This window comes from Leptolyngbya sp. AS-A5 (assembly GCF_039962495.1).
In the GTDB taxonomy this organism is placed as follows: Bacteria; Cyanobacteriota; Cyanobacteriia; order Leptolyngbyales; family Leptolyngbyaceae; genus Leptolyngbya.
Map to the genome: position 1 here is coordinate 1 of NZ_JAMPLL010000023.1, position 57,671 is coordinate 57,671.

The 57,671-nt window shown below is 48.4% G+C and carries 53 protein-coding genes and 1 pseudogene (1 of these 54 running past the window's edge); 24 read left to right on the forward strand and 30 right to left on the reverse strand.

Features of this window, described 5'->3' with window-relative positions; genetic code table 11:
• Positions 1-284: 284 nt before the first annotated feature.
• From NC980_RS20055 to NC980_RS20065, 3 genes and pseudogenes are all read left to right on the forward strand, one after another.
• Complete coding sequence (locus tag NC980_RS20055; RefSeq protein ID WP_190375901.1) at positions 285-1,178, forward strand: alpha/beta hydrolase-fold protein; 894 nt, start codon at positions 285-287, stop codon at positions 1,176-1,178.
• Positions 1,179-1,600: 422 nt separating this feature from the next.
• Positions 1,601-1,978: pseudogene (locus tag NC980_RS20060) on the forward strand (restriction endonuclease); the annotation flags it as partial.
• An 82-nt stretch (positions 1,979-2,060) separates the two neighbouring features.
• Positions 2,061-2,345, forward strand: a complete 285-nt coding sequence (locus NC980_RS20065) for a hypothetical protein (protein WP_190375903.1) — start codon at positions 2,061-2,063, stop codon at positions 2,343-2,345.
• 799 nt (positions 2,346-3,144) lie between these two features.
• On the opposite strand, the gene mnmG is transcribed toward NC980_RS20065, so the two are convergent.
• Complete coding sequence (mnmG, locus tag NC980_RS20070; RefSeq protein WP_190375904.1) at positions 3,145-5,049, reverse strand: tRNA uridine-5-carboxymethylaminomethyl(34) synthesis enzyme MnmG; 1,905 nt, start codon at positions 5,047-5,049, stop codon at positions 3,145-3,147.
• Between the two features lie 129 nt (positions 5,050-5,178).
• On the opposite strand from mnmG, the gene lexA reads away from it, so the two are divergent.
• From lexA to NC980_RS20085, 3 genes are all read left to right on the forward strand, one after another.
• Positions 5,179-5,820 carry a transcriptional repressor LexA gene (gene lexA / locus NC980_RS20075; protein ID WP_190375905.1) on the forward strand — a complete coding sequence of 214 codons (642 nt, stop codon included), beginning with the start codon at positions 5,179-5,181 and terminating at the stop codon, positions 5,818-5,820.
• Positions 5,821-5,910: 90 nt separating this feature from the next.
• Entirely contained in the window at positions 5,911-6,804 is an 894-nt protein-coding gene (locus NC980_RS20080) for a hypothetical protein (protein WP_190375906.1), read from the forward strand.
• Between the two features lie 553 nt (positions 6,805-7,357).
• The gene (locus NC980_RS20085; RefSeq protein WP_190375907.1) at positions 7,358-7,732 is read left to right on the forward strand and encodes a hypothetical protein; all 375 of its coding nucleotides are present in this window, start codon (positions 7,358-7,360) and stop codon (positions 7,730-7,732) included.
• Between the two features lie 336 nt (positions 7,733-8,068).
• Here NC980_RS20085 and NC980_RS20090 read toward each other — a convergent pair whose 3' ends face one another.
• Together NC980_RS20090 and NC980_RS20095 are read right to left on the reverse strand one after the other, a co-directional pair.
• On the reverse strand, positions 8,069-10,777 hold the full coding sequence (locus NC980_RS20090) for a methyl-accepting chemotaxis protein (protein ID WP_190375908.1): 2,709 nt from the start codon (positions 10,775-10,777) through the stop codon (positions 8,069-8,071).
• A gap of 622 nt (positions 10,778-11,399) precedes the next feature.
• Positions 11,400-12,581, reverse strand: coding sequence for a class I SAM-dependent methyltransferase (locus tag NC980_RS20095; RefSeq protein WP_190375909.1), 1,182 nt, complete (start codon positions 12,579-12,581; stop codon positions 11,400-11,402).
• Positions 12,582-12,723: 142 nt separating this feature from the next.
• Here NC980_RS20095 and NC980_RS20100 point away from each other — a divergent pair, with 142 nt between their 5' ends.
• The 3 genes from NC980_RS20100 to NC980_RS20110 all read left to right on the forward strand — a co-directional run bounded on the left by NC980_RS20100 (position 12,724) and on the right by NC980_RS20110 (position 13,942).
• Positions 12,724-13,047: a phasin family protein gene (locus NC980_RS20100; protein ID WP_190375951.1), complete on the forward strand. Its 324-nt coding sequence runs from the start codon at positions 12,724-12,726 to the stop codon at positions 13,045-13,047.
• Between the two features lie 37 nt (positions 13,048-13,084).
• On the forward strand, positions 13,085-13,612 hold the full coding sequence (locus tag NC980_RS20105) for an FKBP-type peptidyl-prolyl cis-trans isomerase (RefSeq protein ID WP_190375910.1): 528 nt from the start codon (positions 13,085-13,087) through the stop codon (positions 13,610-13,612).
• Positions 13,613-13,801: 189 nt separating this feature from the next.
• On the forward strand, positions 13,802-13,942 hold the full coding sequence (locus NC980_RS20110; RefSeq protein ID WP_190375911.1) for a high light inducible protein: 141 nt from the start codon (positions 13,802-13,804) through the stop codon (positions 13,940-13,942).
• A 51-nt stretch (positions 13,943-13,993) separates the two neighbouring features.
• On the opposite strand, the gene NC980_RS20115 is transcribed toward NC980_RS20110, so the two are convergent.
• From NC980_RS20115 to NC980_RS20130, 4 genes are all read right to left on the reverse strand, one after another.
• Positions 13,994-15,616 carry a Gldg family protein gene (locus tag NC980_RS20115; protein ID WP_190375912.1) on the reverse strand — a complete coding sequence of 541 codons (1,623 nt, stop codon included), beginning with the start codon at positions 15,614-15,616 and terminating at the stop codon, positions 13,994-13,996.
• Positions 15,617-15,620: 4 nt separating this feature from the next.
• Positions 15,621-16,421, reverse strand: a complete 801-nt coding sequence (locus NC980_RS20120) for an ABC transporter permease (protein ID WP_190375913.1) — start codon at positions 16,419-16,421, stop codon at positions 15,621-15,623.
• A complete protein-coding gene (locus NC980_RS20125; protein WP_190375914.1) occupies positions 16,418-17,389 on the reverse strand; it encodes an ABC transporter ATP-binding protein in 972 nt (323 codons plus the stop codon). Before NC980_RS20125 ends, NC980_RS20120 begins: the two co-directional genes overlap by 4 nt.
• A 451-nt stretch (positions 17,390-17,840) precedes the next feature.
• Positions 17,841-18,740 carry an ABC transporter permease gene (locus NC980_RS20130; protein ID WP_190375915.1) on the reverse strand — a complete coding sequence of 300 codons (900 nt, stop codon included), beginning with the start codon at positions 18,738-18,740 and terminating at the stop codon, positions 17,841-17,843.
• 163 nt (positions 18,741-18,903) lie between these two features.
• Between NC980_RS20130 and def the strand changes: the two genes are divergently transcribed.
• The 4 genes from def (at position 18,904) to NC980_RS20150 (ending at position 22,391) form a co-directional block, all read left to right on the forward strand.
• Positions 18,904-19,467: a peptide deformylase gene (gene def / locus NC980_RS20135; protein WP_190375916.1), complete on the forward strand. Its 564-nt coding sequence runs from the start codon at positions 18,904-18,906 to the stop codon at positions 19,465-19,467.
• 59 nt (positions 19,468-19,526) lie between these two features.
• Positions 19,527-19,730, forward strand: a complete 204-nt coding sequence (locus tag NC980_RS20140) for a hypothetical protein (RefSeq protein WP_190375917.1) — start codon at positions 19,527-19,529, stop codon at positions 19,728-19,730.
• A gap of 152 nt (positions 19,731-19,882) precedes the next feature.
• Entirely contained in the window at positions 19,883-21,229 is a 1,347-nt protein-coding gene (locus NC980_RS20145) for a PrsW family glutamic-type intramembrane protease (protein WP_190375918.1), read from the forward strand.
• Between the two features lie 151 nt (positions 21,230-21,380).
• Complete coding sequence (locus tag NC980_RS20150) at positions 21,381-22,391, forward strand: hypothetical protein (protein WP_190375919.1); 1,011 nt, start codon at positions 21,381-21,383, stop codon at positions 22,389-22,391.
• A 65-nt stretch (positions 22,392-22,456) separates the two neighbouring features.
• Here NC980_RS20150 and NC980_RS20155 read toward each other — a convergent pair whose 3' ends face one another.
• The 11 genes from NC980_RS20155 to NC980_RS20205 all read right to left on the reverse strand — a co-directional run bounded on the left by NC980_RS20155 (position 22,457) and on the right by NC980_RS20205 (position 30,497).
• A complete protein-coding gene (locus NC980_RS20155) occupies positions 22,457-23,785 on the reverse strand; it encodes an ATP-binding protein (protein WP_190375920.1) in 1,329 nt (442 codons plus the stop codon).
• A 64-nt stretch (positions 23,786-23,849) separates the two neighbouring features.
• Complete coding sequence (locus tag NC980_RS20160) at positions 23,850-24,599, reverse strand: class I SAM-dependent methyltransferase (RefSeq protein ID WP_190375921.1); 750 nt, start codon at positions 24,597-24,599, stop codon at positions 23,850-23,852.
• 20 nt (positions 24,600-24,619) lie between these two features.
• Positions 24,620-25,057 carry a DUF29 domain-containing protein gene (locus tag NC980_RS20165; protein WP_190375922.1) on the reverse strand — a complete coding sequence of 146 codons (438 nt, stop codon included), beginning with the start codon at positions 25,055-25,057 and terminating at the stop codon, positions 24,620-24,622.
• Positions 25,058-25,060: 3 nt separating this feature from the next.
• Positions 25,061-26,584 carry an AAA family ATPase gene (locus NC980_RS20170; RefSeq protein ID WP_190375923.1) on the reverse strand — a complete coding sequence of 508 codons (1,524 nt, stop codon included), beginning with the start codon at positions 26,582-26,584 and terminating at the stop codon, positions 25,061-25,063.
• A gap of 47 nt (positions 26,585-26,631) precedes the next feature.
• Positions 26,632-27,132 carry a YceD family protein gene (locus NC980_RS20175; protein ID WP_190375924.1) on the reverse strand — a complete coding sequence of 167 codons (501 nt, stop codon included), beginning with the start codon at positions 27,130-27,132 and terminating at the stop codon, positions 26,632-26,634.
• Positions 27,133-27,242: 110 nt separating this feature from the next.
• Positions 27,243-27,746 (reverse strand): R3H domain-containing nucleic acid-binding protein, encoded by a 504-nt coding sequence (locus NC980_RS20180; protein WP_190375925.1) that lies wholly within the window; start codon positions 27,744-27,746, stop codon positions 27,243-27,245.
• Positions 27,747-27,755: 9 nt separating this feature from the next.
• Positions 27,756-28,910: a membrane protein insertase YidC gene (gene yidC / locus NC980_RS20185; protein ID WP_190375926.1), complete on the reverse strand. Its 1,155-nt coding sequence runs from the start codon at positions 28,908-28,910 to the stop codon at positions 27,756-27,758.
• 95 nt (positions 28,911-29,005) lie between these two features.
• Positions 29,006-29,404 (reverse strand): PH domain-containing protein, encoded by a 399-nt coding sequence (locus tag NC980_RS20190; protein WP_190375927.1) that lies wholly within the window; start codon positions 29,402-29,404, stop codon positions 29,006-29,008.
• Positions 29,394-29,741 carry a ribonuclease P protein component gene (gene rnpA / locus NC980_RS20195; RefSeq protein WP_190375928.1) on the reverse strand — a complete coding sequence of 116 codons (348 nt, stop codon included), beginning with the start codon at positions 29,739-29,741 and terminating at the stop codon, positions 29,394-29,396. The genes NC980_RS20190 and rnpA overlap by 11 nt, the downstream gene beginning before the upstream one ends.
• 8 nt (positions 29,742-29,749) lie before the next feature.
• Positions 29,750-29,896 carry a 50S ribosomal protein L34 gene (gene rpmH / locus NC980_RS20200; RefSeq protein ID WP_071837142.1) on the reverse strand — a complete coding sequence of 49 codons (147 nt, stop codon included), beginning with the start codon at positions 29,894-29,896 and terminating at the stop codon, positions 29,750-29,752.
• An 88-nt stretch (positions 29,897-29,984) separates the two neighbouring features.
• Positions 29,985-30,497, reverse strand: coding sequence for a DUF2808 domain-containing protein (locus NC980_RS20205; RefSeq protein WP_190375929.1), 513 nt, complete (start codon positions 30,495-30,497; stop codon positions 29,985-29,987).
• Between the two features lie 551 nt (positions 30,498-31,048).
• On the opposite strand from NC980_RS20205, the gene pntA reads away from it, so the two are divergent.
• A complete protein-coding gene (pntA, locus tag NC980_RS20210; RefSeq protein ID WP_190375930.1) occupies positions 31,049-32,653 on the forward strand; it encodes a Re/Si-specific NAD(P)(+) transhydrogenase subunit alpha in 1,605 nt (534 codons plus the stop codon).
• 9 nt (positions 32,654-32,662) lie between these two features.
• On the forward strand, positions 32,663-34,051 hold the full coding sequence (gene pntB / locus NC980_RS20215; RefSeq protein ID WP_190375931.1) for a Re/Si-specific NAD(P)(+) transhydrogenase subunit beta: 1,389 nt from the start codon (positions 32,663-32,665) through the stop codon (positions 34,049-34,051).
• Positions 34,052-34,215: 164 nt separating this feature from the next.
• On the opposite strand, the gene NC980_RS20220 is transcribed toward pntB, so the two are convergent.
• Both NC980_RS20220 and NC980_RS20225 read right to left on the reverse strand, forming a co-directional pair.
• Entirely contained in the window at positions 34,216-35,514 is a 1,299-nt protein-coding gene (locus NC980_RS20220) for a serpin family protein (RefSeq protein WP_190375932.1), read from the reverse strand.
• 145 nt (positions 35,515-35,659) lie between these two features.
• The gene (locus NC980_RS20225) at positions 35,660-37,261 is read right to left on the reverse strand and encodes a S8 family serine peptidase (RefSeq protein ID WP_190375933.1); all 1,602 of its coding nucleotides are present in this window, start codon (positions 37,259-37,261) and stop codon (positions 35,660-35,662) included.
• Between the two features lie 128 nt (positions 37,262-37,389).
• Here NC980_RS20225 and rpe point away from each other — a divergent pair, with 128 nt between their 5' ends.
• Entirely contained in the window at positions 37,390-38,085 is a 696-nt protein-coding gene (gene rpe, locus NC980_RS20230; RefSeq protein WP_190375934.1) for a ribulose-phosphate 3-epimerase, read from the forward strand.
• Between the two features lie 74 nt (positions 38,086-38,159).
• Here rpe and NC980_RS20235 read toward each other — a convergent pair whose 3' ends face one another.
• Genes NC980_RS20235 through NC980_RS20245 form a run of 3 tightly spaced genes read right to left on the reverse strand, consistent with a single transcriptional unit; the run spans position 38,160 to position 43,003 of the window.
• Entirely contained in the window at positions 38,160-38,885 is a 726-nt protein-coding gene (locus tag NC980_RS20235; protein WP_190375935.1) for a response regulator, read from the reverse strand.
• Positions 38,863-39,993 carry an ATP-binding protein gene (locus NC980_RS20240; protein WP_190375936.1) on the reverse strand — a complete coding sequence of 377 codons (1,131 nt, stop codon included), beginning with the start codon at positions 39,991-39,993 and terminating at the stop codon, positions 38,863-38,865. The genes NC980_RS20235 and NC980_RS20240 overlap by 23 nt, the downstream gene beginning before the upstream one ends.
• 25 nt (positions 39,994-40,018) lie before the next feature.
• Positions 40,019-43,003, reverse strand: coding sequence for a PAS domain S-box protein (locus NC980_RS20245; RefSeq protein WP_190375937.1), 2,985 nt, complete (start codon positions 43,001-43,003; stop codon positions 40,019-40,021).
• 197 nt (positions 43,004-43,200) lie between these two features.
• On the opposite strand from NC980_RS20245, the gene NC980_RS20250 reads away from it, so the two are divergent.
• Positions 43,201-44,517: an FAD-binding oxidoreductase gene (locus NC980_RS20250; RefSeq protein ID WP_190375938.1), complete on the forward strand. Its 1,317-nt coding sequence runs from the start codon at positions 43,201-43,203 to the stop codon at positions 44,515-44,517.
• 3 nt (positions 44,518-44,520) lie between these two features.
• Entirely contained in the window at positions 44,521-45,864 is a 1,344-nt protein-coding gene (glcF, locus tag NC980_RS20255; protein WP_190375939.1) for a glycolate oxidase subunit GlcF, read from the forward strand.
• On the opposite strand, the gene NC980_RS20260 is transcribed toward glcF, so the two are convergent.
• Positions 45,861-45,989, reverse strand: a complete 129-nt coding sequence (locus NC980_RS20260) for a hypothetical protein (protein WP_277881322.1) — start codon at positions 45,987-45,989, stop codon at positions 45,861-45,863. The genes glcF and NC980_RS20260 overlap by 4 nt on opposite strands.
• 228 nt (positions 45,990-46,217) lie before the next feature.
• Between NC980_RS20260 and NC980_RS20265 the strand changes: the two genes are divergently transcribed.
• From NC980_RS20265 to NC980_RS20290, 6 genes are all read left to right on the forward strand, one after another.
• Entirely contained in the window at positions 46,218-46,685 is a 468-nt protein-coding gene (locus NC980_RS20265; RefSeq protein ID WP_190375940.1) for a photosystem I reaction center protein subunit XI, read from the forward strand.
• Between the two features lie 145 nt (positions 46,686-46,830).
• A complete protein-coding gene (locus NC980_RS20270; protein WP_190375941.1) occupies positions 46,831-48,822 on the forward strand; it encodes a hypothetical protein in 1,992 nt (663 codons plus the stop codon).
• Complete coding sequence (locus NC980_RS20275) at positions 48,800-49,276, forward strand: GNAT family N-acetyltransferase (RefSeq protein WP_190375942.1); 477 nt, start codon at positions 48,800-48,802, stop codon at positions 49,274-49,276. The genes NC980_RS20270 and NC980_RS20275 overlap by 23 nt, the downstream gene beginning before the upstream one ends.
• 104 nt (positions 49,277-49,380) lie before the next feature.
• Positions 49,381-52,455 carry an SMC family ATPase gene (locus NC980_RS20280; RefSeq protein WP_190375952.1) on the forward strand — a complete coding sequence of 1,025 codons (3,075 nt, stop codon included), beginning with the start codon at positions 49,381-49,383 and terminating at the stop codon, positions 52,453-52,455.
• A gap of 56 nt (positions 52,456-52,511) precedes the next feature.
• A complete protein-coding gene (locus NC980_RS20285) occupies positions 52,512-52,685 on the forward strand; it encodes a 50S ribosomal protein L32 (RefSeq protein ID WP_190375943.1) in 174 nt (57 codons plus the stop codon).
• A 92-nt stretch (positions 52,686-52,777) separates the two neighbouring features.
• Positions 52,778-53,380 (forward strand): sulfite oxidase-like oxidoreductase, encoded by a 603-nt coding sequence (locus tag NC980_RS20290; protein ID WP_190375944.1) that lies wholly within the window; start codon positions 52,778-52,780, stop codon positions 53,378-53,380.
• A gap of 36 nt (positions 53,381-53,416) precedes the next feature.
• Here NC980_RS20290 and NC980_RS20295 read toward each other — a convergent pair whose 3' ends face one another.
• The 6 genes from NC980_RS20295 to NC980_RS20320 all read right to left on the reverse strand — a co-directional run.
• Positions 53,417-54,526 carry a hybrid sensor histidine kinase/response regulator gene (locus tag NC980_RS20295; RefSeq protein ID WP_190375945.1) on the reverse strand — a complete coding sequence of 370 codons (1,110 nt, stop codon included), beginning with the start codon at positions 54,524-54,526 and terminating at the stop codon, positions 53,417-53,419.
• A gap of 68 nt (positions 54,527-54,594) precedes the next feature.
• Complete coding sequence (locus tag NC980_RS20300) at positions 54,595-55,122, reverse strand: GAF domain-containing protein (RefSeq protein WP_190375946.1); 528 nt, start codon at positions 55,120-55,122, stop codon at positions 54,595-54,597.
• A complete protein-coding gene (locus NC980_RS20305; RefSeq protein WP_190375947.1) occupies positions 55,112-55,852 on the reverse strand; it encodes a DUF3891 family protein in 741 nt (246 codons plus the stop codon). Before NC980_RS20305 ends, NC980_RS20300 begins: the two co-directional genes overlap by 11 nt.
• A gap of 514 nt (positions 55,853-56,366) precedes the next feature.
• A complete protein-coding gene (locus NC980_RS20310; protein WP_190375948.1) occupies positions 56,367-57,026 on the reverse strand; it encodes a hypothetical protein in 660 nt (219 codons plus the stop codon).
• On the reverse strand, positions 56,984-57,589 hold the full coding sequence (locus tag NC980_RS20315; RefSeq protein ID WP_190375949.1) for a hypothetical protein: 606 nt from the start codon (positions 57,587-57,589) through the stop codon (positions 56,984-56,986). Before NC980_RS20315 ends, NC980_RS20310 begins: the two co-directional genes overlap by 43 nt.
• 66 nt (positions 57,590-57,655) lie before the next feature.
• On the reverse strand, positions 57,656-57,671 hold the end of the coding sequence (locus tag NC980_RS20320; RefSeq protein ID WP_190375950.1) for a hypothetical protein. Its footprint extends 311 nt past the window's final position; 16 of the gene's 327 nt are visible here — the last part of the coding sequence; its start codon lies beyond the right edge, outside the window; it ends in the stop codon at positions 57,656-57,658.

A 57,671-nucleotide genomic window follows, 5' to 3' on the forward strand; every position in this document is an offset into this window, starting at 1 on the left:
AAGCAATCGCTCAGCGAAATGAGTGAGCAAAGGTCCTCCAGGCTTCAGAGTACCGTAATCAAGCTAGTACGGCGTGGAGCCCAAACATGAACACCAGGATCAGCCATGGAGCGATCGGCATAGGGAAACCAATCATCAGGCTAACCTTTGCCTGTTGTCAGTCAGTTTTTTAGTGGCTAACTCACCTGAAATGCTTGTACAGTGGACGCTTTAACCTTTCAGGAATGTCGGTTACATCAACTTCCCCTATAATTTCGGAGACAATATTTATTTAGGAACCTGCGATGGCAACGCAATTTAACAAAGGGGGGCAAGTTGCTTGGTTTCATGATGAAGGGCACTCGGCTGGGTTTTTCCACACCTTTGATCGGCTCCAAGTCGCGGGTCTTAACGATGCGCCCCGCAAAGTGCACGTCTTTGTGCCACACGATTATGAAACGAGTGCGGAACGGTACCCGGTGATTTACATGAATGATGGCAATACAGCCTTTTTCCCCGGCGGTCCAGAGAAGCAAGCCTGGCACATGGCAGAGCTCCTCAGTGACTTGTACCGCCAGCAGCAAATTCGCAAGGTGATTGTCGTAGCCATTTATCCCCTTAATCGTGAGCGCGAATATACCCATGCCCCAATCTGGCAACAGGATTGTTGTGGCGTCGATGCCTACTCCAGCTATGTCGCCAACTGTGTGAAGCCCTTTATCGACCAGAATTACCGCACCCTTGCGGATGCGAGAAACACTATGGCCTTAGGCTCATCTCATGGGGGACTCGCTGCTTTTTATCTGTCGACTCATTATCCTGACCAGTTTCGTCTGGTCGCAGCCTTTTCTCCCTCATTCTGGGTCGGGTTGGATTCGATGCCGCTAGACTTGCCCCTGGGGCGCTCGTTGTCATCGTCCAAATTAATAGATGGAGCCCGCCCAACGCTACAAAATGCTGCGAAACGGTTAAAGATTTATCTGGATTGGGGACTGATTCGCACGGGGGGCCAGCACAATTCGTTTATTGAAGAGCGAACGACCGTACGGGGGCGGGAGATGCGGGACTTGCTCCAGAGCGAGTTTAGGTATCAACTCAACCAATCGCTGTTTGTGGTTGAAGACCCTAATGGCGACCACAGGGAAGGATCTTGGTCACGTCGGATGCCGAACGTGCTGAAGATTTTTTTTGGTTCTTAAAGTCAGGCATCTCCAGACAATTTTCAGTTGTTTCCTACCACGCTCTATGGGCTCTTCCCAACTTTTTAGATAATGTGCCTCGCAATCACTGTTGTGTTGATTCGGTGGATCGCGCCAGCGTAACTCAATCGATCATCGCCGAGCTTGGGGGCTTGCGGCAATGATCGATTGAGTTACGCTGGATTGGCATCGACATCGCCTATCAAAGTATTAGCCTCACCTCAAACGGCTCGAAGATGCTCACGTTAGCAATGTTTTGAATAACGTGATTATTTTTGAAGTGCCCCGCGACAGGGCGGCGGCTGAGGCACTGGTAGCCCGGAAAGACGATCGAGTTCGCAAAGAATTCGAGAAATGGGCAGTTCCCACATACTCTAAACTCTAAAAACCGCGCCGCCATCAATTAGAAGAAGGGAGCGGATCAAGGCGTGGACGATCGCGCTTTCTTTCCTATCACCGATAAGCAGTTCGGTAGCATTATTTTCCAAGTCAAATCGGGCAAAGTGGACGCGAGGAATATTCGAGACCTAGCAGGCACAATGAGCCGCGAGAAGGCAGATTTGGGTATCTTCATCACGCTCAAGCCGCCCACACAACCGATGATCAAGGAGGCAAAGGCGGCGGGACACTATCACTATCAATTCTTTGATCGGGACGTTCCGAAAATTCAAATCGTCACCGTCGAAGACATCGTTCACGAGAAAGCCGCGCTTAACGTGCCGCTAGTAGCAGGGGTACTGAAATCCGCGCCGCGGAGCAAGGATGACGGAGACGTACAGTTGGAAATCCTGGCGGGTTAGCTTTTTAACGCGAGCGCTACTCTGGTACTTCCTGGATCGCTTGAACTACTGTGGTGGTGGTTGAATTCAGGAGGCGGCTTTGATGGATGAAAAGTTCAAGGAGATACTAGATCAGTACGTCAGTTTGCAAATTCAAGCAGAGGCGGCGCTGAATTATTACAAATCGCTTTGCTCTCAGTTACGTGAGCTTGAAGGCGAGATTGAGTCGCAGTTTGTACCTGAAGAAGTTAGTGAAGCGACCGGGCTGGGCGGTGCGACCTATGAGCTTCGGACGGAGAACAAACAAATCTCTTATGTCGTCTTGCAGCGCGGCGTGCCCGATGAACATGGTGGAACGTTTATCGTTCATCGCATTCCTTCGTGGTAAAATCCCGCCGCAGCCTGGGTTTGGAGCTTACGGGAGTGAACCACAGCGCGTGTCGAACTCTCTAGAGGATCGGCGGGCGCAAACAACGATGAGTTTTGCGTCCGATTTTTTTATCTATTAAATTTATTAGCAAAACGCGCAGGGCGAATAGCACTTAGCTTCCAGAGATTGGAGTCAAATTGTTAATCAGTTTGTGAGATGAGCCGCTACTCTAGCCGCACGATCGGGAGACAGGTTTGAGAGATTCTGATACCAGATTGATTTGTGGATGCGACAGATTCTTGCCCCCTAAATCCCCCATTCTGGGGGACTTTGAGTATGATCTGTCGCATTCTATGTTTAATTCGGTATTAGAAATAGAACTGTTGCGGCGATGGGCAACAGCACAAATTAGTTAGATAGAAAATCTGTATTCGAGCCTTGAATCCCATTACGGCGGCAGGTGTTAGCAGATTAGACGGAAATCCCCTCCCTGCTTCGCGGCTACCGTGTACACACAAGTCGTAACCCGCTTCGTTTGAGTAGGCTTTAGCCCCCTAAATCCCCCAAAATGGGGGACTTTGAGCTCGGAGTTTTGGATCGAAGTCCCCCATTCATGGGGATTTAGGGGGCAGAGGATTTCTGCGGTAACAGATCAATCAACTTGTGTGTACACGGTAGCTGCTTCGCGGAGGAAAGAGGGATGAGATGTTGCGGCAATGACAAATCGATGTCTTGAACAATATGAAGCATTGCTGAGTCCAGAACAAAAAGTGAGAACCTCTCTCATTACTTAACTCTCGCTCTCATCCTGACGCTTCTAGCCCGTTACGACCTCAGCTGATCGACGCGCTTGCACTTCCAGATAAACAAGCAGGGCATTCACATCAGCCGGATTCACGCCCCCAATTCGGGAGGCTTGCCCGATCGTCAGAGGGCGCACTTTAGACAGCTTTTCTCGCGCCTCCTTGGAAAGCGTTTCAATCTCGTTGTAATTTAGCGTTCCTGGAAGTTTGCGATTTTCTTGTCGGCTGATTTGTTCGATCTGATGTTGCTGGCGTTGAATGTACCCTGAATATTTGATATCGATCTCAGCGCCTTCTTTCTCAAATTCGTTTAAGTTCGCATTCCCTAAACCATAACGATGGAGATCAACATAGTGAAATCCAGGGCGACGCAAAAGATCGGCAAGCGTAATCGAGCCTTTGATCGCCTGCTGTGTACTTTGAACGATCGCTTTCCCGATTTCGTCATGTTCTTTGACTCGCGTTTCGTGCAATCGCTCTTTCTCTGCGGCGATGTTTTCTTGCTTTTGAGTAAACAATGCCCAGCGTCGATCGTCGATTAATCCTATTTCGCGCCCTAACGGGGTTAGGCGTTGATCGGCGTTGTCTGAGCGTAAGATCAATCGATACTCCGATCGGGAAGTGAGCATCCGATAGGGTTCACGCAGATCCTTTGTGCAAAGATCATCGATTAAAGTTCCGATGTAGCTTTGTTCACGCGGGAAGATTACCATTTCTTGATGGCGGCAGAATCGTGCGGCATTAATTCCAGCCACTAACCCTTGAGTCGCTGCCTCTTCGTAACCCGTTGTGCCGTTGATTTGACCCGCACAAAATAGACCGTTGATCTTCTTCGTCATCAAGGTTGGGTAACACTGCGTTGCTGGAAGATAGTCATACTCCACCGCATAAGCAGGACGCAGCATCGCGCAGTTTTCTAAACCGGGGAGCGATCGTAGCATTTGCAGTTGAATTTTTTCAGGCAGCCCCGTTGAAAAGCCTTGAATATACAGTTCTGGAATGTCGCGTCCTTCTGGCTCGATAAAGATTTGATGGCTCTCTTTGTCGGCAAATCGCACGATCTTATCTTCAATACTGGGACAGTATCGAGGCCCCTTCGCATCCACCCAACCTCCATACACAGGTGATAGATGCAAATTCTCGCGGATAATCCGGTGAGTTTCGGCAGTGGTGCGCGTCAAATGACAATCCATCGGTTCGCGTTCGACCCAAACTTCTGGATCGAAGCTAAACCAGCGCACTTCTGGATCGCTCGGTTGGCGTTCTAGGACATCGAAGTTTACCGATCGGCGATCGACCCGCGCAGGTGTGCCTGTTTTTAACCGTCCGGTTTCAAAGCCGAAGCGATTCAGCGTCTCGGTTAAGCCGATCGCCGCAAACTCTCCCGCACGTCCCGCGTCCATCGACTTGTTGCCGACCCAAATCTTGCCGCCGAGAAACGTTCCGGTCGTCAGCACAACCGCTTTGCACTCAAACGCTACACCGAAGTAAGTCTCAACGCCGATCACTTCATCGTTTGCGTTCAACACCAGATCCGTCGCCATGCCTTCTCGGATCGTCAGATTTTCCTGATTCTCAACGATATTCTTCATCACGGAGGCATATTCGCGCTTGTCGGTTTGCGCTCGTAATGCCCACACCGCAGGACCTCGCGACGAATTGAGAATTCGCTTTTGCAGATACGTGCGATCGGCGATTTTGCCAATCTCGCCGCCGAGGGCATCCGCTTCATGGACAAGCTGAGATTTTGCCGGGCCGCCAACTGCTGGATTACAAGGTTGCCAAGCGATTTTGTCGAGATTCAAAGTGAGCAGCAATGTCCGACAGCCTAAGCGTGCAGTCGCAAGCGCCGCCTCGCAGCCCGCGTGTCCGGCTCCCACAACGACAACATCATACGCATCAAGAAACTCTACGCTCATAACTCTCTCGGACGATCGGTGCAATCTCTATTCTAGAAGGCAAGTTGAAACTCAAGCAGGATACCGGAAATCTTAGGGAAATCTAGAATTAGGCATAAGAATAAGATACCGTATAAGTACAAGTGTCCTATGAATATGATGGCTGACCTCTCTCCTCCTAAACAGAAGCTGTTAGATTGGCTCGAAGACCACATCGATCGCTATCACTCTGTACCGTCTTACGATGAAATGGCAGTCGCATTAGGCTACAAGTCAAAAGACACAATACGCTACCATCTAGCGGATTTGAGAGATGCAGGCTACGTGGCTTGGAGAGAAGGAGCCGTAAAGTCACTGATCATTTGCAAGCCACGATCGCGCAACATTCCGATTTTGGGTGTAATTGCAGCAGGCGGACTGGTCGAAACTTTTGCAGAGTCAGAAATTGAAGAATATGTCGATGTTTCTACCTTGCCGCATTTTGCTGGAAAACGACGGCAGCAGATGAGTCAGTATTTTGCGCTACGGGTTCGAGGAGACAGTATGATCGGAGCCGCGATCGCAGATAACGATGTGGTAATTCTCAGAAAAGAACCGGAACCCCGCACAATCAAAAACGGCGATATTGTCGCAGCCCGATTTGAAACACAAACGACCTTAAAGCATTTGTTTTGGAGCGGTGATCAGATCTTCTTACAACCTGCAAATCCAAGCTATCCCGTCATTGAGAAACAAGCGGACGAAGTGACGATCGAAGGCGTATTTGTCGGCTTGGTACGCGGTTTAGTTTAACTGGAAATCACCTTCTGTTTAGCCCCCCAGGTAGAGATTCCCCTAATTTGAAACTGAAACAATAGAACCATCTGTCTCAAAGTGAATTCTATGACTTTCAGTTTCTTTGATTTAATCTGGGTGTTTTTCATTTTTTCTTCACTGCAACCGCTATGGCAACGGCGGCAAACTGAAACGAGACGGTACAACACGCTCAAAGACATCGAACGTAAGCGCAATAGCCGTGTGATTCTGCTGGTGCATCGTCAAGAGTCGATTAGCCTGTTGGGAATTCCGCTCTCTCGCTACATCACGATCGAAGACTCTGAACAAATCCTGCGGGCAATTCGCCTCACGCCGGCGGATGTGCCGATCGATCTGATTCTGCATACGCCCGGTGGACTGGTACTTGCAACCGAACAGATCGCACGCGCTCTGATTCGCCACCCTGCAAAAGTCACCGTGTACGTGCCGCACTATGCAATGAGCGGTGGAACGATGTTAGCGTTGGCAGCAGACGAAATTGTGATGGATGCTAATGCGGTGTTAGGCCCCGTTGATCCGCAGTTGGGCAACTTCCCCGCAGCCAGCGTTTTGAAAGTTGTAGAAGATAAGCCGATCGGAGACATCGACGATCAAACGTTAATCATGGCGGACTTGTCGCGCAAAGCGATCGCGCAAGTTCAGCGCTTTGTTCGTACCTTACTTAACGACACAGTTCCGAATCCAAAGATTGCGTCTGAGAAGGTAGAAGCGGTGATCGATGCGCTCACCACCGGAAGAGTTACACACGATTATCCAATAACCGTAGAAGAGGCATCAGAGCTTGGATTGCCGATCACCGTCGGACTCGATCGCGAAATCTACGACCTGATGGAACTATATCCGCAGCCTCAAGGCGGTCGTCCTTCGGTGCAATACATTCCGCTGCCTTATGAGCGCCGTCCTTCCTTGCCAGAGCCGAAAGGAAGACCGCTCCCAGAAGCAGCACGGCTTCGCGATTAATCAAACTGGCGTTTGATCAGGTGAAGTACCCCACCGCATGGCAGACTACCGTGTACACATAAGTCGATTGGTCTGTGATTGCTGAGAGCTTTCGCCCCCTAAATCCCCCACTCTGAGGGACTTTGAGGAAAAGAGAGTGTTCTAATGCAATGATTTCTTCAAGTTCAAAGTCCCCCAATTTGGGGGATTTATGGGGGCTGACCCCGATGGCAACGAGGCGACCCAGCAACTCAATCCAGTCCTCGACAATCTACAAGATTAATACCGCAACTCACTTGTCAGAAAGATCCAACGAGTCTGCGGAAGGATCACACGAAGCTGCGGAAAGATCACACCCCTCTGCGAAAAGGTCAAACGACCCTGCGGAATCCTACAGCGAGTCCGCGAAAACATCACATCAGACTGCGAAAAGATCACAGCCGATCGTGCTTTACACAAACTCCATCGTTGCTCAACTCACTTAAAGATTGCAAAAAGCACAACGATCGTCTTTCATGCCTGACTGTAATCGGGAATCTTGTCTTCAGATACTTAGATCCACAACACTCTAACAATGGCGACACAGAATACCAGCAACCGAGTCAGACCCGAAAGCTTAGAACAAGGGGAAGCCGTCCTTCATGGATTGCGTACCTTGAGCAACTATCAGCCCCTGCGCCGAGAAGCTTCGATCGTAGGCATCGAAGAAGCCTATGCAAAGATGCAAGCCGCACAAGAGAAAGAAGCCCGACTCAAAGCAGAATCTCGCATTGCCCTCGAAGAAGCCCGCATTGCAGAATGGGAATTCCACAACTGCATTCTTGAAGCCAAGGCAGCGGTGATTGCTCAATATGGTGCAGACAGTCCTCAACTGCAAACCGTCGGACTGAAGCGCAAATCGACGTACAAACGCCCCACTCGCCAAACGAAAACCGCCGAATTAGTCTAGTCCTTTTTTGGCGTGGCATATGCTATGGCAGTCCTAAATGACTCGTGCAACGCAAAGTCTGTCGTGCCCCCTAAATCCCCCAAATTTGGGGGACTTTGAAACTCGGAAAATTCCCTGCATTGGGGAAGTGCTTTCTCTACTCAAAGTCCCCCAGAATGAGGGACTTTGAGTAGAGAATCTGTTGCATCCACAAATCAATTTGGTATCAAAGTCCCCCAGAATGGGGGATTTAGGGGGCTTTCCAGAATTTCACAACTCAAATCGGATTGCTATATGTGCGATCGCATCGGAATTGATGCGATCGCATTTTTTACCCAAACATCACTAGCTGCAAATTCAAGTGCTCACCTTAAACATTTGCACCGATTGTTCCAGTGATTTCGCAACGCTGACCGTTTCTCTGAGTGAACTTGAAACGTCAAGCGATGAACTTGAGGTATGTTTCGCCACTTGAGCGATCGTATTCATCAACTGCGACACCCTATCTGAGGTACTTACCTGTGACACGGTTGCTTCTGAAATCGACTGCACAATCTGATCAATCTGATACGACACCTGCATAATCTGCTCTAAGCTCTGTTTTGCCGACTCCACGGATTCAGTCCCCGTCACCACCTGAGCGGTACTCTTCTTCATCGCGTTCACCATCTCGGCCGTTTCTTGCTGAATCGTCGTGACTAACTGCGAAATCTCATGCGTTGCCGCAGAAGCTCGACCCGCCAAAGCGCTCACTTCCTCTGCGATCGTGGCAAATCCCTGATGTTCCTCGGTACGGCTCGCTTCAATTCCAGCATTTACCGCCAACACATTCGTCTGCGTTTCGATCTGATTGATTAACAACACAGCTTTTGAGATTTGCTGAGCAGATTCTCCCAGCCGTTTCACCTTTTTCGCCGCTTCGCTAATCGATTGCCTTAGCTCGTCCATGCTCTCAGCCGTCTGATTCACAGCGAACTTACCCGCTTGTGCCGTCAGCGCTGCGGTATGACTCACTTCGGCAGCCTGCTTGGCGCGTTCTGCAACTGTGTAAATCGATCGCACCATCTGATCAAGATAGCTCAGCGTCACTTGAGTTTCTTCCGCTTGCTTGAGCGCATCTGCAGACAGCGATCGCACCGCACCCTCATGCTGGCTCAACGAAGCATTGACTTCTAAAGCACTATGTTTGACTTGTTTCACAATGCATTGGAGGCTTTCGACGATCGTGTTGAAAAAGTCAGCAACCGTCCCAATTTCTGCACCGTTCACGGCTGCCCGAACTGTCAAGTCACCGTGCGCCGCTTGTTCTGCTTGCTGCATCAATTCGAGCAGTTGCGCTTGCAAGACTTCTCGCTGCGCTTGACGGTCTTGAGCCAGAGCAGCTTGCGCTTGCGCTGCTTCGCGCTCAGCCGCTAACTTGACTTGCTCGATCGCGTATGCCAGATGCAGGGCAACTTGCATAAATAAACTGATCTCCGAGGGTTGCCACTGACGCGGCGCGCTGCATTGATGCACGACCAGCAATCCGATTAAGTTGCCTTCCACCACCATCGGCGCAACAATATTCGCTTTCACCTCGAAGGGTTCTAACTGTCCTCGGTAACACGGATCAAGATCTGCTTCAGCAATGTTCGGAATCGCATGAACCCGACCTGCGCGATACTTTTCGACATAGTGTTCTGCAAAACAAGGATCAGCAATTCTCGCGCCGAGCGCTGCTGGAAACTGCATTGCGACCGATTCAGCGATGACGCTGCCTTGCCAGTTCTCGTCAAAGAGATAGACGATCGCGCGATCGACATTCAGCAGATACCGAACCTCTTGAACTCCGGTTTGGACAATCTGATCAAAATCAATCGATTTGCGAATGTTGAAGGCGGCTTGATTAAGCTGCTGTAGCCGATCTACGTTTTTCGATTGTTCGCGCATCGAGTGTTCGATCGTTTCTGCCATGTGATCAATCACTTGACCAAACGCTGCAATCTCGTCGCTGCCTTTGACGTTTAGTCGGGTGCTGAAATCGCCATCTGAAAGTTTCCGCACCCGATTTTTCATCAGACTGATGCGACGAGTTAAAGCATTGGCAAGCAGGATGGCGATGAATCCAGAGGCGATCGCGGTTCCGCTACTCATGAGCAACACCCACAGGCGCGAAGGCTCCGAAATCTGCTCAGCAGGAGCGCTGAGAATAATGCGCCAGTTCAGCTCCGGTAGCTGCTCGATTGGGGCGATCGGGGCTTGAGTCAGAAACAAACGGCGCTGTGTTTGGTCGTTTGTCCAGAACTTACTTTGTAGAGTGCGTGAATCAGCAAAGCTGTTTAGGGTGCTTGAATTTGAGTTGGAAGCAATTACAAAGCGATTGGCACCATCAGCAATGCTATAGGACTGCGGCGCTATGGAAACGAGGTCTGCAAGGTTACGAGTGGGTAGAGTGGCTCGGACGATCACAATGGTTTTTCCGGTCGTACTCTCTTGGATAGGTTGGCTGAAATACAGCACCGTCTGGTTTTCATTTTCGATCGCAGCACTCACGCTCACTCGATTCGCTTTGAGTGCTGCCTGAAAGTAAGACTCTTGCGCTTGGTTAGGAATGATCTGCGGCTGAGTTTGCAGCAGAGCAGTTCCGTTTAGATCGAATATCACAATGTTGCTATAAGCGCTATAAGCCTGAGTTGCTCGATCGAGCGCAATGGCGCGATCGGCGGGAAGCAAGCTATCCCAAACTTTCGCATCATTCAGCATGGGAAGCGTTGCGATCGTGCTAATTTCTGCCTGTCGCTGCTTAATATAGTATCGGACGGCATCGCTCGTCATTCTGGCGCTGAGTTGCTGAAGCTCGATCGCTTGATTGACAGCATGATCGTTTAATCGATAGCTCACAACCCCCACCGCTAAAGTCGGCAGCATTCCAAGCGCGATCGCGATCGCAGCGACTTGATGTCTAAAGCTCAGGGGGCTAAAGCGGGATGACAGCGGGTTGGATGACTTTGAGGATTGGGCAGTTCCTTCTGCTGCATCAGCTGACGCAGCAGGAACAAAGCGCTGGAGCGAATCAATTTTGAACATAGTACAGGCATTCCTTAGAACGAATTCAGGAACAGAATCCACGCTGGGGTCTGAAGTGACGAATTGAATTCAGTATTTCTACGGTTTCCATTCGTTAGCAGAGATTGTGTCACTAATGCCTTACTCTGTCGAGAGTTTTTAGCGCATTCTTTTTCCAACTTCACTCTATAGACAATTTAGAAAAAAACTGTTATGCGACTTCGATCGTCTTGGGATCGCAGATTAAACAAACTCTGGATCTACCCTCACCCTAGCTCTCTCCTGCAGGAGGGGGAAACAGGAGTCTAGCTCCCTTCTCCCCAGCAGACCTGTTTCATTCTCCTCAAATGATTTTCTCATCTGCGTTCTAACCGATTTGCCCTCATTTCCAACCCTTCTCCCGCTACGGTGTATACACATCTCTTTCTCGCTGCGTTTGAGTCAGCTCCCTAAATCCCCCACGAGTGGGGGGCTTTGAAGCCAAAGCTTCGAATCGAAGTCCCCCAGAATGGGGGATTTAGGGGGCTGAAGCCGATGACAACGAAGTGAGAAGAAGATGTGTATACACCGTAGTCCGCCATGCGGTAGGGAGTGTCAAGTTTAGTGAGGCTTGTCTACTTAGCTTCACCCGGATCAAAGCATCTTATGGACTGAGTAAGATCAATTGCTGTGATTGCAGCGATCGTACCAACTCCAATGAAAGCGAAACTTCAGAGAGAATGTCTTTCACAGATCGCGTTTGATTGCCATCGCAAGCCTTGAGAAATGCAAACTCATCCTCGGACAAGTTAATGATTTGGTAGTCGTAGTTAAACAAACAGCGACTTTCCCAACCATCCATACAAGGGCTCCGCTCAGGAATAGCATTCAACAGCGCTTCGTCGCAACTCCAGTCCGATCGCGGTAACTCTCCTTTACTCAGAAAGAATTCATAGTGAGTCACGGACTCTGGATCGAGCAGTTCAATCAAGCGGTATCGTTCTCGATCGCTCAGTTGTTCTGCCCGTTCTAATAATTCGGGATGATTGAACAATCGCAACGCTTCCCACTGACGCGGATTAGAAAAGCCCAGGAATTCTAAGCCCGAAGCATCAATCAACTCAAACAGGGTATGAATGTTGTAGTCGACTTCTTGCGGATGCACATACATATCAGCAAAACATTCATCTCGCGTATTTTCCATCGACCAGCGCTCCTGCTCCCGGCGCACCAGACGATTATTCGGAGGCAACGACGCGAAAAGTTGTCGCCCGATCGCGACTCCTTCCCGATAATTCGAGCGATCCGACTGCAACAGCGCGATCGCTTCCTGCATTAGCTGAATTTCATGTCGCCCCAATTCTGAATACACAAAGATGTGCATCAATCCACCGGGCGCAAGTTTGGCAGAGAGCGATCGAATCCCCCGAATCGGATCGGGTAAATGATGCAAAACCCCGACGCAGTTGATTAAGTCAAACTGTCCTGGCAATTGATCCGCATCGTAAAGGCTGAGGTGATGGAACTCGACGCGATCGGCTCCCGATCGTTGACAGCGTTCTTGTGCAACCGACAAAGCTCCCGAACTCAGATCGATTCCAGTGACATGAGCCTGGGGATTTAAGTGAACGAGATATTCAGTCCCTACACCTGTTCCACAGCCTGCGTCTAAAATTCGGACATCTTGGCGAGTTGGTTTTTGTCCGGTGCAAAAACTATAAGCAGCAAGCCAATTCCAGCGCCAGTTATATCCGGGCGGTGGCTCATCTAATAAAGGCTCTGGGGGAAAAGGATACGTATTATAAAGCGCAGCAACCGCAGCACTAATCGTTTGAGAGTCTGACATAGTTAGGAAAAATCACAGCAAGCCGATATAGATCTAGTCTCTCATTCGATGCGCCCCTGTGACGGGAAACCGTCCTGTTGCGAATCGATCGAGATTTGCCACAATGGACGTAAGCGGAACCGATCAGGCTACACAAAAAATCATGGATAACAATAATTGGATCACGCAGCTTCTGATGTTGGGTGTGGGGACAACTTCTCTGGTTACCGAAAGACTCAAACAAGTGGGTGATCAGTGGGTAAAAGACGGCAAGCTAGACCCTGAGCAAGCAAAGGGCTTTGTTGATGATTTGATGACTCAATTGAAAACCGAGCAGGGCGGATTTGAAGCTCAGATGCAGCGTCAGCTTCGCAATATGCTGATGGATCTCGGTGTACCGCGTCAAGCCGAGATGGATGAATTGCGGGGACGACTCGATCGCTTAGAACGCCAACTGCGCGATTTAGAAAATAAGCTCTGGAAATAGTGTCAGAATTAGAAAGCACATTCGAGAGGACTGATCGATGAGAGAGATTTTGATCAGTTTTGGTGTAATGGTGGTTTGCGTAGTGCTGCTGATTGTGGCACAAGTAACGGGTTCGCGGGACAGTGCGATCGCGGCAAACCTAACCGAAACCGAGACTGCTCCTGTTGTTCAAGTGGCTCAAGCTGCTGATCTTAAACCTATGACAACTCCTAACGCAGAGAATAAAGAAACGGTCACAACAGCTTCTGGACTGAAATACACCGAGGTTGTTGAAGGAACGGGCGCGACGCCCCAAGAAGGTCAAGTTGTGACGGTGCATTATACGGGCACGTTAACCGACGGAACGAAGTTTGATAGTTCCCGCGATCGGGGTCAGCCGTTTAAGTTCAAGATCGGCGTGGGTCAAGTGATCAAGGGCTGGGATGAAGGAGTCGGCACGATGAAAGTCGGCGGACGAAGAATGCTGGAGATTCCACCAGACTTAGGTTATGGCAGTCGCGGCATTGGTCCGATTCCACCGAATGCGACACTGCTCTTTGATGTGGAATTGCTTAAGGTTGGCTAAGTCGCAATTTAGTGATTTTTCAGGCTCTTCAGTGTTAGTGCTGGAGGGCTTATTTTTATAGCGAAATGCTTGATGACACAGAGCCATCGAAGCGCTTTAATCGTTCGTCTTCACATCTGATGATGGTCAAATCTTTTAAGAAGTGTTAAATTATGTATCGTAATCTTTCTTTTGAAAGAGGGAATGGACATGGAGAAAAAGGCAAAGTTTGGGTTTACCAATTTCGCTGAAAGCTGGAATGGTCGCTTGGCTATGCTTGGCTTGGCGATCGGTCTTGCGACTGAGCTAATGACCGGAAAAGGCATCCTTGCTCAGTTGGGCTTGATGTAATTCTCACTGGGTTTATCGTTATGCGCCTGGGGTAACGTTACTCCAGGTTTTTTAGCGCCTTTGCCACCAAACCACACCAGCACTCACAAAGCCGAATAAGGGCACAAGTCCTAATGCTAAAAATCCAATCAGCACAGCTTGTTCATTGGTGAGAACAATGCGGCGATTTCTCACTTCTTTTGGGCGAATGGAGAGCGGTTGGAGTTGGTCTTGACTCAGCCAGGTAACGGAATTGAGAAAAACATCGCCATTAAGCTGCTGATTGAAAAAGCCGTTGACGACAAAGGTGGAATTGCCGAAAATGATCATTCTCGCGGGTTTGGCAGGTAAGGCTGTGGGGCTTGGAGAAGGGGAGGCAGTCGGGCTTGGACTAGGGGAGGGAGACGGGGAAACAGTCGGCGTAACGATGCGTTCAAGCGCAACTCCGATCGCTAAGGGCCCTGGTCGATCGCCGCCGTCTAGCTTAAGGGGTTGCTGCTTGATGTTGGATTCTGCCCAGCTTTGGGGATCGGTTAGCAGAAGTGGGGTCGCTTGAATGCCTGGGGTCTGGGTAATGTCGATCGGACGTGCGATCGGGTAGAACGAAATACCGTTGCCAAAGTCTTTGGTGATAGGGTGAGCACCGTATTGCGTTACGACAGACACAGCGGGGCCTGCGTTGGTTAATCGCTGATCGGGTGCGTTAATGGCAATGCGATCGTCGAGTTTGACTCCCCAAGTTCCAAGCAGCGCATCGAGACCCGATTTAATGTTGGGATCGATCGCAATGAGCAAATTTCCACCCTGATTTGAGTAATCTTGGAGGGCTTTCACTTCACCTTCTGCCAGGGCGCGAGTCGCACCGACAACGAGAACCACAGAAGCATCCGCTGGCACTTTCCCCAGTTGAGCCAGATTGAGCGGTTCGCTGGTAAAGTTCTTTTCTTCTAAAGCTTTGACTGAGTTAGAAATCGCCCCTTCTCCGTCTGTGAGCGATTTTTCTCCGTGACCTTGAAGGAAATAGGCTTTAGATCGTCGATCGCTGGTAATCTGCAAAATTCCATTCGTGACACGATTTTCAGAAAGTCTAGCTTGCGAGGAAATGCTTTGCAGAAATTGTCGGCGTTTACTCGATTGCAGTTCGATAAACACATCCCGATTATCACCCGCATTCTTAATGCCAAACGCCTGCGCTAGGCCCGGATTTGTCTGAGGATCAACGTACTCAAAGGTAAATTTCGGCGTTCTGCGCTGATAGTTTTCGAGCAAATCGATATCTTGAGGATTGCGATCGCCGGAGAACACCCAAACCTTTACGCCTTGCTGCATTTCTCGCAAAACTTGCTGAGATTCGGGCGACAGCGTGAACAGTCGAGATTCGGTTAAATCAATTCGTTGTACGGATCGGACTGCGAGGAAGTTAATCAAACCAAGAATCACGAGAACCGCGATCGTACTCACGATCGCATTGGTGCTGGCTTGCGTCGATCGTCTTCTCCAAAAGCTCGGCTCTAATGGATCTTTGAAGCGTCCGATTAGTAACATCCACAAGCCGATTACTACAATTCCTGCGATGATCAATCCGGTTGGAATCGCTCCCCAAGCTCCAGAGATAATCCCAGCGGAAATGCCTGCAAGAATTAGCATTGCGCCCGGTAGAATCAGAAATTTTACGAAATTTAAGCGTCTTTTCATAACACTAGGAACGCTGGAAACGGAAGGTATCGATCGATTGAGCCGTCAGAAAAATTCCAAGAAAAATGTAGCTTGCAAACACGACAAGACTACTGGTATCAACAATGCCTTGGATCAGGTTTGTATAGTGTTTTAGTAAGGATAAATGTCCGATCGCTTCTCCAATCGCACCCCCAAAATTTTTTGCCACTAAATCCACAACCCACAACGCCATCACTAACGCGAATGTGAAAATTGCAGCAACGATCGTACTATCTGTTAGAGATGACATAAACATTCCTAACGACAAGACTGCTCCAGCCAGTAGAAGCAACCCAGCATGACCCAGCAATAGAACATTAAGTTGAATCGGTGGATTAATATTTGAGAGCGCGATCGCTTCGTATAGCAGTAACGGTAATGACATCGTAAAGAAAAACGTCATCACACCCAGTAATTTCCCCACTGCAACCGCCCAATTCGTTAAGGGTGATGTCGCTAGCAATTCTAAGGTGCCGCGCTTGCGCTCTTCTGCATATAGCCCCATCGATAGAACGGGTAATACAAACAGTGATAGTGAACCAATCACTCCTAAGATCGTGCGGATGAATTCATAAGGGATGTCGATCGGAGCCGTTCTAATTCCTGCGGCGGCGGCTTGATCGTACTGGGCTGCCTGTTGGATCACTCCATCGAGCGTTACTGTAAACAGAAAGCCAGAAATCAGCCAGAACACGGCTGCGATCGTATACGCTAAGGGCGACATGAAGTAGCTGAGCAATTCTCGCCGATAGATCGCCAAAGTGTTGAATAGAACTGTCTTCATGCTTCTGGCTCTCCCTCAATCGCGTCTTCTACAGGTTTCTCTTCGGTCGTTAGCTCTAAAAACACATCTTCTAAGCTGGCTTGCATTCGCCGCATCTCATACAGTCCAACGCCGTTTCGCACTAGGACACTGGCAATCTCCCGTCCTGGTTCTGTGTCGGACTGCGATATTACACGAATGCGGTAACGTTGATCTGACCCTGAAAGTTGCTCGATCGATTGCACATTTTCAACTAAGTTTAAGCACTGCTCGATCGCGTTCCAATTGCCCTCCACATCTAACTCGTAGCCCAAACCGCGATTGAGTTGCGCCATTAACTGATCCGGCGTATTGGTTGCGACGACTTGACCGCGATTAATAATCGTGACGCGATCGCAGGTCATACTCACTTCTGGCAGAATATGCGTTGAGAGAATAACGGTGTGATCGCCCGCGAGTTGCTTGATTAAATTCCGCACTTCGATAATTTGGCGTGGATCAAGTCCGACCGTGGGTTCGTCGAGAATAATTACAGGGGGATCATGCACGATCGCTTGAGCAATTCCGACCCTTTGTCGATACCCTTTAGACAGCTTACGAATCAGCGTTTTGCGCTTGTCTACTAATCCGGTTTTTTCTAATGCGGTTTGAATTCGAGTCGGACGATCGCCCGCACTCACGCCCTTAATCTGCGCGACAAAGTTGAGAAATCCCTGAACTGTCATCTCAGGGTAAAGCGGCGGCGTTTCCGGCAAATATCCGATCTTCTGCCGCACCGCCATCAAATTCTCATGCACCTCAAACCCTGCAACTTTTGCCGTTCCTCGGCTCGCTGGCAGATAGCCTGACAGAATTCGCATCGTGGTGGTTTTTCCAGCACCGTTAGGCCCTAAAAAACCGAGAATTTCGCCTGCCTCGACCGAAAAAGTTACATCCTCGATCGCTGCGGTTGAACCATAAACTTTGCTGAGATGCTCAACTTCGATCATAAACCTGAGAGAACTAGGGTCGCAGTCTCGTAGAGTAGCAAAGTTTTGCCGCGACTGCCTGCATTTTGACGCAAACCGATACGATTTGCTCTCAGCCTTTCTCAAAATTGAGATCAGCGATCGGATGCACTGTTTTAGTGGTCGCGATTGCAATTTCAGTTCTCGCGATTGCAATTTCAGTCCTCGCGATTGCAATTTCAGTTCTCGCGATTGCAATTTCAGTCCTCGCAATTGCTGTTTCATACCAAATTGATTTTTGAGTGCGACAGATCCTTCGCCCCCTAAATCCCCCACGCGTGGGGGACTTCAAGCCAAATCTGTTTCGGATTCTCAAAGTCCCCCAGTATGGGGGATTTAGGGGGCTTCCAAGATCTGTCGCATTAATAAATTGATTCGGTATCAGTGATTCGGAGAGCAATTTCAGTGCTCACGCTCCTTCCTAAACTTCTTCTCAAATCCTGGCAAATCGCCGCACTGCCAACACACTACCCACAAATCCAACCATTGCGCCAAACGCCAATAGAATCAACGGCAGCGTGATCGCCTCGATTGGTCTAACTGCCCCAGTCGTCAAAAACTGCACAAACTCCGCTTGTCCGCTCAATTGATGCCGGATAAATTTCCCGATCGCCTGAATCAGCATAAAAGCGATCACCGATCCTGCAATCCCAAACACCACACCCTGAGTCAGAAACGGCAAATAGATCCAGCTTCGAGTTGCGCCGACAAGCTGCATCACTTCAATCTCTTTGCGACGCGCCAACACAATCAATCGAATCGTCGTATTGATCACCGCGATCGCCGTTGCGGTCAGCAACCCAATAATGGCTGTACTCATCGAGTTAAAGCCCCGACTCAGTTGAGCCATTCTCTGAACCGCTTCGCTCACATACTGAACCTCTTCGATCCCACGAATGTTCTTTAATTTTTCCGCTAAAGCCGGAACCGCCTCAGACGATCGCGCCTTCACCCGTAACTCATCCACCAGCGGATTGCCTTGAAGCTGCTGCGTTGCATCTTTTAAGTTTGACAAACCCAACTCTTGCACCAAACCACTCCAGGCTTGCTCTTTAGAAACATCCTGCACCGAAGCCACTTCCGGCAGTTTTTCCACCACCGATCGCAGCACATCCGCCGCCACCCCAGTTTCTAAATAAGCAGAAACCTCAAGCTGACTGCCAAACTGAGTCAGCAAGCTCTCCAACTGCCAAGAAGCCTGTAAACTCATGCCAAACAAAAACAGCAGCACCGTCACCATACTCACCGCTGCCCAATTCATCCAGCCGCCACGCCGCAAGCCCAGCCACGTCTCACGCCACAAATAATCGAACTTGGTGAAGAACCGAAACATCCTCCTCCTCCCACAAAACAATTTTCACAGTGCGACCCCCTTGTAACATTCAGAATTAAAACCAGCATCCGGATTACCCACTGAATTCGTCACCCATTCGCTAAAATAGAACCAACACGGAATCACTCCGACCTTTGAACCTCAGTTTTAGGTGACACATCCCATGCCCTCCTCAGTTTTGGTCGAGAAGAAGAAATTAGACAATCCACCGTTACAGATGCACCACATGGGCGATCGCGTGTTGCGTCAGCCTGCAAAACGAGTGGCGAAGGTGGATGATGAAGTGCGCGAAATCGTCCGGCAAATGCTGCAAACCATGTACAGCGAAGACGGCATCGGGCTTGCGGCTCCTCAAGTCGGCATCCACAAGCAAATCATCGTCGTAGACATCGAGCCAGATAAACCCGAAGTTCCGCCGCTGGTGCTGATTAATCCCGTGATTAAAAAATCAGGCACGACAACCTGTAGTGGTCAAGAAGGCTGTCTCAGCATTCCCGGTGTATATCTCGATGTCGAGCGCCCGGAAGAAATTGAAGTTTCTTTCAAAGACGAAACCGGACGGATGAGAACCTTGGCTGCTGATGGATTATTGTCGCGCTGTATTCAGCACGAAATCGATCATCTGAATGGTGTTCTGTTTGTCGATCGCGTCGAAAACAAACTTGCGCTGAACCAAGAACTGAAAAAACGCGGCTTCTCAGCAAATGATGTCCGTCCCGTCGGATAATAAAGACTAAACAAGCCGTCAGCACTCCTGACGGTTTTTCAGTCTTAGAGGAAAGAATTATGATAATGACACCGAAAAGCGGTTTATTTCTGGGCATGTCCTGTGTTGCCGCGATCGCAGCAGTCGGGTGCGTGTTTGAACTCACATCCGGAAAGCCTGAATATGGAACTGTAGTCACCGGAGCGATTTTGGCGATTAGCGCACCGCTGACGATCGTCAGCTTCATCGTCGCAGTCGCCGATGCAAGAGCCAATAATCAATAGAACGATAGAAAGTTCTAGAGTTTCCCGACCGCTCAAATCCAAACGAGATCGGAAGGCTGAAGCCCTATCTTGAATAACGTGCTGGAAATTATCATCATTTCCCTGGTTTTACTGTATGGTTCTAGCGAACGCTTACTGCTTGAACTCCTCCCATGACGGGCGAAATTAGTCCGATCGCTTGCCTGCGGCAACTGTCGATCGACGATCCTGCAGATCCCAAATTACTGGTACATTCCCTACCCATCGACGCAGTAATCGCGATCGGGCGTGATCCTCGCTGTCAAATTGTCGTCGATCCGCTGCGGTTTGCCTCGGTTTCGCGTCGTCATGCTGAAGTGCGACCCAGTGAACCGAATGCCGGGGAACGCCCAGCCTGGTGGATTTGTGACCTCAACAGTTCTAATGGCACCTATCTAAATGGACAGCAATTGCGAGGATGTCAGCTTTTGCAGTCGGGCGATCGCGTGTCTTTGGGCAATGATGGGCCTGAATATATTTTTGAGTATCTGGTAGAGTTCAATCGCGAGGTCGCAGTGGCGACTCAGCAAGAAGCAATTTCTCCGTCTCTAACTCCAGCCGATTCCGTAACCTTGACGCAACTGTTTCCGATCGTTTCCACCGGACGAGAACTGACGCACAAAGCCTTCCTGGTTCCGAGTGTGGTGACGATCGTCTTTGTCGTGGGCTTATTCGTTGCGGTCGGACAGCCTTTATTATTTAACCGTCTATTAGCAGGTTACATTGCCCTAGTCGGATTTTATTTCGTCTATCGACTGTGCGGAAAGCGCAAGCCTTGGTGGGTGATGGCTCTCTCGGCAATGGGAACCTATTTCTTACTCCGGAGTCCCGTCTTACCGCTATTTGTCGCACTGTTTCGAGAAGTGCTGCCTGGACAAGTTCCAACCCCCGGAGAACCAATCAATCCGTTGATGTTATTCATTCGGATGTTCTTTGGCGCGGGACTCATGGAAGAACTGCTAAAAGCACTGCCGTTAGGCGCGTTGTTTCTACTTGGGCGCGTTCTGCCTGCTCCATGGAACGATCGTGTCGGCATCCGGGAACCTCTGGACGGCATCCTTCTAGGAGCAGCATCCGCCGTTGGCTTTACCCTAATAGAAACTTTGGGGCAATACGTTCCCGACATGATCCAAACAACATCGCTGCAACTCGGAACCGGATGGGATCAACTGCGTGGCTTACAAGTGCTGATCCCGCGGTTATTAGGCGCAACTGCAGGACACATGGCGTATAGCGGTTACTTTGGATACTTCATAGGGCTGGCAGTCCTAAAATCGCGCCAAAGCTGGTTGATCCTGTTGATCGGTTATTTAACCGCGTCTGGACTTCACGCTCTCTGGAACGTTATGGGAAGCGTCAGCGAAATTCTTTTGGCATTAGTGGGAATGGTGTCTTACGCCTTTCTGGCTGCCGCAATCCTTAAAGCCCGGAGCATATCACCCACGCGATCGCAGAACTTCGCTACTCGCCTAAAATCCTAGCGCGACGAAAAACTCTATCCTGCGATATACACCGAACAACTTCTGACTTGGACTTAAGTAAGAAGTTGTTTACAAGTTTGAGCATTAGGCTCGAATTACAGGTATTTCCACGCCTGCATCGCCATTAAACTCAAACGATAATCATTCGACTATGACTTTGAATCCACGCCTTGGCGCAAGTGCGCCAAAAGCAGCGCTAAAACTCTTTTTACCGCTGTCACTTATTTCAATCGCGCTCGTTGCAGGTGAACTCAAGGCGAATGCACAAGAACCCAGCACAGTTAAAGCTGCTACCCGTTCTGTTGCTTCAAATGGTGCAGCATCATTGGGTCAACCTGCGATCAGCATCAATCAGCTTCCTGTAAGCCAAGGATTTGCGGCTGATGCTCGCTTTACGGTGGCACAAACGACACCTTCTACACCGAGCGAAATTGCTCCGGGTCGATCGGTTCCGGGAAACACTCCTGCGGGCAATCCGACAAACCCCGCAGATACGACACCGAGCAATACCACTCCGAGCACGACACAAGATGCAACACCCGTTGCACCCGCCACCACGCCTTCTGGTACGACCACAACACCGGGCGGCACGACCACCACGCCTGAAACAACGCCTTCTGGCACGACCACCACGCCTTCTGGTACACCGACAACACCGGGCACGACTACCACGCCCGACACCACAACTCCTGGGACAACCCCTGGAACCACGCCAACTAGCGAGTTTGCGCCTGGTCGTGCGACCCGTTCCGGTTCTAGCTACGTCGGAGTCGGCGGCAACATTGGAATTGGCGACGGCGACATTGCTCTAGGTGAAGGCAGCTTTGCGTTATTAAGCAAAATTGGCTTAACGCGGAATTTCTCGGTTCGCCCATCTGTGTTGTTTGCTGACGATGTAGCGATTCTTCTGCCTATCACTTATGACTTTAGCTTCGGTGAAAGTGTAACAGGTGATTTAGGATTTACGGCGGCTCCCTTTTTGGGAATCGGTGCAGCCATTTCGACAGGTCGCGGCGGTGATGTCGGTCTGCTGCTGACAGGTGGAATTGATGTGCCCATTTCGTCGCAGTTTACGGCAACGGCTTCGGTGAATGCTTCTGTGACGGGTCAAGCTGCAGTGGGCGTTCTTCTGGGAATTGGCTATAACTTTGCAGGCTTCTAGTCGCAAAGGTTAATGCTCGATCGCTCTCTAGATTTTCCTTAAAATTTAGAGAGCGAATTTTTTATTTAAAGCGTGAATTCAGCAAATTCGTCATCTGTTGCGGGTTGTGTTGTTCTGACTGTTGCAGATTGGTATTGCTGAGTATTAATTAGTTCATTGAATTTGAGATGCGAATTTTGCTGTATTAGATTCAATGCGGTCATAAAATCGCGAATAGTCTCGCCTGGAGTGAGTCGCGTTTCAGTTCCGACTCTGCCACTCCGTACTGCTGCGATAAATCGAGAAATTTCATCCGAAGTTAACTGCTTGTTCAACTCATAGTGAGTAAAAAAGACGATCGCAATTCGCTGCAATAACCCCTGAAGCTCAGAATCATTCAGCGGGTCAAGATGAATCACTGGAGCGCTAGTGTCGATCGCATCCGATTGCACCACGCGACTTTGCGCCGTTCGACGCTGCCAAGCCGGATCACTATACAATCCCCGTCGCGGATCTTCTAAAAACTGCGGTGTTCCACCAATCAACGTTCCTAAGTGACTGACTTTACCCTGCATCGCATCGTTGAACATTGCAAGGAGCTTATCGTAATTGTTTTGACGTGCGATCGCAGTTGGAATCTTCGATAAATGCACCACTTCATCGAGAATCACAATCAAGCCTTTGTAATCAATATCTGCCGCAAATCGAGCGATTAATTTAATGTAGTCATACCAAGAATCGTCATCAATGATTACCCGAACCCCTAACGCTGCTTTTGCTTCGGTTTTGGTTGAAAACTCTCCTCGTAGCCAACGCAGTGCCGATTCTTTTTTCGTGTCATCATTCGATCGATATCCCGTCCAATACGCAATAATCACCGTCGCGAAATCAAACCCATTGACTAGATCTGCAACATCCTGAGTTACTAATCGAATTCGCGCTTCGACTTGCTGATCAAAGCCTTCTTCATTCGGCTTCATTCCGGTTTCTTGTGCCACTTGCGCTTGAATTGCCGCGATCCAGCGTTCCAGAATAATCGTCAATGCCCCGCCTTCAGGACGGCTTTTAGTCGCCAAATTTCGCATCAGTTCACGGTAAGTTGCGACTCCTGCCCCTTGGCTTCCCGTTAAGCGTCGATCGGGTGTGATGTCCGCATCTGCAACCACAAATCCGCTTTCCATCGCCAAATTGCGAATCAGTTGCAGCGTGAAACTTTTCCCGGCTCCATACCGCCCAATCACAAATCGAAACGCCGCACCGCCATTCGCGATATGCTCAAAATCTTGGCGGATTGCGGCAATTTCCTTTTCGCGTCCCACAGCAATATGCTCTAACCCCACTCGTGGCACAACGCCTGCACTTAGAGCATTGACTAAGGCAGTTGAAACACGCTTTGTAAGTTTAGGCTGAGACATAAGACTAGGATAGGAATTCAGAGTCTTAGAGTAGCACTAAAGCTTACGATCGACGAATTGCAAATCAGAGCGGCTTACTCGCTGCAAATCTCAATCTGACGTAATCCGCAAACCACTGCCCCGAATCGTCACATAAGTCCGGCTGCAATCGGGCGATCACTTCATCTAAGAAACTCTCACGTTCGGAGGGTGCGATCGCTTGTGTAAAAGGATTCGCAAAGGTTGCAAGCCATCCTCGAATCCCAGTCGGAAGCGGAGTCGGGCGGGGAATTAGAGCGATTCTGTTAACGATAAATCCTTGTGCCTCTAATTGGGATTGATAGTCTTTGATCGTGGGAAAGTACCAGGGATTAATTTGGTCTGAATCAATTCCGCGCTGTTGCAATGCAGCGTGTAAAGCGGTGACGATCGTGACGACATTGCGATCGCCGCCAAACTCAGCGACAAATCTTCCTCCTGGTTTCAATGCCTGCCATACGCCCTGAATCACTTGATCCGGTTGCTTCATCCAGTGCAAGGCAGCGTTACTAAATACCGCATCAAACTCACTGATGAAATTAAGCTCGTGAGCATCGATAAGATGAGCTTCTAATCCTAGCGATCGTGCTGCATTAATAAAGTCTGCACTAGAGTCTACGCCAACGACTTCACAGCCCAACTCTTGCAGTTTCAGCGTCAAAGCCCCGTCTCCGCATCCCAAATCTAGAATTCTTTCTTCTGGTTTCGGGTTCAACCATTCAACAACAGGCATTCCTAAATCAGAAACAAAGCGAGCGTTCTTGGCATATTTCTCAGAATTCCAGGTTTGACTCATAGTCTTCTTGGTTGCCACATTCAATTCGGCAAAAAATCATCATCGAGAATTGCTGCAATCTCATAGGGACAACCGATTGGAAACGTCGCTAAGGGTAAGCTTGTCTCAGCTTTCGCCTGTTTTGTCGCTCTGGTGTAGGACTCAGCCAGAATCGCTTCAAGATAAGGCTTGAGGCTGGGAGAATCTTGAATATCATCTCGAAGGCGATATCGATGTTCTAATAAACTCGATTCCCAGCTACTACTGCGCTTTTCAGGCTGATACTGCCATTTCAGTAGATGCAGCAACACGACTAAGTTGCTTTTTAGGCTACGTCGCTGCCTTCGTGCCATGTCCTGAATTTCATCGAGCAAATTTTCCCAATCGATACTGTCATAGTCGCGATCACGGAGACGCTCAACGGTTGTCTCAACCCACTGAACGTAATCCGTCTCGTAAAGCGGTTTTGCCTGAGTCATGAGTTACTCCGGTTGTTGAAGTTGGCGCTGGATACGATCGCTTAACTGACTATGCTTTGAAGCAAGCCGCGCTTTTCCAGCGGCTGCCCAGTCTTGCAGAAAATCAATCTGTTCTTTGGCAGTCCGTGCTAGTGGCACGATCTGACTTGCCGCTTCCAGAATGTCATCGGTCATAAAGTCGCGATTCTGACTAAAACCAATGTGCATCGCTTCAATTAAAGTCTGTTCGATCTCAGCTCCTGAGAAATCTGGTGTTTCGTAGGCTAGTCGATCGAGATCATATTGCTTCAAATTGTGCGGACGCAGGCGAGAAAGATGAACGGAAAAGATCGATCGCCGTTCTTCCTGCGTCGGCAGTCCCACAAAGAAAATTTCATCAAATCGCCCTTTTCTTAGCATCTCTGGTGGAAGCGCTTGAATATTGTTGGCGGTTGCAACCACGAACACCGGCGATTTCTTCTCCGCCATCCAGGTAATAAAAGTTCCGAACACCCGACTGGTCGTGCCTGAATCGCTGCGACCATCCACCCCAGAAAAGGCTTTATCAATTTCATCGATCCACAGCACACAGGGGGCAAGCGCCTCGGCAAGCTGAATCATTTGGCGAGTGCGCGATTCTGACTCCCCAACTAAGCCACCGAACAATCGTCCTACATCCAAGCGCAGTAACGGTAAATGCCAATGGTGCGCGATCGCTTTTGCCGTCAGCGATTTGCCCGTTCCTTGAATTCCAACTAGCATCAAGCCTTTCGGATGCGGCAGACCGTATTGTCGAGCGCGATCGCTAAATGATCCGCCTCGTCTGAGTAGCCAATCTTTTAAGTTATCCAATCCTCCAATATCTGAAATATCTTCTTTGGCTGGATAGAAATCGAGAATTTGAGTTTGGCGGATGGTTTGGCGCTTTTCCTCAAGAATCAGTTCAACATCATCCGGGCGCAGTTCACCGTGGAGCGCGAACGCCCGTGCCAGAACGCGCCGAATTCGCTCGATCGATAATCCCTGGCACGATCGCACCAATTCATCCAATGTCTTATTCTCAAGTCGCTGACCTGTTGCACTGAGAAGCCGTTCAATCTCAGTTTTGATCTCCGTTGCACCCGGAAGCGGAAACTCTAACACGGTCAGCACTTCGCTCAAATCATCAGGAATCGAAATTTGAGACGATAACAGCACCAGATTTTTGGGCTGAGATTTCAGCAATCGAGCTAGATTTCTCAGTTTCCGCGAAATCGAAATATCTTCTAAAAATCGGTGAAAGTCCCGCAAAATGAAAACTGCGGGCGCACTCATCGGCAGTTTTTCAACAAATTCAAGCGCTTGCAGGGGATTGCGTTTTCCAAATCCGACATCGTTGGGATTGCCTTGATAGCCATCGACAAAATCCCAGATATAGACGGCACGATCGCCTTGTGCTTTCGCAGTTTGAGCGATCGCGGCTTCGACTCGTTCTTCCTCACGAGTTGGAATATAGATAATCGGATACCGCGCCCGGATTAGCAGGTTGAATTCGTCGCTAAAACTCATAAATAGCTTGATGTTGTACGGTCTTTCTTCTACCGTACAACATCAAGCTAATTGAGATGACCCTTCAACGTCTGTAAGGCTGCCCAACGGCTATCAATCCCTGGATTTTTAATCTCGTCCACTACTTCAATGCCCTTACAGTCTTGCTCACAGAGTTGGCGCTGGGGAATTTCGAGCGAAAGCTGCTCATACAGCCAAGCTTCTGGATCAAAGTAACCGTTCGGCGGCAGCGCTTCAACCAGATCGTCCATTGAAAGATCGCGATCGAGCGGCAGTTCCTCCAGTTGATCAGCCGTCTCATCGAGCCAAATCATCTCGCTCGACTCGATCGCTAATCGATGATTAAACTGCTGCAAACAGCGATGACAGGTTAAAGTGACGATCGTTTCCGCCAAAGCAGAAACTTCGAGAAAATTGCCTTGATGCGTAATTTTAATCCAGCCTTGAACTGGAGTCAGAGTTTTCAGATCTTCGAGGAGCGTCTTGAACTCGATCGTCTGCGTGTGCTCAGGGCAATGAATCAGGCGGGGAATATGAATAGCTTCCATACGGCTTGATGCTGAAGGGAACGATCGCAAATGAGCGATTCACACGGAAAAAGCGGAAAACTTGCTTGTACAAATCCCCCGCTTTCTTAGTCTAACGAATTTTATCCGAACTATACTTCGTCTGAACCAGAGCCAGCGAGACGAACCACCAATCGCCGATCGGGTTCTTGACCCCGACTGTAAGTTTCAATGTGATCGCTGCTTTGAAGAATCGAATGCACCTGACGACGCTCGGCTGAAGAAAGCGCTTTAATTTCGTACTCTTCACCGGTTTCTCGCACTTGATTGGCGGCAGATTCAGCGATCGCAGTCAGTTCCTTCAGTCGCTGATCGCGATAGCCATCGATTTCGATCGTGTAAGCAATCTGCTCTTCTTGACCAATATTCAGAATCGCACTTGCTAAATACTGAATCGAATCAAGAACCGCGCCATTATTACCGAGTAGCGCTTCGATCTGAGCAGGCTGGAGGGAAGTATGGTCGATCGTCAACCAGCAACTTTTCTCAGCAAAGGTATTTCGCACTTCCGTGGTTACGGTTGCAGGAAAAGCAGCCAGCTTCAGAAAAGTTTCGAGCCACTGCTGTCCCCGTTGCTGCAATTGAGTTTCAGCCATACGTCCCAACTATGCCTTCTTCTTACGACCAGGTTCAAACGGGAGCGGATCATCGCCATCCGACTTTGCACTTCCACCGCTAGCTTTCGCAGTTGCCCCAGCTTCCGCTTCGACTAACTTCTGAAGATTTTCAGGTAACGGTTCACGCGACAGAAGGAAGGTTTGAGCCGTCTGGAAAATGTTCGCGATTACCATGTACATCAGCACACCAGCAGGCAAGGGGAAGAACAAGAACATTCCAGAGAAGATCACAGGCGTAACTTTGTTGATAGTGTCTTGCTGAGGATTGCCTGTCGAACCTTGTCCCGAAATCAACTGGCTGATGTAAAGGCTGAGTCCAAAGAAAACCACCATACCGATGATGTCCCAGTGGAAGGTGCCATCTGGATCAACTGCACCGACTCGCCCAAGCTGATCGATAAACAAGAAGCCTTTGTCCGCAGCCAATCCAGGAATAAATGCCTGAACCGTCGCATCTCCCGGCTGAAGCGCTTCGATCGTGCCGTCTTCGTTAATCTTGATGCGCTCAGCGCCAGTCGTGGCTTTCAGTCTCGGCGTTAGGCTGCTGCTATATTGCGCTTCCAGTTCCGTAAATGGCTTGCCGTCTAAGGTTTGAAATTCAATCTTGGTTTTCTCACCGACAGCCAACTTCGTACCACTCGGCGCGATCGCGCTAATTTTCGCGTGAATACCATCTGCCACGTAAATGTTTTGTGGCGAAGTGACAAACGCTTGGGGTGCAACTTGCTCAACTTGAGCTTGAGGCGCAATCTGAAAGTTCACCGTATAAGGCACATCTGAAAAGGGTGAGCCTCTGAGCGTCGCAAACAGCGCAAACAAAATTGGCATCTGCAAGACGACCGGAAAGCATCCCGCTAGCGGATTGCCAAACTCCTTGTAAATCCCGCTCATTTCTTCCTGCTGTTTTGCAGGATCATTTTTATATCGTTCCTGAATCTCTTTAACGCGCTTTTGCATCACCGGCTGAGTCACCTTCATGCGGCGCATACTGCGGATTGAACCTGCGCTAAGCGGATAGAGGGCAAAGCGAATGACTAGAGTCAACGCTACGATCGCCAACCCATAGCTCGGTACGATCCCATAGAAAAAATCTAGGATCGGCAGCATCACGTTATTGGATAAGAAGCCTACACCAAAGTCCATTCGCTTTACGTCTACCTAATAGGGTCTAAAGTGATCAAGGCATCCTGATCAGAATCAAAAATGCCAAATCCAGTGTAGCGCTCAGGGTGGCAACTTTAAGGTTGACTTCCGAGACTGCCACTAACTTTTTTGGCTCTGTCTGAAAGCCGCTCGTTGATAAAGTCATACACTTCCCGGAACTTGGGAATCGCTCGTAATTCGATGCGGCTTCCGTCGCGGAGGGTTAACACCATATCGCCATAGGCTCCAATCCCGCGCGGGACAGTGACGACTTTCGTGATTTCTGAATAAATAACATCTGCCCGATCGCGCCCTTGCCAACCGCCAACGACACTAATGCGACGATTAGTAATGCGATAGCGCAGCCAAAGGGCTCGGACGATCGAACCAACCGTGAGCGGCAAACAAATCACGGTAAAACCTAGAAGAACGTTGATAATCAAGTCCCCAATATGCGGCCCACCTTCGTAGAAGACTTCTTCTTTAATTGCCATTCAGCACCTCAGCTTTAACCAATAGCTGCTCTAATTCTTGCAGATATTGAGAATAATCACACTCGGTCGCTTCGATTCGCACACCAATGACGATCGCATATCCCGGCTTCGTGCGAGGGAGAAAACTTCGCAAAATCGATCGAACCTGGCGTTTAATCCGGTTGCGAACCACTGCGCGTTTACTCACCTTTTTACTAATTGAGATACCGATACGAGTCGGCTGTTCAAGGCATTTCAGCGCTCTTAGGGTGAAACAACGTGAACCTCGACGAAATCCTCGCTGATAAACGGCATCAAAATCTCGTCGATGTTTCAGGCGATTTTCTTGAGGCAGCAAAACCGGGATCAGGAACTTGAAACAGAGAGGCGCAAGCGTCCTTTTCTACGGCGTGCTTGAATCACTTTTTGTCCATTTTTCGTCCGCATCCGGGCGCGAAATCCTGATACCCGTCTCCGTTTGCGGCTTGTTCCGCCTAAAGTGCGCTTTGTCATAGTTGTGGCTCCAGTAAATTAATCCCAAGCAAAAAAATAAGTAGACCGTGGGAAAAGTCACAGTCTACTAGCGTATCACGATTTTCGGTTACTGAATCGTCACAATCCAGGTGCCGATGTCACGCAGTAAGGGGACATCTCCAGGCGACAAAACGCGACAGTTGAAGTAGAACATACCGCCGCTGTTGGGGTTGCGAACGTTTGAGAAAATCATTTCAACGTTAGAACCAGCCGGAACCGGTTCTTGGGGGAAAATTTCGATTACATAGTTGTCTTTTTCCCACTTCACTTCTTGAATCGCAACTTTTTTGTCGTTGACTAACAGTTCGACTTCTTTCGGGTCGAATGTGCCTTTGAAGTAGTTGGGATAGTCGATCGAGAACTGTGCGATCGCGACTTTCACTTTGTCACGGGGAACCCGGAAGCGATACCGATCCCAGGAGCCTGTGTTTCCGCCGAAGTCAAGTCGATAGTTGAGTTGTTTGCCTGCTCCAACGCCACTGAAGAGCGTCAGACCCGGTAAACCTTGAGCGATCGCACCCAAGGGTACAGTTGCGAGGAGGCTACCTGCGATCGCAAGGGCTGAAACGGCGCAACGCATTGAATTTCTTTTCAGTAGCATAAAGAAAAAGATGAGTAAGGGTTAAGTGAATTAATACTGAGAGTAGCAGGAACCTGCATAGGGGGATACGGTGTGAAGACGCGATTGTTGATCGTTTTGTTCCTGATTAAGAAATTTGCTCCGGGTCAATTCCTAATAAACCGAGCAGTGGTAAAGGAAGGGTGTCGCCAGCCAGAAGTGTAGCTTTTGGAGTTGCTTAGGTCACAGCGGGTTCTGTACCGATCAATGTCAAGTTTAACAGAGCGTTTGTTCTATTAAGATTTGCAAGAATGTTAAACAGATTGAATTTAGATTTCAAATTATAAAATCTGTCGATTTTCATAGCATTTTTTAACTAAATCTTTGAGAAGCTAAACTTGCAAAAATCTTTATTTCATTGACATTTCCTGAATCTATAATTTCCGAAAATCTGCTTGTTTGATTACTTTTTGAAACACAAGGGATTTATTGTCTTGTGTTTTCGAGTATGACTGAGAAAAGCTTAGACCGTAGTGAATCGCTGTTACAAAACGCCATAATGAGGAGACAGCATGACGATCGCGATCGACAAGGAATCAGAGGCGGGACAACCTGAACAGTCTCCCGCTATTTATAGAAAAATTGGAATTCCAAAAGAAATTTATGCTGGAGAATGTCGAGTTGCTGCCACGCCGGATACTGTAAAAACTTTGCAAAAATACGGCTTTGAGATATTGATTGAATCTGGAGCCGGGGAAGCTGCAAATTTTTCAGATGAAGCCTATTTACAAGCTGGATGTCGAATCATTGTCGATACTGAAACGCTTTGGTCTCATGCCGATTTGATTCTAAAAGTTCGACCCCCCATCTGGAATTCGCAACTTAACAAACATGAAGCGGACTTGTTACACGAAGGTACGACGCTAATTAGTTTTATCTGGGCAGCACAGCATCCAGAATTAGTCGAACATCTAGCGAATCGTAAGGCGACTGTATTAGCGATGGATGCTGTTCCTCGGATTAGTCGCGCTCAGAAATTAGATGCTTTGAGTTCGATGGCAAATATCGCTGGATATCGAGCCGTGATCGAGGCAGCGCATCAGTTTGGACGGTTTTTTACAGGACAAATCACCGCAGCGGGCAAGGTTCCCCCTGCGAAAGTGCTGGTGATTGGGGCTGGAGTTGCAGGACTGGCGGCAGTGGGAACCGCACGATCGCTCGGTGCAATTGTTCGCGCATTTGATACTCGTCCGGCGGTAAAAGAGCAGGTGCAAAGCTTGGGAGCCGAGTTCTTAGAGTTAGCGTTTGAGGAGGACGGTACGGGGCAGGGTGGTTATGCAAAAACCATGAGTCCTGAGTTTATCAAAGCCGAAATGGAACTGTTTGCCGCTCAGGCGAAAGAAGTCGATATCATCATTACGACGGCATTGATTCCAGGGAAAAAAGCTCCAACTTTAATCACTAAAGCAATAGTTGAGAGCATGAAACAAGGTTCTGTCATTGTCGATCTAGCAGCAGAGCAAGGCGGCAACTGTGAGGTGACACACCCTGGAGAGATTGCTCAACATCACGGCGTAACTGTCATTGGTCTAACGGATTTACCCAGTCGAATGGCAGCGCAGGCAAGCCAGCTTTATGGCAAGAATCTGTGCCATCTGCTCGATGATATGGGTAGAAATGATAACTATCGCGTTGATTTAGAAGATGAAGTGATTCGAGGGGCATTGGTGCTGCATCAGGGCGAAACGGTTGCGCCCTTACCGAAAACGGTTACACCTGTATCACAGAAGCCTGAAACACCTACCGCTGAAGCTTCAACTGTTCAACAGCGATCGATCCCCTCTTGGATTTGGACAATGCTTTTAGGAGTAGGACTGCTGGGGATTGGAACGATCGCGCCTTCCACATTTCTCAGTCACTTCACTGTGTTTGTCTTAGCTTGCTTTGTGGGATGGCAGGTGATCTGGAATGTGAAACCTGCATTGCATACTCCTTTGATGAGTGTGACGAATGCCATTAGCGGCATCATCATCCTGGGTGGAATGCTGCAAATTTCGGGAACTCCAACTTCCGCCACAACAATTTTAGGCGCGATCGCAGTTCTGATCGGCACGATTAACATTGCTGGAGGCTTTTTAGTAACTCAGCGAATGCTTAAGATGTTTCAAAAACAATAGAGGTGTGCAATGTTTGACAGTCTTTCTAATGTGGCTTACATTGCCGCCAGCGCATTGTTTATTTTAAGCTTGAGCGGGCTTTCCAATCAGGAAACCGCAACCAAAGGAAATTGGTATGGGATTGCAGGAATGTCGATCGCATTTCTCGCAACCGTGCTTCGCAGTGATGTGACCGGATACGGAGTTTTGGCAACCGTTATTCTACCGGGGGCAATCATTGGTGCAATATTGGCGAGTCGAGTTGCCATGACTGAGATGCCTGAGCTAGTTGCAATGCTGCATAGCTTTGTTGGAATGGCTGCGGTACTGGTGGGAATTGCTAACCATCTACAACCGCAAACTTTAATTGGGGCAGAAGCAACCATTCATCAAGCTGAAATTTTTATCGGTGCGTTTATTGGGGCGGTAACATTTACGGGATCGATCGTAGCGTTTGGAAAGCTGCGAGGATTAATCAGCAGTAAGTCGCTATTGCTTCCAGGCCGGCATCTATTAAACATTGGATTGTTAGCGGCTTGTGTAGGATTAGGAGCACAGTTCTTAGCTCATCAATCAATCACAGCACTGTTAATCATGTGTGTACTGGCGGGTGTTTTGGGTGTGCATCTAGTTATGGCGATCGGCGGTGCAGATATGCCCGTTGTGATTTCCATGTTGAATAGCTACTCTGGCTGGGCTGCGGCGGCGGCTGGATTTATGTTGTCGAATGATCTCTTGATCATCACCGGTGCATTAGTCGGAAGTAGTGGTGCGATTCTGAGCTACATCATGTGTAAGGCGATGAATCGATCGTTTATCAGTGTAATTTTAGGTGGATTTGGAACAGGCAATCGTTCTAACGCTAGGGAGATCACCGGAGAAGCTAAATCGATTTCAATTGAGGAAGCCGTTGAGCAATTAGAGAATGCTAACAGTGTGATCATTGTTCCAGGCTACGGCATGGCGGTGGCGCAAGCACAGCACCCGATTTCTGAGATTACAAAAATCTTGCGAAGTCGTGGTATTCATGTTCGATTCGGCATTCATCCCGTCGCCGGAAGGCTTCCAGGACACATGAATGTGTTACTTGCTGAGGCGAAAGTACCCTATGACATTGTTCTAGAAATGGATGAGATCAATGATGATTTTGCTGAAACGGATGTTGTGCTAGTGATTGGCGCGAATGATACCGTCAACCCTAGCGCTGTGGAAGATCCAAGCTGCTCGATCGCAGGAATGCCCGTTCTAGAAGTATGGAAGGCGAAGACTACGATCGTGCTGAAGCGCAGTCTTGGAAGTGGATACGCAGGCGTTGAGAACCCACTGTTTTACAAGGAAAACACTCATATGCTTTTTGGCGATGCGAAGAAGAACACGGATGCGATTCTGAATCAACTTAACGCATTGGTCGTCGCCTAAACCCCGTTGCAGCTCGCAACCGTAGAAGCTTAGCGCTTTTACGTCTTTTCAAGGTCAAACGTCATGGTAATCGCCTCATTGGAGTCATTCAATAGGCGATTTTTTGTTTGAAATGGTTTGCAAAGCGATCGCTATTCCTCTCTGAATCACGATCGCGCGTTCAACTACTTGGACTCTGGATTGACGATCGACCCCATAAACAAAATTTCACCGGTTCGATTGTCCCGAATTGCACAGAAGAATGGTCGATCGACAGTCATCTTAAACGGCGCTTGTTCGATCGGAAGCGAAGTTGTAACAATCCCAATCGAAGTCACTGCGGCCGCCTCCGTTCCTTCCTCGTTCACTTCAACAAACGTCTTATGTTTGACTTGGTCAATTTTAGTGGTTGCTTTACTTAGACCAGAGAAATCCGCAGCATCATCAAACGCAACACCCATGCCGATCGCTGATAGCGCCGTTTTTAGCTCGACCTCATAATCCATCTTGAAGCGGGGCAGTTGAATCTCTCCATCACGGCTGCTAAATTGCCTCATCCAAGTTTGCCAATTCTGAACCGTTAAAGTCTTCTGAAATTCAGCTAAGTTCGACTTGGGCAGAAATACATACATGCTTAAGCGTCGATCGCCGTAAGGTAAGCTAATCGCCTGAAATTGATCTGTTTCAGCATAGCGATACTTGCCTTGCCGCTTCATCAAAGGCACTTGTTTTTTTGAGCCATTCGTTAGCGAAAAGGGTCGGGTTTGTGTATTGCTTTTATCAAACTCATCTGTCCATTGACCTTTGAAGTAAATCGCATTGATCAAAAACATCACATCATTTGGATTAATGCGATCGATAATCTTCGGAATTTTGCCGCGTGTACTTTCCTTCACCCAGCCATTAATCTCATCAGACGCACTAGGCTGATCGAAATCTAAAGATTTAACCTTCGCATCGTAGAATTTTGCATTTCTCTCTAAGAAGCTTGAATTAAAGGCAACTCCTTGTTTTGCCCAAAGTGAATTCGCGATCGACAGTTGAACTTTTGGATCAGCTTTTTCGAGAGCCGCTCTTAAATCACGATGCGCCTGGTTAACTTGTTCAAGCGTCATGCCTTGAAACTCTAGCGCTTTTGCCATTGCTGCTTTTGTTTCACCGTTAGCACCGTTGTACGCCATCGAAAGCGCGATCGCCACACTCGAAGGCGAGACAAACACATTCTTGTTGCGATCTTGCTTCAGAACCTCAGAAAACAACTTAAACCCAAACTTTGTATTGGCTTCCACAATTTTCGGATTGACTGCTTGAACGGGTTTCGATAGCTCTGCTACACGGGTACGCGAGCGCGTACCCTGACTAATCTCTAGTTTAGGATTTTGTGAGCTTGCTGAACCAGAACAAGAAATCGCGCTAATCGCAATCAGTGTAGCGATCAGTGCAACTCCAACTTTAAGAGATTTCACGCGTTGAGTGATGACCATACTCCTCTCCAAGAAAATTTGGAATTGATCGATCGACCAATTCCAATAGACCTCAATTGTGTAGACCTTAATTGTGTAGCGCCTCGATGAATCCGCTATCTATGGCTACATTAACCAATTCCACAATTGCGTAGAGAGCGCGTTACTATTTTTGAGACGGAGCCGTCCACCATGCCAGCGCATAGGATTGTACGGGCTGATTCACTTGTTGACGGAAAACGACCCGAATTTTATAACGTCCGGTTGCTGGCACTGGATAGAAAATATGCTGCACACTATCAATGTCACTGACCGATGACCAGATAGCCCGACGAATATCATTGTCTTCCGCCCGCATCAGGTAAAGATCCAGCTTATTCAGTCCCCGATCGCGAAAGCTCTCCCCAATTTCAAATTCACCGTTGCGATTGCGATCGTTTAGCTCAATCAATCGATTCCAGGCTAAGGTTGCAGAAACATAGCTTCCTTGGAGCAAAGGCTTCTCGATCAGGTAGTCCTGTACCGATTTCTTCGTTTCGATTTTGTCGTAGTTCCATCCGATCGTGGGAACCGCTTTATCCGGTTTCCACTCTCCTGCACTAAACTGCTGATACGCTCGGAACGCATTCAGTTGTCCGGCTCCCATCTGAATATTCAAGGGAATTTTGCGGTCTTTATACGCATCAGAATCCAGCCAAGTTTTATTGTCTTTCTCTACGATCGTGCGCGTCATTCCGAGCAATCGCCCATCGCCTTTGTCTTTGATTTTGTCAGCAGAATTCATCAGTACCGCTTTCATCACTTCATGACGACGAGCATCCGTTGTCCAAGGTAATTTACAGCCCCCTTTACAACCAGCGCGGAGTTGTCGATCACCAAATTCCTGCAACAGTGCCACGGTTGCGGTCACATGAGGAGCCGCGAAACTTGAGCCAACGGCGGTCGTTTGTTTACCCCTGAGATTTGCGACGTTAATCTTACTTCCCGGGGCCGTGAGCGAGAGTGATCGACGACCTCCTAAGCTCGTCTCAACGCCATCGTTGCGCTTAAAAATGCGCGGATAAGTATCTCCAATATTTGAAAAATCAATTTTTGCATACTCCGCTCCGACTCGCCGTGTGAACGAAACTGTCATGCCGTTATAGCTATCCGTTGGAATCGGAATGCCGCCTTTTCCTTGATTCCCTGCCACGATGAACAAAGAATTATGCTTCACTGATAACCAATCAATACATTGGGTTAGAAGTGCATTTCCGTCTAATCGAGCATTCGGGCGCGGATCTTGCTGCAATGCTTCCCCAAAGCTAAAGTTAATTGCTCTCACATCCCCCCCATTCTGCAAGGTGACCTGCTGGGCTGAAAGACATTCCTCGGCTTGTCCGCTGCGCTGTGGAGTGGCTGCGGCAGAAGAATAAAGCCGAGCATCTGGCGCAACTCCTCGCACCGCTTTACTATCCCCGATCATCACACTCGCAACCTGAGCCGCATGAGTATCCAAGTTTGTATTCGTTTTTGCGGGCTGATTGCGGAAAAACACTCGCGTTAAGTCGATCGTCTGATTCGTTGTACTGGCTTTATCCACACCAAATCGAGGAGGTCGTCCGATTTCTACTTGCCCGATCGCAATCTTCTTTCCAGTGAGATTGTAGGGAGCCTGCTGAAGCCGGAGTGCATCAATGCCAGAGGCACCGATCGAGCTTTCTGCTATAGGCATCGCTTGTGCGGCAACTGCAATCCACATTCCACCAAGTCCCACCAGCCATTTCATCCTTCACGCTCCGTTTTTGAGTATTTATTCCTAAGATTTGTGCAAACCCTGACCAAAATCTGAGAGAAAGCCTTCACAATTTGTTAAACTGATCACAAAATCATGCTCTCCAAGGGGAACACACCGTCATGTCCAATAAACCGATCGTCATTGCACCTTCGATTCTCTCTGCTGATTTTAGTCGGTTAGGCGACGAAATTCGTGCGGTTGATGCCGCCGGAGCCGACTGGATTCACGTTGATGTGATGGATGGTCGGTTTGTGCCGAACATTACGATCGGCCCCCTGATCGTTGAAGCAATCCGTCCTGTGACCCAAAAGCCACTGGATGTCCACTTGATGATTGTAGAGCCAGAAAAATACGTTGGTGATTTTGCTAAAGCTGGAGCGGATCACATCTACGTTCACGCGGAACACAACGCCTCGCCGCACCTGCACCGCACTCTGGGACAGATCAAAGAGTACGGCAAGAAAGCAGGAGTTGTGCTCAATCCGGGTAGCCCCTTGGAGCTGATCGACTATGTTCTGGAACTCTGCGATCTGGTTCTGATTATGAGCGTTAACCCTGGATTTGGTGGACAAAGCTTTATTCCCGGTGTGTTGCCGAAAATTCGTAAGCTGCGTCAGATGTGCGATGAGCGCGGACTCGATCCTTGGATCGAAGTCGATGGTGGCTTAAAAGCGAACAACACCTGGCAAGTGATCGAAGCCGGTGCAAACGCGATCGTTGCGGGTTCTGCGGTATTTAATGCTCCCGATTATGCAGCCGCGATCGAAGGAATTCGCAACAGCAAGCGCCCCGCACCGGAACTTGCAACCGTTTAATTGATTCAATTTCGATTAAGCCAAAAAAGTCGATCGCAGTAGTGCGATCGGCTTTTTTGCATTCCATCCCTCGATCAAACTGAGTCTTCGCTCATAATTTGAGCTAAATTACAGTTCCGCAGCAGTTCAGCGCTCTCTGGAATCAGATGCTCCTGAAGCTGATACACCGCTTGCAGCACCGCCAACTCCCGCCCGTAGTCGCGCTCTAAGATGTCGATCGCTGATTCCTGTCCAACTCGCCCTAATCTCAATAAATGCAGCGCCATATTGATATTAGAAAGCGGATTGCGAAGCTCCTGATAGAAATGGTTCAGCAAACCATCGCGTGTTCCAGAAACCTGTGGCGCAGTTACAGGCAAAGAAACGGGCTGACTTTTCGCTTTTTCTGGCATGGCTGGCTTAACCTGGCGCGAATAGCACTCCGCTAACGCCTCATATTTTGCCAAGCGACCGACCACCGCCCCTAGCAAATCCGTCGCCGTGCAGGGCTTGGTCAGATAGTCGTCCGCACCGAGTTCCATGCCTTGGCGCTGGTCAGTTTTGGCGCTGCGAGCAGAGAGAAAAATAAACGGAATTCCAGACGTATCGGGCGAGGTGCGGAGTTGAGTCAGCACAGAGAAGCCATCACAGTCGGGCATCGTCACGTCACACAAGATCAAATCTGGATGATGATCATGTGCCAGTTGCACCCCAATCTGACCATTCTCGCCGCCAATTCCCCGAAATCCCTCAGCTTCCAGCAAATCTAAAATCGACTCTCGAACGGTTTGTTCGTCTTCAATCACGAGGATCGTTTTCATACGTGGACTGTCTATTTATCGGTAGCGTGACTGTAACTAGAGTTCCCTGATTTTCCTCGCTCTCAACGGTAATCGTGCCGCCGTGCAGATCAACGCATTGTTTCACGATCGACAAGCCTAAGCCCGTCCCTGGAATCGATTTTGCATTGCTAGCACGATGAAACGATTGAAACAAATCCGTTTGCTCCGATTTTGGAATGCCAATGCCACGATCGCGAATCTGAAACACAGCGCTACGATCGCTCAGCTCTAATCTAAAGTCAATCAACTCACCGCTAGGGGAGTATTTCACTGCATTCGATAATAAATTGGTCAAAATGTGGCGCAGTAACCGCTCATCAAGGCGGGAATGACTCCCATTCGTCTCATTGTAAGAAAACGCGATCGAACTTTTGCGCTTGTCGGTGAGGTGAAATTCGTCAACAAGCTCTTTACAGAATCGAATGAGATCTAACGACTGCGGGATAAACTGTAGCTTTCCTGCCTCGGTTTCTCCGACCGTTAACACATCCGTCAAAAGCTGGTGCATTCGTTTAACAGAGTCTTGAATGCGTTCGAGATACGTTGCCTTTTTTTGCTCAGTAATTTGAGTTCCGTAGCGTTGCAGCAGTTCCGTTGAAAACAAAATTGTATTCAATGGATTGCGAAATTCATGCGATACAACTGACACAAATCTCGATTTTAGTTCGCTGATTTCTTTCTCTTTTTTCAGCGCAGATTGAATCATCCTCTCTGCTTTGTGCCGCGACAAAGCAATCTCAACCGCTGTGACTAATTCTCGGTCTTCAAAGGGCTTTAGAATATAGCCGAAAGGCTGAACATTTTTAGCTCGCGCTAAGGTTGGTTCATCGGTATGAGCCGTCAAAAAAACTACAGGCAACTGCCAATTTTTACGGATTTTCTCCGCTGTCTCGACTCCATCCATTTCACCTGATAAGCGAATATCCATTAATACCAAGTCGGGTTGCAGGTGTGTGATATCACTCAGCGCTTCTTCTGCGGTGGTTGCGATCGAAACGACTTGATATCCGGCATTCTGTAAGCTTGTTTGGATATCCAAGGCGATAATACTTTCATCCTCAACGATGAGTATTTTAGCAGTAGACATAATTCAGCCCTGAATTGAATCTTGATTAAACCTTGAGCTTTTGTTCTGTAAAAGAGATTGTAAATTGAACTCCTGATTCAAGGTTAAGGTTTATCTCTCCTCGCAATTGGCGAATCAACATACAAACAAGCTGCAAGCCCAGCGATTTGGTTTGGCGAAAATCGAGGTTTGGCGGAAAGCCGCGCCCATTATCGCGCACTACCAGCTGATAGCGCGTAAATTCACGTAAATCGTTGTAAAAATTTTCCTCAGCGTGAAGCTGAACCGAAATAGTCCCTGCTTCTCCGAAGGGAAAAGCGTACTTAAGCGAATTAGAAATAAGCTCATTAATAATTAGCCCACAAGGAATTGCGGTATCGATACTTAACCGCACATCTTCAACATCAAGATGAAGCTGAATTGATCGAGCATTCGCTGAATAAGAGCGAAATAAAGCATTCGTTAAACCATGAATATACTCTGAAAAATGAGTCTTTGCGAGATCCTCAGATTGGTAAAGCTTCTCGTGAATCAGCGCCATCGCACTCACTCGATTCTGGCTTTCTTTGAACACTTCAATAATTTGCTGGTCTTGAATGTGTCCTGCTTGTAATTTGAGCAGACTAGAGACGACCTGGAGATTATTTTTGACGCGATGATGAATCTCTTTCAGCATCACTTCTTTTTCTTGCAGCGATGCCCGAATTTTATTTTCTGCCCACTTACGTTCGCTAATATCAACAACAGAACCGATCACTTCGATCGATTGGTCACTCAGCCATTTCATGCTGTCTCGCAGCCATCGGTAGGAGCCATCATGATGTAAGAATCGGTATTCGCAAGTAATTTCTCCGGCTTGCGGCAAATTACGCAAATGCTCTAGCACGAACGATCGATCTTCTGGGTGAATGTGATCGATCCAAAACTGCGGATCTTTGAGGTATTGCCAAACCTCATAGCCGAGTTGTTGAGTGATATTTTCACTGACGAATGTACAGGCGCGATGGCGATCGGGTTGACAAGTATAAATCACGGCAGGACTGGAAGAAAGCAAATATTTTAACCGAGCTTGAGTGGCGATTAAGGCTTTTTCTGAGTATTTGCGATCGGTAATGTCGCGCTGTACGGCAACAAAATGGGTGACTTTTCCTTGCAAATTTGCGATCGGCACTACATTCAAATCCGCCCAATATTCGGAGCCATCTACGCGGTAGTTCATCAGTTCAAATCGGATGGATCTTCCGTGGCTGAGTGCAGTTTTGATTCTTTTGATCAGAGCATCATTGATTTTTTCACCTTTTCTTTCACCTTGAGTGAGAATGGTAGCCGTTTCTCCGATGACTTCTTCAGCTGAATATCCTGTCATTTGCTCGAAAGCAGCATTAACATACGTGATTTTTGGGGTTTCTAGATCTGCGTCGGTAATAATTACGGCATCATTCCCATTGACAACTACAGATTCAAATAATTTCAGGCGTTCTTCTGCGGCTTGGCGATCTTCTTGTGCCTGGACTTTTTGCAGCACGATCGAGAGATAATCGCCGAGTTCTTGAAGGACTTCAACTTCGGAGGAAGTCCAAGGCTTAGCGTACGGAGCATTAAGCGCCAGAATACCGATTTCGTGGGTGGAGTGTTGGACTGCCACCATCGCGATCGCACGGGTTCTACGGCTCAGCATATCGGTTGACATTGACGCGAATGCGGGGTCAGACAAAACATCCTCCACGATCGCCGGTTCACGTCGCTGCATCATTTCAAAATAAAAGGGAGTCAGGTGGAATCTCTCTACCTCTCCTTGCATAGACGGCATCGTTGGCGGTTGAACCGAGTGAATGACCTTGAATCGACGATTTTCGATAATGCTATAAAGCACTCGCAAGTCTGGAAACTGCTGAGCGGTTTGATCGGTCGTCAGTTTGATTAATTCGTTGACTGATAATCCAGCCGCAACGCCTTGCGAAATCTGATTCAAAATTTGCAGACAGCGTTGCTTTTCGCGCAGATTTTGCTCGATTAATCGTCGTTGTGAAACTTCTTTTTGCAGTTTTGCGTTTGCGGCTCTGAGTTCTACGGTTCGCAATTCGACGCGAATTTCCAGGTCTTGTTTGGTCTGCTGGAGTTCGATTTCAGCTTGGCGCTGGGCAGTGACATCAGTGGCAACGCCGATCAGCCCAATCACTTCGCCTTCTGTGCTGCGAATCGGAGTAGCGCGATTGTCATAAAACGCGCCGCCGAACTCCAAAATCGATCGATGTTCCTCGCCTTGAAGGACACGATCGAAGTCTCGAATCACTTGCGGATAGTCACGGTAAAACTCGTAAATCGATTGCCCAACCAGTACCCCTGGCTGTACTCCAAACGTTTCAAGCCCTTTACCTTCGCATAAAGTATAGACTCCGTTTTTATCGAGCGCGTAGAGGATTGTGGGAGTGTTAATCACCACGGTGCGTAACAGCTTTTCGCTTGCAATTAGGCTTTTTTGGGTGTGGCTTTGCTCAGTAATGTCGCGCATACTAATTACTCGACCCCAGAGCGTGTTGTTGAGCCATAACGGCTTTGAAAATCGCTCTAGAATTCGCCCGTCTTTTAGATAAAGCAGATTATGTCCCTCGATCGTGGGCTGTTCGGTTTCGAGTTGTATCTGCCGACGGAATAGATTGGGCTCAACCAGCAGTTGAGCCACCTGCTCTATCAGGCGAATGTCTTTGCTCAGCACAGATGCTTCAATGTTCCACTGTTGGCGAAAGGTTTGATTGATGCTGAGGATTTTGCCCTGCGAATCGATCGCTAGAATTCCGTCTGCGGCAGATTCGATCGTCATGTCTAGCAGCATTTTGGCGTTTTCTGCTTGCTGGCGAGCGGTGCGTTCCTGATAGAGTTCTTGCTGGAGGGTAGCGATCGTCGTTTTTAGATCTGCAAAAGCAGACTGAAGCTGTAAGTGGATAGATGCTTCAGTATCAGAATCGCACTGACACCGGCTGAGAAGCGCTTGAAGTTGAGCAATTCTAGACAGTGCGTCATTCTGGTACATGGATCGTCATAAGAGTAGGAAAGCCGAATGATTGGGACTGTGCTCTAGGGTTTACGGTTCTCATGATTCCCTTTCGTCCCGAATATAAGCGTATTATTCCCTAGGTGATAGGATCTGAATCGAAATCTTTTCATAAGGCTTCCGCAATTCTTCATCAGCATTGATTCGCCATTTTGCTTTTTTCCCCACATTCTTGGATGCAAACTGTTCTTCAAACGCTCTCAACTACGATCGCACCTGCAGAAATTCGGACGTGGGATGCTCTATCTGATTTTCAACAAGCGCAGCTAACCCGATCAATTCGTCATCCCGATCAGATCGCGTGGGTGACTCCGACTTCGATCGAGGAGTTAAGCGCGATCGTTGCCTGTGCTCATCGCAATCAATGGCGCATTCTGCCTTGTGGTCGTGCGAGCAAGTTGCATTGGGGCGGTGTGATCGATGCGGTGACACTGGTGGTGAGTACGGAAAAGCTCGATCGCTTGGTTGAACACGCTGAAGGTGATTTAACCGTAACGGCTGAAGCGGGAATTTCGTTTGCCAAGCTGCAATCGATCGTCGGCGAAGTAGGGCAATTCTGCGCGATAGACCCGACGGGGCGCGATCAAGCAACGTTGGGCGGGGTGATTGCAACAGCGGATACTGGATCGCTGCGGCATCGCTACAACAGTGTGCGCGATATGCTGCTGGGCGTGACGTTTGTGCGCTGTGATGGTGAGATTGTCAAAGCGGGCGGACGAGTGGTGAAAAACGTTGCGGGCTACGATTTGATGAAGCTGCTCACCGGATCGTATGGAACGCTGGGAATTTTAGCGCAGGCGACAGTGCGGGTATATCCGATTCCGCCTGTTTCCCGATCGATGATTCTTATAGGTGATCCAGTTGCGTTAGAGAAAGTGACACAAACTCTATTGGGTTCTGCATTAACGCCAGTGAGTGTAGATTTGCTGTCGAATGTGGTCACAGCAGCGTTAGGATTTGCGAATACTCCAAGTTTGTTAGTCCGATTCCAGAGCATTGCGGAAAGTGTTGACCAACAAATTGAACGATTTACCGAAGTTGGAAAAACGCTGAATTTAAGCATTTCTGAACCCGCAGACTCGGATCTATGGCAGCAGCTGACAGAACAAATAAATTTATCTGCCCAAAGTGACCAGATCGTTTGCAAAATAGGAGTAAAGCCGTCTGAAGCAGTGTCAGTTCTGAATCAGATTTCTGCACTTTTACCGACTGCGGAAGTATTGATTCATGCTGGAAGCGGCATTGGGCGATTGAGTGTCAGAGAGGCGCGATCGACGCAACTTTTAGAAGCACGCTCGATCTGTGAAGCCACAGGCGGATATCTTTCTGTGCTGCAAGCCTCGATCGAGTTCAAACAACAGCTTGAAGTGTGGGGCTATTCTGGCAATGCGAACGCGAAACGCGGTGCAAGCATCGACTGGATGAAGCGTATTAAAGCGCAATTTGATCCTCAAACTCTATTTAGTCCTCACCGTTTTGTAGGCGGAATTTAAAAAATGCAAACCTCTGACTCCGTAGCCAATCCCGGTTTTGATGCTCACAATCCCCCCGATCCAAAGCTGATCGATTCTTGTGTGCATTGTGGTTTCTGTTTATCGACTTGTCCGAGCTATCGCGTCATCGGTAAGGAAATGGACTCGCCGCGAGGACGCATTTACCTGATGGATGGCATTAACGAAGGTGAAATCCCGCTGAATGCCGCGACGGTGCAGCATTTTGACTCTTGCCTAGGGTGTCTTGCCTGTGTGACAACTTGCCCATCCGGTGTGCAGTACGACAAGCTGATCGGCGCAACTCGTCCACAAATTGAGCGCAAAGAGCCGCGATCGCTCCCCCAAAGGCTCTTACGCCAATTTATTTTCTCGGTGTTTCCCTATCCAAATCGGATGCGGGCATTGCTGCGACCGTTGGGACTTTATCAAAAATCAGGATTGCAAAAGTTAGTGCGATCGTTGAAATTTTTGGATACGATCGCGCCGCAACTGTCTGCAATGGAAGCGATCTTACCGGAGATTCCCGCCAGAGCCTTTACCGATTCAATTCCCGCACTGATTCCCGCCCTAGGTGAAAAGCGGTATCGAGTGGGGATGCTTCTGGGTTGTGTGCAGCGTTTGTTCAATCCAGACGTGAATGATGCAACGGTTCGAGTCTTAACTGCGAACGGCTGTGAAGTGGTTGTACCGCAAGTTCAAGGTTGTTGTGGGGCATTGTCGCATCACCAGGGACAAGAAGAGGAAGCAAAACAATTTGCGCGGCGAATGATTGATACGTTTGCCGATACCGGAGTCGATGCAATCTTGATCAATGCTTCTGGCTGCGGTCACACAATGAAAGAATATAGTCATCTATTGCAGGATGATCCAAACTATCGCACCAAAGCAGAAGCCTTTGTTCGTAAGGTCAAAGATGTGCAAGAGTTTCTGGCTGAAGTTGGGCTGACTGCACCGTTGTCCCCGTTGCAAGATCAACCGTTAACGTTGGTTTATCAAGATGCGTGTCATATGCTGCATGGTCAGAAAATCAGTGTTCAACCGCGTCAATTGTTGCGGAAGATTCCAGGAGTCCAATTACGGGAGCCTGTAGATGCAGCATTATGTTGTGGCAGTGCGGGAATTTATAACATTCTTCAACCAGAAGTCGCGAACGAGTTAGGGCGGCAGAAAGTGGAGAACTTAACCAATACCGGAGCAGAGATTATTGCCTCTGCAAACATTGGTTGCTATGTGCAGATTTCTCGGCACCTGAAGCTGCAAGATAAATCAGTTCCAGTGTTGCACCCGATGCAACTGTTGGATTACTCAATTCGCGGGATTCGGTTGAAAGATCTACAACTTCTTTAATAGCTTGTCGTAATTGCTAGGTGAGCCGATCCAGAACCATACGATATGATCGTGTCGGGATCTTTCATCACTCCTACAGTCCGACAACCGATTCTTGCTCCCATCGAGCCGATCAGTTGGGTCATATTAAGCTTCTTGAACTCTAAACATTGATTTCAAATACTGCTTGGAGTTTTAATTTTTTACGTTTAGGCTTGCTTAGGGCAGATTTGGCTTACCGCAGTTAGAGCCAATCGCCTCTGCCTAAATAGTGAACTTTTCTGAAGCATTTGTCAGAATCAGCCCCAAGGCATACTTACAATAAGTCTCGAATTCTTTTTGTTCTCTTCAGAATCATTAGGAAAAATTAAGATATGGCTGACGAGCTTATCAAACCTTATAACGGCGATCCGTTTGCCGGACACCTCTCGACCCCTATCAGTGATTCTGCCTTCACCCGCGCCTTCATTGGCAACCTACCCGCTTACCGCAAAGGGCTTTCTCCCTTGCTGCGCGGGCTGGAAATCGGAATGGCACATGGTTACTTCTTAGTCGGTCCTTGGACATTGCTCGGACCGCTGCGGGATTCACAAGAAGCTGCGATCGGTGGACTCATTTCCGCTGTCGCACTCATCTTGATTGCAACCGCTTGTCTTTCGATCTACGGTTTAGCAACCTTCCAAGGAGAAAAAACCTCCTCGGATTCGCTGCAAACCTCCGAAGGTTGGAGCCAATTTACAGGCGGATTCTTCGTTGGTGCAACAGGTGGCGCATTCGTCGCTTACCTGCTGATCGCTAACTTCTCGATCGTAGACAAGATCTTTACGGGTGCATTCAACTAGCCCTGTCGAACTGAAATTTCTTGCCAACAGGCTCGATCGTGATATCGAGCCTTTTTTATATTTTTGTGGCGAACTCAGCACAAGCGGATAAAATCGCCAAAAGTGGGTTGACATGAAGTACCCTATTAACTGCAAAACGTGGTAAATGCCCTCCCGACCTATGCCCGAACCACAAACCTGGGAATTTTTGATACAGCTAGACGGCGATCGAGCTTGGCTTCCGTTGGACACTTCCGAAATTCTGGAAGGTCGGTATCGCATTGCCGCAAAATCAAGCTATAAAAACGCACCCGTCGAAGTTCGCATTCAGTATGACGCGATCGACGAGGTTCCACCCAAGCGCCGCACTCAGACTCGAACCTATCAAACCAATCCAAACGGCTTAATGGCGGTGATTCCCTTCACCCATCTCCAGTCTGGGATTTGGGAGTTTCACTGCTCACCTCAAGAAGGCAGTCCACAGTCGCTGCGGTTTCGGGTGTTGTCGCTTGAGTCGGACGCAGTAGATGATTGGAGTCCAGTTTGGGATATTGAAGAGTTTGAAGCGATCGGGGTTGAGCCAGTAGAAGCAAAGGCAATCGAAGTCGATCGTCCCTTGGTTGAGGAAGCCTTAAAGGCAGAACCAGAGCGCGTCTCAGTTGAGGAGATTTTACAACAGGCAGAGCAGGAATCAACCACGATCGCAGACGAAATCTTGACCGAGTACGGCTTAATTGCAGAAACACCGTATCCAGATTACCGTTTGCCAGAGACAGTTGTTGCAGCAGCGCCACTGGTTGCGATCGATCTCGCTCAAAATACTTATATTGCTCGTTGGGGCGATTCTTTGAGCATTACCGGGCAAATTACTTCGGCTCAAACGGCACATCTTGATGCAGAACTGCGGATTTGCCTGCGCGATCCCCAAACCTCTGAACGATTGTTAGAAACTTGCAGAACACTGGATCAAGCAGCGTTACCGTTTGAATTGTCTTATCAGGTCATGTTGCCTGCTGGACTTGAAACGCAGCTAGTGTTGGGAGAGATTACGCTGCACGACCCGAAAGTTGAGGGACATCCGATCGTTGCAACCGAATTCTTTACGCTGCTGGCAGAGCTTGATCAGCTACTTGAGGCGATGTACCAGGCGAAAGAAGACGATCGGGCAATGGCGGAAGATATGTTAGACTTGCCTGCTCCTAAGTCTGCGGTGCAGCCGCCGCTCAATCTCGCTTTTCTTGACTTTGTTGCGGCTCCAAAAGATGCTGAAGCGGTGAACTTCACACCCAAAGAAACGCAAGCACTTCCGCCGCAACTGCATCCACCAAGTCCATACCGGCGCAAATCGCTGAACCTACCCAACTTCGGCATTCAGCCCGATGGAGCCATTCCTGAATACGCTCCCCCAGAAGCGACTCAGCTAGAAATTCCATTGTCCGAGGTTTCTGTGTCTGAGGTTTCTGATGAAATTTCTGTGTCTGAGGTTTCTGAACTGACTGAACCGCCCATCGAAGCCCCCGAAGACCCTACTGAAGAAGCTTTGCTCGATCTACTTACCCCGGTTGAAGAACCCGAAGCAAGCGAACTCAAGGTTCAAGCAGACGATCGAGAAATTACTCCCTTAGAAGAATCTGGGTTTCAGGCTAGTTCTGAATCGTCAAGTATTGAAGTGGTAGTCGATGACGAGCCGATCTTGCCGTTCGCTGAATTAATCGTGTCGCGTCGTCAAAATAAGGGACAGTCTGATCGCGCTCAAAATCCTTTACTGCTGCCAGAGCATGAATCTGTTCCTGATCCGATCGTGACGATCGCAGAAGCCGAACTCACCGGAGGGAAAACGACGACTGTTCGGATCAGGCTGCCAGACATTGCGCCGAAAATCTACGTCAAGCTGTGGGTGAGCGATCGACAAAGCCGCAGCATGATTGAACCGTCGCGATGGATCATTGACTTCAAACCTGATGGGCACGGCAATTTGGAAGCAACAACCGAGGTCAAAGTCCCGTTTGAGAGCGTAGAAATTCAGATCGAGGCGATCGCGGTAGAAGTCATGACCAATCGTGAAAGCCATAAAGTGACTGTCGATCGACGAGTCACGCCGGAAGAACTCCCTGACTTATGGATTGATCCGCTTGATGATTCGATTGTTTCGTCCTGAAGATGCTAAACAGATCGCGCAGTTATTTCACGATACGGTGCGTGAAGTAAATGTGCGCGATTACTCGAGCGCTCAGGTGCAAGCCTGGTCGCCGGATGATCTAAATTTTCGAGATTGGGTAACGGTTTGCTCTAATCGCTTCACTTATGTTGCAGAGGAAGCAGGACTCATTCTCGGATTTGGTGAACTGGAAGTGAATGGGCACATTGATTGTTTTTACTGCCACAAAGACTATCAGCGACGGGGCATCGGATGGGCGATTTACCAAGCCATTGAAGCAAAAGCAAGAGAATTAGAACTCGATCGCCTCTTCACCGAAGCGAGCATCACTGCAAAGCCGTTTTTTCAGAAGGCTGGCTTTACTGTTATTGCAAAGCAACAGGTTTTTCGGCGGGGTGAAACTTTCACAAACTATCGTATGGAGAAAAACCTTAAAGTTGAGCGATCGCTCTAAGTTGTAGATCTTTCTAGCAAATTCGCTCATCTTACGATTACACTCAATATACGAGTGCTGGTGTACTTTCGTGCATCCGTACTGTGTTTTCTGCAATTGCCGCGATGATTCCGCAACGTCTCACACTCCGACACTTCTTAAGCTACCGGGAAGCGACGCTCGACTTCCAGGGGCTTCATACTGCCTGTGTGTGCGGCGCAAATGGAGCAGGAAAGTCTTCGCTGTTAGAAGCAATTTCTTGGGTGCTGTGGGGAGAAAGCCGGGCGGCTTCTGAAGATGATGTAATTCACATGGGCGCAAAGGAAGCTCAGGTCGAATTTATCTTTCAGATGCACCAGCAGACTTATCGAGTGCTGAGAACGCGCCAACGAGGACAAGGCGGAATATTAGAGTTTCAGGTTATGCAGGGTGGCGGATTTAAGTCGCTTACCGCAAAAGGCATTCGATCGACCCAACAGTTAATCCTGACGCATCTCAGACTCGATTACGAAACCTTTGTAAATTCTGCTTATCTGCGTCAAGGTCGGGCAGATGAGTTCATGCTGAAGCGCCCGGCTGAACGCAAGCAAATCCTAGCGGATCTTCTAAAGCTGCATCAGTACGATGAGCTTTCTGAACAGGCGAAAGATAAATCGCGTCAGTTCAAAGCTCAAGTCGAGCTACTAGAACGGCATTTAGAAAGCGTTCGGGAACAGCTACAGCAGCGAGACACGATCGCACAAGAGCGCTCCAAACTCGAAGCTGTGTTGGAACAAATGCAGCAACAACAGTCCACGAATCATCATCAACTGCAACAGTTCCAAGCCGTTCAACATCAACGGCAAACGTGGCAACAACAATTAAGCTGGCAACAACAACAACAGCGCAACCTGAATCAAGACTGTCAACGATTGCAAAAAGAACGATCGCAAACCGATCAACAACGCCAAACCTTAGAATATCTATTGCAGCAAGAAAGCACGATTATCGCGGGCTACCAACAGTGGCAAGCACTCCAAGCCCAAGAAGAGCTATTCTCTGCAAAGTTTCAATCTCATCAGGTGGCTCAATCTCAACGGCAACAATACGAGCAGCAACAAACCGAAAAACTGCAAGAGCTACAAAATCAACTCCAAAAAATTCAAGCTCAAGAAATTACCCTGCAAGAACAATTGCAGGAAGTTCAAAAAGCATTGAGCAAGGAAGCAGAGGTTGAATCTGCGATCGAACAACTCAATCTAGCGCGTCAAGACCTGCAAAGGCTCGATCGTCTCCAGCTTCAAGCCTCGCCCCTGCTTCAACGTAAACAACAACTGCAGCAGCGGCTCGATCGTTCTTTCACCCGTCTTTCTGCCCGACTGGAAGAACTCCGAACCTCCGCGCGTCAGCTACAAACTCAACAACAACGACAACCAACCCTACAAAAAGCGGCAGTCGAAGTTGCCGTCAAAATCGAAGAGCTGGAAAAGCTTAGAGCCTATCAAGATCAAGTCCGCGAGAAAGGCTTAGAGCGTCGCAGCTTTATGGAACAACTTCAAGCGCATCAGCGCAACTATGAAGCCCAGTTGGCTGAGATCGATCACAAGATTCGGATGTTAGAACAAGAGCGAGCAGCAACGGTTACAACTACCGAGGAATTTGCAGGCACAACTTTAGTGCAACTCAAACATCAAGAATTTCCGCCTTGTCCCTTATGCGATCGACCTTTAGATGAGCATCATTGGCGCTTAGTTCTAGAGAAACAACAACTTCAAAAAGAGGAAATCCTGACTGAAATTTGGGTGATTCGAGAACAGTTAACCGTATCAGAACGAGAAATCCAGGTACTTCGCGACGAATACACCCACATTGAGAAACAGTTAGCTCAATATGGAGATGCTTTGCAACGTCGCGGACAGCTTCAAGAACAATTACAAAACACCGCAGAAGTTCAAGATCAACTATCGCAGATTACTAGCGAAACACTCAAGCTAGAAGAACAACTAAAAACCGCAGCTTTTGAACCAGAACTCCACGAAGAACTAAACATTCTCGATCGCAGTCTACAACAACTCAATTATGATGAGCGCGATCACGCGCTAGCGCGGGGAAGCGTTGATCGCTGGCGTTGGGCAGAAATCCGCCAAGCTGAAATCAAACAAGCAAAACGCAGACAAGCGAACATCTTGCAGCGCCAACCAGCTCTCAGAACACAAATCGAACAATTAGAACAACAACGTAATAGTTTGATCGCAAATCTGGAGCAAGGTTTACAACAGTACGATCGTCAACTTCAAGACATTGGATACAACTTAGATCAGCACAACGCCATACGATCGGCATTGCGTCAGGCACAAGCTTGGCAACTCCGCTATCAAGAACTCAGACAAGCTCAAAAAAATTATCCTCAAGTTCAACATCGCCTCTACGAACTAACACACACCTTGCAAGCGCGATTCAACGACCTACAAACCATCACACACAATTGTCAAGAACTCATCCACGCCCTAGAGCAAACTCCAGATCTCACCGCACACATTCAAACCCTTGAACAACAAATCCAGCAGCAGCGCACCCAACTCGACGAACATCTAGCCAAGCTCGGACGACTGCAACAACAAGAGCAACAGCAGGAACTCATGAGTCAACAGTTTGAAGCGGTCAACACCCAACTCAAAACCGCTCGTCAACAATGCCGTATCTATCAAGAACTTGCTCAAGCCTTCGGGAAAAACGGCATTCAAGCATTGATGATCGAGAACATTCTGCCGCAGCTTGAAGCAACAACTAATCAAATTCTGTCCCGTCTCAGCGCCAATCAGCTTCATGTTCAATTTGTCACCCAGCGCAACCGCAAAACTAAAACTGCGAAAGCAATGGAAACACTAGACATTCTCATTGCAGATGCCTACGGCACTCGACCGTATGAAACTTATTCCGGTGGAGAAGCATTCCGGGTCAATTTTGCCATTCGATTAGCGTTAGCGCGACTGTTAGCCCAGCGATCGGGCACTGCTCTACAAATGCTCGTTGTCGATGAAGGCTTCGGCACTCAAGATCAAGAAGGGTGCGATCGCCTGATTGCCGCAATTAACGCGATCGCGCCAGAATTCGCTTGCATCCTCACTATTACGCATATGCCGCACTTTAGAGAAGCCTTCCAAGCGCGAATCGAAGTCACCAAAACTCAAAATGGCTCCGAACTGATGCTGTGCCTATAGATCAAAATGGTTTGGACTCCTGTAGAATAGGAGGGTTGTTTAAATTCGCCGATCCTATGGCAGTTCCTAAGAAGAAAACCTCCAACGCCAAGCGCGACCAGCGCAAAGCGACTTGGAAACGCAAAGCCAATCTGCAAGCCCAGCGCGCTCTGTCTCTCGGCAAATCGATTCTCACCGGACGGGCAAAAGGCTTCGTCTATCCGACCGAAGAAGAAGGGGAAGAAGAATAAGTAAAATGCGTGATTCCGTCTAATTGAAGAGTCACGCATTTTTTTGGCTCTGCTATATTTCCAGAGTCACGCCTCTCTCAAAAGTCACGATTATGTTAGGCAAATATTTCAAAAAGCCAGAACCGCAACATGGCGATCGTGTTCCTCCCGGTCAGAGACTAGCGACAGGATTTCCCGTTCTGACCTATGGCGACACTCCACAAATTGATCGTTCTAATTGGCAATTTCGCGTCTGGGGACTGGCTCAGGAGAAAACCTTTTCCTGGGACGACTTCATGGCGCTGCCGCAAAGCGAATTTACCGCCGATTTTCACTGCGTTACTACCTGGTCAAAGCTGGATGTGCAGTGGGTTGGCGTGAAAGTGACCGACTTTATGAACGCGATTGCAGTCGATCCGAAGGCCGTGCATATTATGGAACATTGCTACGGCGGCTATACAACGAATATCTCAGTGGAAGATTTCGTCCGAGAAGAAAACTTCTTTGCTCATACGCTGTTTGGTGAGCCATTACCAGTCGACCATGGTGGGCCATTGCGTTTAGTCGTTCCCCACCTGTACGCCTGGAAAAGCGCAAAATGGATTAATGGTTTAGAATTTCTGTCAAAAGAAGACTTAGGATTTTGGGAGCGCAACGGCTATCATCACCGAGGCGACCCCTGGAAAGAAGAACGATACAGCGGAAGATTCTCCTAAACAAGAGCCGAGGCATTACACCTCGGCTTTTTTGGGCTAATGGGTCGGTAGATAAACCGTAAAGGTACTTCCCTTCCCAAGCTCTGTTGAAACGTTGATTCTGCCGTTGTGCGCCTCAACAATTCGACGAGTGAGATGTAATCCCAGACCGCTACCCGATCGCTTGTGTTTGCCCGGAACAAAGCTTTCAAACAGATTCTCTCGATCGCTCTCCGAAATTCCAGGACCTGTATCCTGCACTTCCAGCTTAATTGCAGGCACCAATCCGGTATCCACCTTTGTTAACCGAACAGAAACAGAACCTTCGTCGGTGAATTTAATCGCATTCCCAACTAAGTTTGTCATCACGCGATAAAGTTCTAATCGATCGCCCTTCGCATTGAAGTTATCGTTCTCATTCAACTCTAGCTTCAACGTTAAATGCTTGTCGATCGCAAGCGGTGAAAGTTCCTTAGCTACTTCTTGCGCCAGTTCCCCTAAATCAACAGGCGAAAATACTAGCGTCTTCCGTCCCGCCTCGTAACGATACACTTCCAGCAGCGTGTTCACCATCGTCAGCAAGTTCGCATTACTCCGAATCATAGTGGAGATCGCATCTTGAACATCGCTAGACAGGTCACCTAATGCCCCTTGAGACATTAGATTCAACATGCGATCGGCCGCCACTAACGGCGTTCTCAAGTCATGCGTCAATCGTGAAACAAAGTCCTCTCGCTGGCGTGCAATCTGATCGCGCTCATCGACACTGTGCTTCAAGCGAAGCAGCGCCCGGACTCTTGCTAACAATTCATCGAAATGTACAGGCTTGCGGATGAAATCATCGGCGCCAGTATCCAAACCCTGCGCTACACTCGGCTGATCGTAAGCCGTCGTCAACAAAATCGGCATAAAGGGCAGCGAGGTATTCGCTCGAATTCGGCGCGTGACTTCATACCCATCCATGCCCGGCATCATCACATCCAGCAGCACCAAATCAGGCGGAGACTGATCGATCAGGCGTAAGGCTTCTTTGCCACTGTCCGCAAGTTCAACCTGATAACCTTCGTCCTGCAAAATGGCTTGAATCAGCAGACAGTTATCAGGCGTGTCGTCTACCACAAGAATACGATCGACGGTGCGGGATCGGTTGAAAGGGGAGTGATTCATGCAATCCACCTATGAAAGGCAAAGTCAGTCAGTATTCTGAATAAACACGACTTAGGTTACACTCTACCTCATTCTTCTGATGGATTTTTCCTGTATTGTTCGACGTACTGCACAACAAGTGGGGTTATCTTCTCGATAATCTCGCTAAACGTCGATCGTTCCTCGTCTGTCCAATGGCGCGGCTCATTCATCAAACAAGGCTGCAAAACCCCCCAAAGCTGATGATCATGACAAAGGTGCCCATGAATCAGTGCCCGATGCCCGAAATTCTCGCGCTCAAACTGTGCATTTAAGGCTTTAGGGCTTGCCGTCGTCACGTCTTCTACAAAGATCGAAGGTTTAGTAGCAAGTGCAGCCGCAAACATTGGATCTTCATCAGCAAGCAATTCAGGTTCAGGCTTCCAGTCTTCATCGTAGACTGTAGGAATCTCTGAGTTGCGCGTCCAGCAAAAGGGAACCCGACCCAAGAGAGTCTGTGGATCCCGCAGGTAAACAAAACAACGATCGCTGTTCAAGTACTGCGCGATCGCCTCCATCAATGCTGGAAGTGCATCAGCGGAGTTCGTTTGAAATAGTTCAGCAATCTCAGGCGGCATCTTTTACAAACGTCCATTCAATCAGCTTACGCGGCGCATTTTTAAGGGCTTCAGTCAGTTCTGCATTACTATCAAATTTGACCTGTGTCAAAACAGTTGTTTCAACATTGACTGTAAATTTGTCCTCTTGGAAGCACCAGGGTGTGACTGTAACTAAGCCGTTCTCAAGCTGTTTGATGTCATAGTCCTGACCATCATGAGCTTTACTGATTTCGAGCCGGCGTTCGTCGGCTGGAAGCTCTTGCTGACAGAGGATCAAAGAGCAGCGATCGCACCATTGCAAAAAGTCATAAGCTTGCGTTGCTTCTTCTTCAGAAATGCCTAAGTTCTCGCGCCAAAGTCTTTGCTTTTCAATTTGCTCATCTAGGAACTTGTCAGCTTCAGGGGAAGTTCCACGTTTAGCTGAGTTCAATCGCAGCAGATGCATTGAGACAAGCAAAGCCACCCACCGACCCCGATATAGCGATCCTTCAACATGTTTTCTCAGGCTATGATAATCAGTCTCTTGATCCGTATCTTGAGTAAAGTCTTTAGGCGCACCCGCTTTATTGAGGTTATTTTCTTCCCATTCGCGCTCTAAGTCGTCATGATGTGAGATCGCTGCGATCGTTTCATACAAACGAGGCGGAGCATCTTTTCTGCGCCATTGTCCACCAATCTGAGCTGCAAGCAGAGCATGAGCACGATGATAGATAATCTGCCAACCGTTTTGGGTTGCATTAACGATCATTACGGTTACGCATAAAACAACAATATAGATAATAATATTGAATGCACTGTCTGGATAAATCTATCTAGCGATCGAATATTCGTGTTTCAATATCTAATAGTCCGGACAGAATTTGAGCAGATTTTGAGGCTCAAGCCCTTATCCAGTCGTGGGTAAGATCTTTTTTCAAAGTCAGGAACAGAGCTAATCTTGAAAAAATTGCTCGATCCTTGAACTGCAAACCCTGAAAGCTTTGTAGAATCGCTCAAAAAACTGTCCGGCGTATTGATATCGTCAGTTAAATAAGATTCTAAGACATCATTTACTGGCAAATTAAATTCAAGGACACCAAAACTGTTGCACTGCCAGAAACAAATATTATTTAACTCTACAGTCAGTCATCGCTACACGGAAAGTTGCTCAATCAGATGAGGTTAGAACTATCTGCTAAACTCCTCCTCATAGACGTGAGTCTCCAACGAAGGCGCAGAATGGCGCATGGAAGTGACACAACACGCAGAAATTCAGCAGTTGTCTAAGCAACTATTAGCGAGTTGGTCGGGAATGTATTTGGTTGAAGAGGGGGATTTAGCGGTAGCTTCGCTTCCCGTAGGAGGCGCGGCTCCTCAAGTCGTGCGTCGAGTTTAGGTTGCTCACCTGTCCAAGCCTGATAGAAATCGGGATAGCTCATATTCTGGGCACAGTTCCAAATAATTTGGTAAGCAACCTCAGAACGTACTCCCTCAACATCTTCCCACTCCAGGCACGCACCACTTTCAAACTCATCATCATTCAAATCAGCACGTTTAGGATTGAGATAACTCTTGAGTTCCTGAGCAACTTTCGTTAGAAGTTCTCTCGATTTCAGATGCTTAAAGCAATTCGTTAGCCTTTGACGATCGCGGTGATCACTTGTTCTCTGGAAGGTCTGAACAAATTTGAGCAAAGCTGCGATCGCTTTCTCATCACTGATACCAACACTTGCTAATTCTTGAGCAATGCTCCAAGGAAACCAATCATCCGATTCCAGCAATTCGATCAATGTTGCGATCACCAACGAATTACCTGGATCAACAACTCCCAAAGCTTCCGCCGCAGCATATCGATTGCTTCGCCTTTGCGATCGTTGAGTCAGTCGTGTTAGTGCAGCGATTACCAGTTCATCTCCGACCTCAATACCGCGAAAAATTGACAAAGCTTCGCAAAGAAAATCATCGGGTTTGTCTCTAGAAGCTGAATCAATGCGTGAATTGCTAATTGTTTAGTGTTATCAATTTCAAGTAAAGAGTTGAGAACTGGAAGACAAGGAGTATCCGAAATTGAAGTTTGTACCAGTTGAACTAAGATGTCGATCGCGCTTTGACAATCGGGATCATTCCGTACAAGACTATCAGCGGCTCTCCGCAATGAATACTCTGAAAGTCCTCTTAGTTCAGATCTAGTCAATGTTTCAAGCTCCAGCAATTCTATTTCAGTTTGATTAATCTGGGCAGCTTCTAAAATCTCACCAAGAACTGTTATCGCTGTGGAATTGTTTTTGTCAATTCTCAACATTGCTGCTGCAATGTGACAGCGCAATAAAGGCTCCTGAGCATCGGAAAGCATCTGAGTAAGTTCAGCGATCACGGTTGAATCGTCGATCGCAATCCTTCCTAGTGCTTCTACAGCCTCCCATCCAAAATAGCCTTCAGATGGATAAAACTCAGCTTGATAAACGCGCGTTTGTCGAATCAGATTTAGTTTTAGTAACGCTGACACTGCAACTTGACTACCAGATCCAATCCTTCCAAGCGTTGCCGCGAGTTGATTACAGATATATATATATTAATTAAAAGAGCAT

Bases quoted from the DNA above. Each gene is read 5' to 3' on its own strand.
- NC980_RS20055 (WP_190375901.1), top strand. From the start codon at position 285: ATGGCAACGCAATTTAACAAAGGGGGGCAAGTTGCTTGGTTTCATGAT.
- NC980_RS20065 (WP_190375903.1), top strand. From the start codon at position 2,061: ATGGATGAAAAGTTCAAGGAGATACTAGATCAGTACGTCAGTTTGCAA.
- mnmG (WP_190375904.1), bottom strand. From the start codon at position 5,049: ATGAGCGTAGAGTTTCTTGATGCGTATGATGTTGTCGTTGTGGGAGCC.
- lexA (WP_190375905.1), top strand. From the start codon at position 5,179: ATGAATATGATGGCTGACCTCTCTCCTCCTAAACAGAAGCTGTTAGAT.
- NC980_RS20080 (WP_190375906.1), top strand. From the start codon at position 5,911: ATGACTTTCAGTTTCTTTGATTTAATCTGGGTGTTTTTCATTTTTTCT.
- NC980_RS20085 (WP_190375907.1), top strand. From the start codon at position 7,358: ATGGCGACACAGAATACCAGCAACCGAGTCAGACCCGAAAGCTTAGAA.
- NC980_RS20090 (WP_190375908.1), bottom strand. From the start codon at position 10,777: ATGTTCAAAATTGATTCGCTCCAGCGCTTTGTTCCTGCTGCGTCAGCT.
- NC980_RS20095 (WP_190375909.1), bottom strand. From the start codon at position 12,581: ATGTCAGACTCTCAAACGATTAGTGCTGCGGTTGCTGCGCTTTATAAT.
- NC980_RS20100 (WP_190375951.1), top strand. From the start codon at position 12,724: ATGGATAACAATAATTGGATCACGCAGCTTCTGATGTTGGGTGTGGGG.
- NC980_RS20105 (WP_190375910.1), top strand. From the start codon at position 13,085: ATGAGAGAGATTTTGATCAGTTTTGGTGTAATGGTGGTTTGCGTAGTG.
- NC980_RS20110 (WP_190375911.1), top strand. From the start codon at position 13,802: ATGGAGAAAAAGGCAAAGTTTGGGTTTACCAATTTCGCTGAAAGCTGG.
- NC980_RS20115 (WP_190375912.1), bottom strand. From the start codon at position 15,616: ATGAAAAGACGCTTAAATTTCGTAAAATTTCTGATTCTACCGGGCGCA.
- NC980_RS20120 (WP_190375913.1), bottom strand. From the start codon at position 16,421: ATGAAGACAGTTCTATTCAACACTTTGGCGATCTATCGGCGAGAATTG.
- NC980_RS20125 (WP_190375914.1), bottom strand. From the start codon at position 17,389: ATGATCGAAGTTGAGCATCTCAGCAAAGTTTATGGTTCAACCGCAGCG.
- NC980_RS20130 (WP_190375915.1), bottom strand. From the start codon at position 18,740: ATGTTTCGGTTCTTCACCAAGTTCGATTATTTGTGGCGTGAGACGTGG.
- def (WP_190375916.1), top strand. From the start codon at position 18,904: ATGCCCTCCTCAGTTTTGGTCGAGAAGAAGAAATTAGACAATCCACCG.
- NC980_RS20140 (WP_190375917.1), top strand. From the start codon at position 19,527: ATGATAATGACACCGAAAAGCGGTTTATTTCTGGGCATGTCCTGTGTT.
- NC980_RS20145 (WP_190375918.1), top strand. From the start codon at position 19,883: ATGACGGGCGAAATTAGTCCGATCGCTTGCCTGCGGCAACTGTCGATC.
- NC980_RS20150 (WP_190375919.1), top strand. From the start codon at position 21,381: ATGACTTTGAATCCACGCCTTGGCGCAAGTGCGCCAAAAGCAGCGCTA.
- NC980_RS20155 (WP_190375920.1), bottom strand. From the start codon at position 23,785: ATGTCTCAGCCTAAACTTACAAAGCGTGTTTCAACTGCCTTAGTCAAT.
- NC980_RS20160 (WP_190375921.1), bottom strand. From the start codon at position 24,599: ATGAGTCAAACCTGGAATTCTGAGAAATATGCCAAGAACGCTCGCTTT.
- NC980_RS20165 (WP_190375922.1), bottom strand. From the start codon at position 25,057: ATGACTCAGGCAAAACCGCTTTACGAGACGGATTACGTTCAGTGGGTT.
- NC980_RS20170 (WP_190375923.1), bottom strand. From the start codon at position 26,584: ATGAGTTTTAGCGACGAATTCAACCTGCTAATCCGGGCGCGGTATCCG.
- NC980_RS20175 (WP_190375924.1), bottom strand. From the start codon at position 27,132: ATGGAAGCTATTCATATTCCCCGCCTGATTCATTGCCCTGAGCACACG.
- NC980_RS20180 (WP_190375925.1), bottom strand. From the start codon at position 27,746: ATGGCTGAAACTCAATTGCAGCAACGGGGACAGCAGTGGCTCGAAACT.
- yidC (WP_190375926.1), bottom strand. From the start codon at position 28,910: ATGGACTTTGGTGTAGGCTTCTTATCCAATAACGTGATGCTGCCGATC.
- NC980_RS20190 (WP_190375927.1), bottom strand. From the start codon at position 29,404: ATGGCAATTAAAGAAGAAGTCTTCTACGAAGGTGGGCCGCATATTGGG.
- rpmH (WP_071837142.1), bottom strand. From the start codon at position 29,896: ATGACAAAGCGCACTTTAGGCGGAACAAGCCGCAAACGGAGACGGGTA.
- NC980_RS20205 (WP_190375929.1), bottom strand. From the start codon at position 30,497: ATGCGTTGCGCCGTTTCAGCCCTTGCGATCGCAGGTAGCCTCCTCGCA.
- pntA (WP_190375930.1), top strand. From the start codon at position 31,049: ATGACGATCGCGATCGACAAGGAATCAGAGGCGGGACAACCTGAACAG.
- pntB (WP_190375931.1), top strand. From the start codon at position 32,663: ATGTTTGACAGTCTTTCTAATGTGGCTTACATTGCCGCCAGCGCATTG.
- NC980_RS20220 (WP_190375932.1), bottom strand. From the start codon at position 35,514: ATGGTCATCACTCAACGCGTGAAATCTCTTAAAGTTGGAGTTGCACTG.
- NC980_RS20225 (WP_190375933.1), bottom strand. From the start codon at position 37,261: ATGAAATGGCTGGTGGGACTTGGTGGAATGTGGATTGCAGTTGCCGCA.
- rpe (WP_190375934.1), top strand. From the start codon at position 37,390: ATGTCCAATAAACCGATCGTCATTGCACCTTCGATTCTCTCTGCTGAT.
- NC980_RS20235 (WP_190375935.1), bottom strand. From the start codon at position 38,885: ATGAAAACGATCCTCGTGATTGAAGACGAACAAACCGTTCGAGAGTCG.
- NC980_RS20240 (WP_190375936.1), bottom strand. From the start codon at position 39,993: ATGTCTACTGCTAAAATACTCATCGTTGAGGATGAAAGTATTATCGCC.
- NC980_RS20245 (WP_190375937.1), bottom strand. From the start codon at position 43,003: ATGTACCAGAATGACGCACTGTCTAGAATTGCTCAACTTCAAGCGCTT.
- NC980_RS20250 (WP_190375938.1), top strand. From the start codon at position 43,201: ATGCAAACTGTTCTTCAAACGCTCTCAACTACGATCGCACCTGCAGAA.
- glcF (WP_190375939.1), top strand. From the start codon at position 44,521: ATGCAAACCTCTGACTCCGTAGCCAATCCCGGTTTTGATGCTCACAAT.
- NC980_RS20260 (WP_277881322.1), bottom strand. From the start codon at position 45,989: ATGACCCAACTGATCGGCTCGATGGGAGCAAGAATCGGTTGTCGGACT.
- NC980_RS20265 (WP_190375940.1), top strand. From the start codon at position 46,218: ATGGCTGACGAGCTTATCAAACCTTATAACGGCGATCCGTTTGCCGGA.
- NC980_RS20270 (WP_190375941.1), top strand. From the start codon at position 46,831: ATGCCCTCCCGACCTATGCCCGAACCACAAACCTGGGAATTTTTGATA.
- NC980_RS20275 (WP_190375942.1), top strand. From the start codon at position 48,800: ATGATTCGATTGTTTCGTCCTGAAGATGCTAAACAGATCGCGCAGTTA.
- NC980_RS20280 (WP_190375952.1), top strand. From the start codon at position 49,381: ATGATTCCGCAACGTCTCACACTCCGACACTTCTTAAGCTACCGGGAA.
- NC980_RS20285 (WP_190375943.1), top strand. From the start codon at position 52,512: ATGGCAGTTCCTAAGAAGAAAACCTCCAACGCCAAGCGCGACCAGCGC.
- NC980_RS20290 (WP_190375944.1), top strand. From the start codon at position 52,778: ATGTTAGGCAAATATTTCAAAAAGCCAGAACCGCAACATGGCGATCGT.
- NC980_RS20295 (WP_190375945.1), bottom strand. From the start codon at position 54,526: ATGAATCACTCCCCTTTCAACCGATCCCGCACCGTCGATCGTATTCTT.
- NC980_RS20300 (WP_190375946.1), bottom strand. From the start codon at position 55,122: ATGCCGCCTGAGATTGCTGAACTATTTCAAACGAACTCCGCTGATGCA.
- NC980_RS20305 (WP_190375947.1), bottom strand. From the start codon at position 55,852: ATGATCGTTAATGCAACCCAAAACGGTTGGCAGATTATCTATCATCGT.